Consider the following 50444-nt stretch of genomic DNA (forward strand, 5'->3'; position numbering starts at 1 on the left):
GAACAGATGTCACCGACAGAATATGAAAACCAGTATTATCAACGGCTCGGAAGTGTCTAGATTATCCGTGGCGATTCAGTGCCTTATTGCCTGTTCACCTCTACGCAAGGTGGGTTAGCTGTCCCAATTCCCGCCTTTCTTCAGTACAACAGTCAGTCGGGTGGCGTGGTACAGAAACGAAATAGCTGTAGTGAAGCGGCGATCAGCATGAGAGATGCGCAATGGCAACAGACGCCCTGGGACGCAAATAATACAGATGATGGAAGCTACTTTGCGACTGATTTAAAATTGCTTTTCCCAATGAATGATTCGCGTTCGATGTTGACCGTTTCTGGTGCGGATTGGGAAGGTGTTGTCAGTGCCAGCGGAGAGATAAAAGTGACGGCGAATTGGGTGGGAGTGACGCCATGAGCCACTGTCGTTTGGCGCTAAGATGGATATTGGTCTTGCTTTCCGGGCTGACGGTGTTCTCTGCTCAGGCCGTCTACCTGGAGTCGACTATTTATGAGATGCCATCGGATAAATCATTTATCAGTAAAAGAATCTATAACGATAGCCAGAAACAGAACGTGTACAGTATTAGCGCAATTAAAATAGATAAACCGGGACCGGGAGGTGAAAACAGAAGTGCTATTGCCGAAGGCGAACTTTTGTTTACTCCGCTCAGTTTTTCACTGGCACCGCAGGCAAGTGAGTTTTTTAAGATTTTCTATCGTGGCCCGCAGGATGATAAAGAACGCTATTACCGAATACTGTTTCGTGAAATGCCGATAACGCTGTTTACCGAACGTAATCTAGGGAAAGGCGGACAGGCTCTCCCGGTGATCGCTATGGATACCATATTGGTCGTTCGTCCGAGGAAAATGAACCTGGCCTACACCATTGATGAGATAAACGGGACGTTGAAAAACACAGGGAATACTTTTTTCAAAATTATCGTACACCAGGGGTGTCACTCAACTGATGATGAAGCCACCATGCGTTATGTGTTACCGGGGGAAACCTGGCATAGTAGTGAGTTGAAAACAAAAAACCGGAAATTTATCGTAGCGTTACAGAAATATTTACCCGTGGGTCATGGTTGCTCAAAAATTAATCATTAGAGGTGTTGGGTCTGAGCCAATATGCCCAGATTATATATTGGACCTATACTGTCACTAGCTTTATAAAACGTAGCATTAAGTTTAGAGTCGATGAAACAATATGTCGTGCATATTGCCGGAATGTTTATGAATACAAGATCTACGACATCCTCTCTTAGTTTGTCGGTCAGCATAAACTACGTTAATATGTCATTCTGTTAGTCATTGTAGTTATATGTTTTGTAAATTTTGTATTTATAGTTTTTTGTTTTGTAATGAAGTGAAAGTGAGTAAAGGGATTTGTACTGATTAAGAAATGGAGTTTTTTCTTTTTCAATTATTAAATGGAACTTACGATGTGATGGGAATACTCATATGGATAACTGTGATTATAAATTCTAAATTTACGTGATATGGCTTATGGATAAATTTATATCACGAACCGCCTTGTGATTATTGGAGGTCGAAGGTGTTGTATATTCTCTCGTGAATAGAGCGAGGGACCTGCTATGCCATAAATTTAAGTTGGTGATAACTATGAATACGAAAAAAATTTTTCTTCTCAGTTATGATACTTTCCTTTTTTCAGGATTAAAAGCATGGTTACCAAATCTGGTATTGATCGATGCACGGACATTTATTTCTGGCACGCAGTCAGTTATGTCACGATATCCGTCCTGCTTGCTGGTGATCGATAACCGGTTGCCATTATTATTGGTCAAAAAATGGCTTCAGAGAAACAGTACACAGTTCATCAACATACACTGTATTGTTCTGCGGATGTGCGAAACCCTGCCAGTTAATCGGGGATATGAAGAATATTCCTTTATCAATGGGGGGGAATTGTCGGAGCAGTTGATCGCTCAATTAAAAGAGAGTTTATTGGCACCTAACAAAGTTGTGGAAGTCAATAAAGATTCACCGATGTTTACTTTTAACTTGACTGAATTTGAAGAAGAAATGCTGTATTCATCATTCACAAAAGAAAAACTGCATGATTTCTGTATTGCTAATTCGCTAACAATTAAGTCAGTGTATCGATATCGGGATAAAATTACTGCTCGCCTCGGCTTTTCCAATTTTAATGAAACTGTTATCTTTTTAACCCGAAATAATTTATTAAATGAAGGTTCTATAATCAATAATAATGTGAATGGGGATGCGGTTTACACTGACGCATATGATGTTTCGGATACTAGTAGACTGAGTATGGCAATAAGGAATGAGGAAATCATTCCTTATTTTCAGCCCATCGTGAATATCAGGAGCGACGTTTGTGGAGTTGAGGTATTGGCTCGTTGGCCACAGGGACATAACTATGCTATTTCTCAGCGAGAGTTTATTCCATTGGCTGAAAAAAGTGGTTTAATCAATGAGTTAACTAGCTATTTAATGACCGCTGTTGCGCGCAATCTGGTCTCTGGAGGCGCGAGTATTAATAAAACTCTGTTCGTTTCTTTTAATGTCAGTCCGTCAGGTTTAAATAATCCTGTATTCTATTGGGAATGCCTTAATTTTATGGAGATAACGCAAGGTCTTCCGATAAAATTGATGATAGAGATAACAGAGAACCAGACGTTCACGATTACTCCTGCAATCAAAGAACTTATTCGCTCGTTGCGAAATAAAGGTGTTTTGTTCGCTTTGGATGATTTTGGTACTGGATACGCTAATCTCTGCTATCTCAATGAGTTAGACCTGGATGTAATCAAAATTGATAAAAGCTTCATTAAGGAAATTAAAGAGGTTGATCAATATATCCCTATGCTCGAGTCAATTACTCACCTTTCAGGACTTCTGGGGTTACGTACGGTGGCAGAGGGTGTTGAAAATGACTATCAGCAACAATGGCTGGGAAAAAATAATGTTGACTATCTGCAGGGGTATCAGTTTCTACCCCCAGTGACATTTAATGATTTTATCCGGTATTACCAGCAGTCAGTAGATTTGTTTGAATCAGCGTCGGATTCACCTTTATCTACGTAATTCCTTTTTGACACGGTTATTACATATGAAGGGTAAAACCTTTAAACGAGTATGTGCTCTGAGCTGACATAGCCTGCAGCATGATTTTTTCCTGAACACCAGGGGCAGACGCCTATGGTATGGGCGTCTTTGCATCGCTGCCTGTCTGTCTGATTAAGTAAAAAGTCCTATAGTGAGGTGTGCACCGTTTGTTTATGTATCTTAAACGGGGTATTTATAGTGATATCAGCGTTAATCAAACAGGTACTGAGGTTTGCCCGTAGCCATGCGTCCTTTTCTGACAAAATTAAGAGTCTGGCTTCCACCACCTCTCATCCTGTTATTATTCCTCATCGCGGATGCGTTGACGGCGATACCGCGTTTCACATTTGGCGCGGTGACTATCGTGATAAGTGCATTGTTGGCTAGCGTCAGTCTGGCGATGATACTGCATACCGCGTGGCAGATGCGGAAGAAACGTACGACGCTAAACCCACTGCATGCAGAGAAATCGACCACGCTTGTTACTGACGGATGTTACGCCTGGAGCCGCAATCCAATCTATCTTGGAATGAGTGGACTTCAGTTAGCTTTTGCTCTTTACGTCGGTAGCTTGATTGGAATATTGGCTGCACCGCTGTTTATGCTGGTGGTTGCCAGATTACATATTGATTTTGAAGAGGAACAACTACGAAAACATTTCGGGCCGGAATGGATACGCTATGAGCAGCGTGTTCGCCGCTGGTTATAGAATTCCCTTGCCGCGTACCAGGAAGCCTGTGACGACACGATTTGTGCGTAATTGAATGCGGATGATGCAAAAATAGGCGTTTGATTCGCAAGGCCATTGACGCATCGCCCGGTTAGTTTTAACCTTCTACCCCGTGTTCACATTCGTGGGCATGTCCTTATCAGGGCCGATATAGCTCAGTTGGTAGAGCAGCGCATTCGTAATGCGAAGGTCGTAGGTTCGACTCCTATTATCGGCACCATTTCAAACTCTTCCCAGGTCTACCGAAATCGATGCAAACCCCGTTTACTGCGGTTTTCAGCTCGCATATTATTTTCCGGGTAACCTGCACCACGTTCTCCGCATCGCCATTCTTGGTTGGTAGTTCAGAGCCCGTTAATCAGGCCTCGTCGAAATGGCTGATAATATCGAGCGGCCCTGTGCCAGGGCCGATTCGTTTACTGAGCAGATTCAGCAGGATGTAAATGCAATACGCTTTAAGCCCTCTACCGCTTTTTCGAGGTAGGCGCGTGGACATCCCATGTTCAGGCGGATAAAACCATTTCCAGCAGGACCAAAGCCATTTCCCATTGAAGGCGCAATACCGGCAACATCAAGCATTACCCATTTGAGCTGCTCATCATCCAGTCCAAGCGCTTTGCAATCTATCCACAGTAGATACGTTGCCTGGGAAGGAACAACCCGAGCCCATGGGAGATATTCATCAATTTGTTGAATAAACCAGCGTCGATTTTCAGCCAGATAGCCAAGTAACTCGTCTAACCATGGCGCACCATGTTGCCATGCAGCCATACTCGCCTCGACGGATAGTGCATTGAATACATCCAGTCCATGCGCATCCAGACGGCGTAAAAAGTGTTCACGCAATGCCGGTGCCGGTATCAGAAAATTAGCAATACGCAATGTCGACAAACCAAACGTTTTACTGGCTGAAGTAGCTGAAATTACACGCGAATGCCAGCGTTCTCCCAGATGCAGAACTGAAGTAAATTGTTCTCCAGGAAGCAATAAATCTGCCCATATCTCATCAGACAGCAACGTCACATCATAGGTCTCGCATAGCGTAAGTAGCTGTTCCAGTTCTGGTGCAGTCCAACAACGACCGGTTGGATTATGCGGATTACATAAAATCATCAACGGCGGACGTTCAGTCCGGAATAACATTTCCAGGTGAGCAAAATCCATTTGATAACCGGTAGCCGGGTCCTCATTCAACGGATTTTCCAGCAGCTGTCTGCCGTTCAGAGAGATAATTTTAGCGAATGAACCATAATAAGGCCCCTGAACGACCACGCCTTCACCTGGTTGACTCAGCATTTGTACGAGTAGCGATAATCCCGGAACAACACCTTCAATACTGCAGATCCACTCTTGCTTGATTTCCAGCTGATGCCGGGTTGAGAGCCATGAGATTAATGAATCAAAGTAGCTTTGTGGCCGTTCGCTGTAACCAAAAATACCGTGCCCGACGCGGTGAGTTAACGCCTCCTGAACAGCGGGTGGGCAAGTAAAGTCAAAATCAGACACCCACATTGGCAACAGTTGATGTGTATCCTCGCCGAAATATCGCGCCATAAAGTCCCATTTCAGTGAGGCGGTATCGTGGCGATCGATAATCTTATTAAAATCCATAGCATGCTCTCCCTATTCTGTTGCCGTAATATTTTTTTCTGTTTCTGTCACTGATGGCGCCTTCGCAATACCGATTCCCGTGAAACCGTAAATCAAGGCGAAGAAGATTGCGGCATAGCACTGAATCGCCCATGGCAATAAATCCAGCGTGCTCACTCCTAATGTCGTGGCCATATAAACTCCGGCGGCGGTCCACGGCAACAACGGCTCGATGACGGTGCCAGCGTCTTCAATGGTGCGGGACAGATTTTTGGTATCCAGTCCCATACGACGGTATGCGTCTTTAAACAATTCAGCTGGAACCAGAAGAGCCAGCTTGCCGTCGCTTGTCGCTCCGGTCACCAGAAGGGTGGTACCAATGGTTGCCGCAATTAACTGACCGACACTGTGAATGACCGTCAGTAAGCGGTTAATGATAATGTTGAGTGCGCCCGTTAACGTTAAGGCACCGGCAAAAGAGAATGCGCAAAATACCAGAAGGATAGTGCTCATCATTGAGAACATTCCGCCACGGTTTAGCAGGCGCGGAACATCAGCAATAATGCCCTCACTCCCTTGCGGGAACATAGTAATGTTGAACCCGTCTATAAAGGCATCCAGTCCCTGCTTGATGCTGAGTCCTTGCATGACAACGCCCAGAATCAGGGCTAATACGCATGCACTCAGCATTAAAGGAATGACCGGCTTTTTACGAATCGCGCCCCACAACACAATAACCGGCGGCAAAATCAGAATGATATTGAAGTGGTATAGCGACTCCAGAGCGTTGACAATATCGGTAACCCGTTGTGGCGTGGCGACCTCGCCGAGCATATTGCTGTGGCCGGCAATAAGATAAACCACGGCGGCAAGCAGAAAGCTGGGAATAGTGGTCCACAATAAGTGCTGGATATGCTCGAAAAGGGTGGTATCTGCAACAATGGCCGCAAAGTTGGTGGAGTCTGACAGCGGCGATATCTTGTCACCGAAGTAAGCGCCAGAAACAACGGCACCTGCCGCTGCTGCCATCGAAACATCCAGTCCGGCGGCAACGCCCATCAATGCTACGCCAACCGTTCCGGCGGAACCCCAGGAGGTTCCGGTACACACCGATACGACGCTGGTCAAAAAGAAGGCGGCGATAAGAATGTATTCGGGGCTGATGAGTTTAAGTCCCCAGTACACCATGTAAGGGATGGTGCCGCTGAACATCCATGTACCAATCAGGCCGCCGACACAGATAAGAATCATGATCACCGGCATTGCTTTGGCGAGTTTATCAACTACCGAATTAATGATGTCTTCCCAGCAATACCCTTGCCACCAGGCCATGCCCGCGGCGACTGCAGCAGAACATAGCAACAAGGGCTCAATACGTAGCCCCATGATGCCGTAGCCAATAATTAGCAGCAGTAGCATGGCTAAAATAGGGATCACTGCCAGTCCAAATGAGAGTGTTTTTTTCTGATTTTGAGAGGCATTCATTCATGAATCTCCAGTCTGTAAGGTCGCTCAAGAGTAGAGAACACCCTTTTGCCTGACTGTGATCGCTCATTGGCCCTCATGTAAGCGATTACATGAAGACGTTAAACTTGAAGTCGGTCACAATTCAGGGGCTTGACGATTTACGCATTGATTTCAGAGAGAGGGGGGAAGAACAGAATCGCGGATCACTAAATCCGCAGTGAAACTATTCACGCTGGGACGCTGGGTTGCGCCCTTAAAAAGCTGTATCGCCAGCTGCGAAGCGCAGCGAGCCATGCGCTCAACGGGATAATGCATTGTTGTGAGTGCAGGGTAGAGATAGCGGGCCATCACCACATCATCGAACCCAACGATTGAAAGCTGTTGCGGAAGTGTAATTCCCTGCTGATGGAGGATGCGCATAATCCCTGCGGCCATCACATCATTGAACGTCACCGCTGCGGTGAAAGGAATACCGCAATTAAGCAGCTGATGTGCAGCGCGTTCGCCACCCTCTTCATTGAAGGGCACGCTAATCACCCAGTTTTTATCTGGCGTAATGCCATATTCAGCCAGCGCCTGGCGATAGCCTTCCAGCCGTTCACGGCGATCGATAATCGGTAAGTCACTTGTCACGCAGGCAATACAACGGTGCCCTTGTTCCAGGAGGTGTAACGTGGCTGTTTTAGCTGCTTGACTATTTTCCAGCCACACGCAGCGATTGGCCATCCCGGCAATATAGCGGTTCACGACCACCATGGCAGGAAAATGAGCGGCATATCTCAACAGTTCCTTTTCAGACAGTCTACTGGCATGGACCACAATAGCTTCACAGCCCTGGTTTATCAGAAAATCGAGTCCTGATTTTTCCATTCCTTCATCGTGGCCACCGCTGCATACCATCAGCCGAAATTGCTGCTGGCGTGATACTTCTTCCACGCCTCGGGCAAGCCTGGCAAAAAAGGGATCGGCAAGGTTGCCGGTCAATAACCCGAGCATGTCACCGCTGCGTTTCGCTAATGCAATTGCGGCGGCATTGCGATGATAGTTCAGTTCGCGCATGGCTTTTTCAACACGCTCACGCGTCACGGGTTCAACCCATGCGGTTTGATTAATAACACGTGAAACTGTTGCGGTGGACACTCCCGCTAACTCTGCAACATCCTTTATCGTTGCCATGCTGGCTCTTTACCTTTTTGATTCTTAAGAATTTGCTTATCGCTGGTTTTTTTCCTTATCTTATTCAGGTTGGGGGGATTTGTCACCGAGACATCCTCTGAGTATATCTACTCAGAGGTTTATTTTTAGTACTGAATAATTAAATACTCTCCTGAGTATTATTATCCTTACATTTGATATTCGATCATCCCGCTCTTTTTGGCCACCCAGTCATACAGACGTTGTCCACGGAGATTGGTTTCATGCGTATGCCAGTATAATCTTGACGCGTGGTGTTTTTTGGCTTGTTGTTGGACATACTCGATAAGTTGTTTACCGATGTGTTGACCGCGTACATCTTCGCTAACAAATAAATCTTCGAGATAGCAATAATTTGATTCTGCCCAGGTTGAGCGGTGAAAGAGATAATGAACCAGCCCCACTATTTTCCCATTATATTTGGCCACAGCACAATAAACAGGTTCGCTCGGGGTAAGGAAACGCTCCCACGTTAATTTTGTTACTTTATCTGGAATTATAGTGCGGTAAAATGTTTGATAGTTTATCCATAAAGGAAGCCAGCTGGCGTAGTCTTTTTGTTCTGCACTTTCAATAGTAACGGCATTCATGTTAATCATATATATCCTGATATTTTGTGCGAGTAATGTGTTAGTATGATGATACTAAGAGCTTTATAAATTCTCGTAAAGAGACACTTTCGATATATTGATAGGATCCACTTTTAGTATAAAGGTTAATACAATGAAGAAAAACAATGCGCCTTTATTTCAAGGATTTGTTTTAGGAAAAGGCGCGGTTAAGGAGCAGGTTTACCACATCCTCCGCGATCACATCCTCGAAGGGCGATTGCCGCCAGGAACAAAAATGCCGTCAACCAGGGCATTGTCCGAGATGATGTCAATTTCACGAAACTCAGCGCTCGCCGGTTATGACAGGCTATTAGATGAAGGGTATATCCTGACCCGTAAAGGGTCTGGAACATATGTCTCACATAATATTCCGGATCGGAGTATCAGCAATATCTATCCAAAGATGGCGTCGGGGGACGTCGTCTCGCCTGGTGAACAGGTTCATAGCCGAAATAATCCTGTTCGCGATTTATGGTCAAATGAGTATGAAGGGCGCGGCATGAACCGCCTATTTGCGGTTGGTGTCGGGTGTACGGATCTCTTTCCGCATGCGTTATGGGGAAAGCTACTGCAACGTGTCTGGAGACAATCCCGGCATCAACTGGGGGCTCACACTCATCCTTGCGGGTACCTTCCTTTGAGAAAAGCGGTTTGCCGCTACATTAAAACAACGCGTGGAGTGAACTGTAACGAAGATCAAATAATCATCGTAAATGGCATTCAACAGGCATTGAACATTACTGCACGAGCATTGCTGTCGGCAGGAAGTGACGTTTGGCTGGACGACCCGGGTTACAAAGGCGCCCGCGGAGCCTTCATGTCTGTTGGCGCGATGGTGAGGCCGGTACCGGTAGATAGCGAAGGAATGAACGTCCGCTATGGTATTGATCATTTTCCTGACGCTAAGCTGGCCTATGTCGTCCCGTCGGATCAATATCCATTAAGTGGAACGTTGAGTTTATCCCGACGTTTTGAGTTGCTGGAATGGGCGAAGTCGAATCAGGCCTGGATATTTGAAGATGACTATAATAGCGAGTTCCGTTATGCCGACCGTTCTTTACAAGCCCTGCAAGGATTAGATCAGAATCAACGCGTAATCTACGCCGGAACATTTTCTAAAATGATGTACCCGGAATTTCGTTTAGGTTTTTTAGTTGTCCCGCCGGGTTTACAAGAACAGATTATGGTGACGAAATATTTCTCCGATCTTGGCACCAGTTATCTTGAGCAGGCTGTGATGGCGAGTTTTATAGAGGATGGTCACTATGCCAGTCATGTGCGCCGAATTCGTAAGGCATGCTATGAAAGAAGAACTGCGCTGGTGAATGCTATTCAAGAATACCTGGCTGATAAAATGATTGTGCAGCCTTCTGACTCTGGCGTCCATATTGTGTGCTGGCTACAAAACGGATTAACCGGAAATGAAGTTGAGGAGCAAGCCAGATTACTAGGGATGGGAATACTATCACTAAGTCGTTATTACCAGAGCGATGTCTCACGACAGGGGATTTTGATTGGTTTTGCAAATCATCCGGTAGAGGCAATTGTTGATGGGATTCGCCGTTTGGCTCAGGTTATTTAAATTATAATTTATTCCGCTATTAGCATTAATGCAGTAAATACGTTTCTTTCGCTACGTGTAAAAATGCAGAGCCTGCTTTTTGTACAATTAAATAGTGTGGATCCGTTAAAAACACGCATTGTGGTTCTTTTGGGCCGCTCAGTTTGATCATACCCTGCGCTGGTTTAGTTCTGTTTTGTAAGGGGTACAGATATGCCGGGCGTCTTTAATCAATTCCAACAACCCGTAGGTATGACTTTGTCTGACTGGAAAGGCGCACCCTTTCCACAGGCTCAGCAAATTACAGGTCGCTATTGTAAGCTTGAACGCATTAACGCCAAACGCCATGCAAAAGAGTTGTATGAAGCGTACTGCGAAGCAAGCGATTGTCGTGACTGGACATATCTGGCGGTCGGACCTTTTGAAACTTTTGATGCCTTCCAGGTTTATTTAAAAAAGGCGGAAGAACAGACAGATCCGATGCATTTTGCCGTGATCGATTTAACCAGTATGAAACCTGTTGGTACGTTTGCTCTTATGCGGATTGATCCCGCAAATGGCGTGATCGAGGTTGGCCATGTTTCCTACTCCGTACGCATGAAACGTTCGCGAATCTCAACGGAAGTCATCTCATTGCTTTTAAAGTACGTTTTTGAGGATCTGGGCTATCGCCGTTTTGAATGGAAATGTGATGCCTTCAATGCGCCTTCCCGTGGGGCGGCGGAGCGCTTTGGCTTCAGTTTTGAAGGCATATTTCGTCAGGCTGTCGTCACGCGGGGTCGTAATCGAGATACCGCATGGTACTCAATCATTGACGGTGAGTACCCGACACTTCGACCAGCCTACGATCTGTGGCTCGATGAACGTAATTTCGATCACCAGGGGCGGCAGATTAGGCGCCTTGGCGAGCTGATGGAAAGGGGATAAAAAAGCTCCCCGAATAAACCGGGGAGCCAGAAAGCGTAGCGTACGCGCAGAATTATTTCTGCCGCGACTCCAGCCAGACCAGCGCCAGCGTGGAGAGTGCGCACATCAGCAGAATGCCGACAAACCAAAACAGATACCACATCTTACGGTCCTCCCTAGTAAAGTTCGTGATTGTGGCGGCGGATCGTTTCTACATTGATTCGTCCCAGCATTTTGTAATAACTCCACACGGTATAAAGCAGAACGATCGGTAGAAAAATCAGCACAATAGCCAGCATGATACTGAGCGTCATCTGGCTGGAGGTACTGTCCCACACCGTCAGGCTGGAGAGCGGATACGCGCTTGAAGGCATCACAAACGGAAACAGGGTGATTCCGGCGGTGAAGATCACGCAGGCCTGGGTCAGTGAAGCGCACAAAAATCCCCATACGGCCCGACGTTGCCCGCAGGCATAGATCGCGAGCATCGGGAAAATCATGCCAAGCAGCGGAATAATTAACAGCAGTGGTGACTGATAAAAGTGCGCCATCCACGCGCCCGGTGAGGTAGTTACCATTTTTAATAGCGGGTTGGAGGGACCATTAGGATCCTGGCTAAGCAACACATAGCCATCGATCCCCGTCCATAGCCAGTAACCGGCTAACAGAAAGCAGAGCACGACCAGCATCGCGCTGCGACGGGTAGCAGAGAGCGCGCGTTGATGAAGAATGCCGTCGGTCTTCAACTGGAGCCACACGCCCCCTTGCAGAATAACCAGCATCAGGCTTAATGCGCCGCACAGCAGGGCAAAGGGTGAGAGTAACTGCCAGAAGGTGCCCAGGTATTGCACATGAAGCTGTGGTGTGAAGATAAAAGGCACGCCCAAGAACAGGTTGCCGATCGCGACGCCGAAGATAACAGGAGGGACCAGGCTCCCGATAACCAACCCGGTGTCCCACATAGCACGCCAGCGTGCATTGGCTATTTTGCCGCGATAATCAAAGGCCAACGGGCGAAAGAAAAGGGCGCACAGCACCAGGATCATCGCCACATAAAACCCCGAAAATGCGGCGGCATAGACCCGCGGCCAGGCCGCGAATAATGCACCGCCCGCCAGAATGAGCCACACCTGGTTACCTTCCCAGTGCGCCCCGACGCTATTGATTAACACCCGACGCTCATCATCGTTACGCGCGATCAGCGGCAACAGGCAGCCGACCCCCATATCAAACCCGTCAGTGACCATAAAGGCCACCAGAATGATGCCAATCAGCAGCCACCAAATGAGCCGCAACGTTTCATAATCCAACATAATTGTCTCCTTTATCCCTGTTGTTGCGCTGGTTGCTGGTTATGCATTGCATCTGGGCCAAGGCGCGCGTATTTCTGCATCAGGTAGACTTCAGCAATTAAAAACAGGGTGTAAAGCGTGAGAATTAGCCCCATCGAGAAGGCCAGCTGACCTGCGCTTAACGCGGAGTGGGCGTACCAGGTCGGCAAAATATCCTGAATTGCCCATGGCTGGCGGCCAAACTCCGTCATAAACCAGCCAGCTTCGATGGCAATCCACGGGAGCGGCAGGCTCCACAGCGTCATGCGCAGTACCCAGCGATGCTGGTCGATACGCCAGCGTAAGGTTTGTATCAGCGCAATCGCCATCACCAGCAGCAGCAGTGAACCGCATGCAATCATGATGCGAAAGCTCCAGAACACGGGGGCCACCTGCGGGATAGCGCCGCGTTGCGCGGCCTGATATTGCGCTGGTGTAACGTGGTTCATGTCAGGCGCGTAGTTCGCCAGCAGGATGCCGTAACCCAGATCTTTCTCCACAGCGTGAAAAGCGTTCAGTACCTGAGGCGTGCGGTTACCTTTGGCAATTTCCTGCATCAGCAACCACGCTTCCCGGCCTCGCTGCAGACGGGGGAGCGCGTCCGCCATCAGGTTTTTCAGCCCCGGAACCGGCGTATCTAAAGAGTGGGTCGCAAGGATACCCAGCAGGGCCGGTATTTTTACGGCAAAGGCGTTACGCTCTTGCTCCTGCTGCGGCCAGGCAATGACATGAAAGGGCGCGGGGGCCGGTTCGGTTTGCCATTCGCCTTCCATTGCCGCCAGTTTTACCGGCTGGAGCTGGGCGACCTCATAGGCTGAGCTATCACCCAGTTGTAGAGTGCCGAGGATAGCCAGCGTGCCAAAGACGGAACCCACCGCGAAGGAGCGCCGGGCGAACTCGCGATTGCGACCGCGCAGCAGATACCAGGCGCTAATGGACATCACAAACATGGCGCCGGTGACATAACCGGACATCACGGTATGCACAAATTTCACCTGGCTGACGGGGTTAAAGACCAGCTCGCTAAAGCTGCTCATCTCCATGCGCAGGGTATCAATATTAAAGTGAGCGCCTGTTGGATATTGCATCCAGCCGTTGGCGTTGAGGATCCACAGGGCCGAGATGTTAGAGCCAAACGCGACCAGCCAGGTCACCAGTAAATGCTGATACTTGTTTAAGCGCTGCCAGCCGAAGAAGAACAGTCCCACGAAGGTGGATTCAAGAAAGAAGGCCATCAAGGCTTCCATCGCCAGCGGGGCACCGAAAATATCACCCACATAGTTGGAATAGAGCGACCAGTTCGTACCGAACTGAAACTCCATGGTCAGGCCGGTTGCCACGCCGAGCGCAAAGTTAATACCGAATAGCTTTCCCCAGAAACGCGTCATGTCGCGGTAGACTGTTTTGCCGGTCACCACGAACAGGGTTTCCATGATGGCCAGCAAAAAAATCAGCCCCAGCGTCAGGGGAACAAACAGAAAATGGTACAGCGCGGTCAGCGCAAACTGCCAGCGCGATAGGTCAATGACGTCCCACATGCTAACTCCATCAGGCATTAGAGAGTGAATAGGTAAGGAAGAAAACGCCAGACCCGCAGTAGAAAAGTACGCGGGTCTAAAGAGGGGGATCAGGCAGGCGGGCCGGATGCCAGCCAGCCGCAGACTTCATCCAGGCGCTCGAGCGAGTCGAGCAGATCTTCCGGTGCGGCCAACACCAGTTCCGGCAACGGACAGATCTCATAACTTTCAAGCAGAAGCCCTTTCAGGGTATCCAGACAGCGAACATGCCAGACATGGCGCAGCGCCGTGGCGTCGATTTGGCTCTCGCCGTAGCCGATGGTGCGGATCTGAATGTGCCCTTTGCCGCACAGGCGGGCGAGGAACAGGCGATCCGCGTCGCTAATCGGCAGTTGGGTGAGGTTAATGCTATGGGGAAGTGTGGCCGGATCGCGCACGTGCGCCAGCAGTTCCTGGGCCAGCGTCAGGCCATTCATCAACCCATCTATAGGCGGAGGCAGCAGGCTATCGTCCGGCAGCGTATTGATTGTTGCCGCCTGCCACAGCGCCCGTGGCGCACTGCCTGCTTCCAGATGTTCCTGCCATTGCCCCTTGTTATTCTGACTACGCACCCGCCAGATGCCGCAGAAAATCGACTCCTGAATCTCGCTCGCCCTGCCGTCAGCATGCTGGATGCGCACGGAAACTTCGCCTTCGCCGAGCAGCGTATTCAGAAAGGTAAGATCGTCTGCATTGAGCGCGGATAAATCCCATCCCAGTACGTCCTGTTTAGCGGGAATTCTCCGGGCGAGCTGGTGGCGCACATCGGCTAACAATGACATTACCGCCGGGCTGTGCGGACAGTTTTCCAGTGTTGCCATGCTGGGGTCGCTGTTGACCTGGCAGGTGAGGGGCAAGGGATTCATGCTGAAGCTGTCATCGCCCGGCTGCGTTCCCGGTCCCAGCAGATGAAAAAAGGAATCGCTCATCATGCAGACTCCGGCGGTATACGTTGTTCAACGAGGGGACGCATCAGGTTGAGCAGGTCGGCCCACGGGTGGATACCGCTGAGAATGCCGCGCAGCTCGCCTTGGGTAAATACCAGGGTAGCCGGAAAACGGAACACGCCAAAGCGATCGCCGATCGCCTCGCTGTGTTCAAGATCCGCCATGGCGATGTGCCACTCAAACTGGGGAAACTCGCGGAGCAACTCGGCAATCATGACCGGGTTATCGCTGACTTCCGGTGTACGGCGGGGATCGCTACTGAGCAGGACCACGCCATCGCGCACACGGGTTACCCAGTCATCCAGTTCAGATGCGCTCAGAGGTTGCCAGCCCCTGGCCAGCATTCGCTGCCATAGCGCAGAAAACGGTTGGTCATTCAACATGTTAATTATCTCTCCAGCGTTACGCGATACTGGCGAATACGCACGCCTTCATAGTTTTCCATCGACAGACAGTCATAGTTCAGGCAACGTGTTTCATCGCTTGTTTGTGGCGCAATGCCCCACGCGGCCAGTTGCGTAAGCGCGGCCTGTTCTGCCGCCGGGAGCTGAGCGCGCGCGATGTCGGTCAGGCTGCCGCCATAGTCGTCCAGCTGTACCGGTTGTAGTCCCACCAGAGCGATGTGCGCGGGGAGATGGCCGCGAATATCCGCCAGAGCCAGCACTTCAGAGAAGCTGTTCTGATGCAGACTCATTTTTTTGGCGCTGAGGTAACTCGGGACTTTGTCTCCGGCGTAAGTTTGCAGGGTGCCTGGTGCGAGCCCGTAGTCGATGGCGTCAAGCAGCAGCAAATGGCTGGCCTGCTCAACGTAGCCCAGCAGATTCAGTCCCTGCGTGCCGCCGTCAACAATCTCTACCGATTCTGGCCAGTGATAATGGGCGTACAGGCGCTCAGCGAGGCGAATACCAAACCCTTCATCTGCCCACAGCAGGTTGCCTAAGCCCATCACGATGACGTTAGGTTCGCTCATGACGCCTCCTTATCGTGCTGGCCTTTGGGAAATTTATGGCTACGAAAGCCGTTAATCATGGTTGAGATGACGGTCTCGTCAGACATGATGTCCTCACGAATCGCCATATACACATGGCCTACGATGAAGGCGGCGATGAACCACATCCCTAACCGATGCCAGCTGTGGATATCGAGAGAGTTCCCGCCGGTCCAGTAGAAAAACTCCGTCACATAGCGGAAAGGGGTAAAAATGGCGTACTGGCTATGTTCGCTGTATAAGGCAAAACCGGTGAGGATCATAAAAACGGAAAGCAGGAAATAACCGCACATCGCCGCCTGCGCGATGGGGTTATGACCGATATCATCTCCCGGTTTTTTTTCCAGAAACAGATACCAACGCACCACAGAATACGCACCCTGCCACCAGCTGCGTCGCCAGACCGGCACGATAAACAGTTCGCGTGAATAGCGGTTACCGACGAAGGCCCAGTAAATGCGCATCAGCAGTATCACCGTGAATACCATGGCGGCGGCGAAATGCACCAGCCGGATGTCGCCCATGTAGAACAGATAAGTGGCCTCACCGCTGACCGACGGCAGCGGTCGGCCAATGAAGTATCCGGTCACCATCAACACCAACATGCAGCCCACCGTCAGCCAGTGCCACAAGCGTACTGGCGCTTCAAACACATAGTGGCTGGTGGCGGTATCACGCGCCTCCCCGACGCGTGGGGATGTTTTTCCAGTCATCGTTCCGTTCCTTAACGCTTAGCGAACCTGGACGGCGATAAGTTCGCTACCGTCGTCGCCGAGTACGTGGGTTGAACATGCCAGGCAGGGGTCGAAGCTGTGCAAGGTGCGCAGGATCTCCAGCGGTTGATCCGGTATCGCCATTTGGGTGCCCATCAGCGCCGCCTCGTAAGCGCCAATTTGTCCCTTTGGATCGCGCGGGCTGGCATTCCAGGTGGTCGGCACCACGCATTGATACAGGTCGATCTTCTGGTCGCGAATCGATGCCCAGTGGCCTAATGCTCCGCGCGGCGCTTCGGTAAAACCGATCCCGCGACAGTGCTGCGGCCAGCTTTCAGGCTCCCACTTTTCGGTATTTGCGGTAGCCAGATTGCCGTTTTTCAGGTTGGTCATCAGCTTGTCGAAGAAATATTGCAGCTTGCTCACGGCCCACTGCGCTTCGTGCGCGCGACACAGAATACGTCCCAGCGTTGATTGCATACCCGACAGCGGCAGCTTGAGGGCAGACATCATGCGATCCACGGATTCAATCGTGGCGGCATCCCCTTTGTGATAGGCAATCAGCGTACGTGCCAGCGGCCCAACTTCCATAGCGTGTCCCCGCCAGCGCGGGGCTTTAATCCACGAATAGCGTTCCTGTTCGTTGAGCTGCTTGATATCGGTATCGCTGCCTTTGACATCGCCCGGGTTATACCAGGGTTCAGTAATCCCTTCGAACGGATGACGACCTAATTGATCGTCCGGATAACGATACCAGGCATGATCGACAAACTCCTGAATTTGCTGCTGATCGTCCAGGTCCACCGGCATGACGTTGTTAAAATCACCGTTAATCACCGCACCGCCAGGCATCAACAGGCTCTTCGCGCTGAAGTCATTGGCGATATCCGGGAACGCGCCGTAGCTTAAGACGCACTTATCAGAAAGCCCGGTGCCAATCTGGCTCCAGGGTTTATTGAACTGGCCGATAGCCAGCGCGTCAGGCACCATGACGTTGTTGATGAAGTCGGCGGTGCGGGTGATGATCGACTGCACCAGGTTCAGGCGTTCCATATCGACTGCGCCTACCGCGCCGCTCTGATCGATATTGATAGCGCACGGCATCCCGCCGACAATCCAGTTCGGATGCGGATTCTTACCGCCAAACACCGTATGGATTTTGATGATCTCGCGCTGAAAATCGAGCGCTTCCAGATAGTGGGCAAAGCCCATCAGGTTGGCCTCTGGCGACAGCTTGTACTGCGGATGTCCCCAATAACCGTTGCGGAAAATCCCCAACTGACCGCCTTCGACAAATTTCTTCAGGCGATTTTGAACGTCAAAGAAGTAGCCTGGAGAAGACATCGGCCAGGCTGAAAGGCTTTGTGCCAACTGCGATGTGGCGCGCGGGTCTGCTTTCAGGGCATTCAGCACGTCAATCCAGTCCATTCCGGCTAACTGGTAAAAGTGCACCAGATGGTCGTGGCACCACAGCGTCGCCAGCATAATATTGCGAATGATGTTGGCGTTGTCGGGCACCTTGATGCCAATAGCATCTTCAATGGCATAGACCGAGGCGAGCGCATGTACGCCGGTGCACACTCCGCAAATTCGTTCGACAAATGCCCAGGCATCGCGCGGGTCGCGCCCCTGTAGAATGATCTCCAGCCCGCGGAACATGGTGCCGCAGGAAACCGCGTTGGTGATGATGTTCTGCTCATTAATGTTCACTTCACAACGCATATGGCCTTCAATGCGCGTGATGGGGTCGACAACCAGGCGGCGACCGGCATTATTGACCGTATATCCCTGGGTTTGATACGAATTGCTCATGCCTGTTTATCCTTATGGTCTGGCGACTGTTGTCCGGCGTCTTTTAATTGCTGTTTGTGGCGGTTGTGTTGATTGACGGCGCTGGCGACCGCGTGGACGCCGACACCGGCCGCCACGACGCCAAGCGCGGTGAGGCCCACGGTATCGGCGGTTGAATGCGTTCCCATCTGTGGAATATCGACCACGCGGCTGTAGAACGAACCGCGATCCCAGAAGCCGTTCTCCGAACATCCCAGACAACCGTGCCCGGACTGGATGGGGAAGGAAACGCCGCCATTCCAGCGGGTGGTGGAGCAGGCGTTATAGGTGGTTGGCCCTTTGCAGCCCATTTTGTACAGGCAATAGCCTTTGCGAGCGGCGTCATCGTCCCAACTCTCAACGAATTCCCCGGCATCAAAGTGGGCGCGGCGGTAGCATTTGTCGTGGATACGCTGACCATAGAACATCAGCGGACGCCCAAGACGGTCGAGTTCAGGCAGCCTGTCAAACGTCACCAGGTAGGTAATGATGGCGCTCATGACATCCGGAATCGGCGGGCAGCCGGGCACTTTCACGATCGGCTTATCGGTGATCACCTTATCGATTGGTGTCGCCTGGGTGGGGTTAGGCCGGGCAGCCTGTACGCAGCCCCAGGAGGCGCAGGTTCCCCAGGCGATAATCGCGCTGGCACCTGCCGCGGCTCGTTTTAGTTTTTCAATAAAAGGGCGCCCGCTACTGATGCAAAACATCCCTTGCTCGCCCAGTGGAGGATTACCTTCGACTGCCAGAATATATCGGCCGTGGTAGCGGCTCAGAATGTCTTCAAATACCTCTTCGGCCTGCGTTCCGGCGGCGGCCATCAAGGTGTCGTCGTAATCGAGGGAAATCAGGGAGAGGATGACGTCTTTGGCAAGTGGGTGAGAGGAGCGGATAAATGATTCGGTGCAGCAGGTGCATTCCAGCCCGTGGATCCAGACTACCGGGATCCGGGGTTTGTTCTCCAGCGCCCAGGCAATTCTGGGCGTCATTCCGGCTCCCAACCCCAGCGATGTAGCCGCGAGGCTACAATATTTGAGAAAACTGCGTCTGCTCACGCCTTTGCGGCGCATCGCCTGATAAAAGGTCTCCTCGTTATTCGTATTCATAACACGCGTTTCTTCCCCCGTTGAGTTCTGGCGCATGCCGCCAGCGATATCTAAAAAAGCGTATCCGATCGGAAGGGAGAAACAATGCAAAGAGTGTGGTTATGTCCTATTGCGGTATTTTCGTACCTGTTATCTGTTTTTCGCTTTCCAGGAATAAAAAAACGCACAGGGGGGACCGCCCTGTGCGTCGGGTTTATCGCGGAAGAACTTAAACCCCAAGGCGATCGCGTAAGCTGTAATATGCCGCCCCCATGGCGGTAAACGGAATGCGCAGGCTGCGGCCTCCCGGGAACGGGTAGTGCGGCAGTTTGGCGAACGCGTCAAAGCGCTCGGCATCCCCACGCAGCAGTTCGGAAATCAGGCGTCCTGCAAGGTGAGTACAGGTCACGCCGTGGCCGCTGTAGCCCTGCATATAGTAGATGTTGGTATCAAGACGGCCGAACTGCGGCATGCGAGACAGCGTTAACAGGAAATTACCGGTCCAGCGGTAATCAATTTTTACCCCCTGTAATTGCGGGAAGGTCTTCAGCAGTTTCGGCATCACCAGACGCTCAATATCATCCGGATCGCGAGCGCCATAGACTACACCGCCGCCGTACAGCAGGCGGTTATCGCCGGTCAGACGGTAGTAATCGAGCAGGTAGTTACAATCTTCCACGCAGTAGTTTTTCGGGATTAGCGAGCGCGCCATCTCCGCCGACAGCGGTTCGGTGGTTAATACCTGCGTGCCGCACGGCATACTGCTTTTTGCCAGCGCAGGCTCCAGTTTGTCTCCGAGGTAGGCGTTGCCCGCGACGATCACAAAGCGGGCTGTCACCTGACCTTTTTCAGTGCTGATCACTGCAGGGCTGGTGTGCTGAATACGGGTGACTGGCGACTGTTCGTAGACGCGTCCGCCGTTCAGACGAATGGCGTTAGCTTCGCCAATCGCCAGGTTCAGCGGGTGAATATGACCACCGCTGTGGTCGAGCAGCGCGCCGACATAACGATCGCTGCTGACTTCGCGACGAATTTCACTGCTGTCTAACAGTTCAAGCTGCGTGTTGCCGTAGCGTTCCCAGTTCGACTTCTGCTCTTCCAGCGTTTCCATCTGTTTGTGGTTCAGCGCTACAAACAGCCCGCCGGGACGATAATCGCATTCGATCTGATAACGCTTGATGCGTTCGCGGATGATATTGCCGCCTTCAAACATCATTCCACCGAGCATTTTAGCGGCGTCCGGGCCATAGGTACGTTCGATAACGTCGATATCGCGACTGTAGGAGTTCACCAACTGACCGCCGTTACGTCCGCTGGCCCCGAAACCAATACGCGCGGATTCCAGTAGCACCACGTCGTAACCCATTTCCGCTAAATGCAGGGCGGAGGAGAGTCCGGTATAACCACCGCCCACCACGCAAACATCACAGCTAACCGATTCGCTAAGGGTTGGAAACGGTTCGTACTGATTGGCGCTTGCGGCGTAATAACTGCTGGTATGTTCAGTCATGATTAAGACTCCAGGGAGATCCAGATGGTTTTCAGTTCGCTAAATTTTTCCAGCGCATGCAGGGATTTATCGCGTCCGTTACCGCTTTGCTTATAACCGCCGAACGGCACGGTCATATCACCGTCGTTGTAGTTATTCACGAAGACTGAGCCGGCTTTCAGGCGACGGCTCATACGGTGGGCGCGCGACAAATCGCGGGTCCAGACCGCGGCGCCGAGGCCGTAGTCACTGTCGTTAGCCAGCGCCAGAGCTTCGGCTTCGCTGCTAAAACGGGTGACGACCAGTACCGGGCCGAAGATTTCATCACGGCTAACGTGGGCCTGCGGTGCGGTATCGACAAAAATCGTCGGGCCGATAGCGGCGGGATGTACGTGGCTGCGGCCATCCAGCGCCAGCGTGCCTTGCGCTTCGCCGTCGCGAATAAATCCGTGCACGGTGTCGGCATGCGCATTGTCGATAAGCGTGCCCATCGTGGTTTCCGGATCCAACGGGTTGCCAGGCTGCCAGTTTTTCGCCTGCTCTTTCAGCAGGGCGATGAACTCGTCGGCAATGCTCTCTTCCAGCAGCAGACGCGTACCGGCGATACAAACCTGGCCCTGGTTATAGAAGATACCTGCCGCTGCATTAGCGGCGGCTTTCGGCAGATCCGGACAGTCGGCAAACACGATATTGGCGCTTTTACCTCCGGCCTCCAGCCAGACGCGTTTCATGTTGCTGTCGCCAGCGTCTTTGAGCAGTTGCTTGCCGGTACGGGTCGAGCCGGTAAAGGTGATCACATCAACATCCGGATGCTGTGACAACGCCTGGCCCGCTTCGTGACCATACCCGCTAACAACGCTGAGAACGCCATCGGGCAAACCTGCTTTTTTAGCCAGCGCAGCCAGGCGAATGGCGGTCAGCGGTGATTTTTCGGAAGGCTTGAGGATCACGCTGTTGCCCGCCGCCAGTGCCGGGCCGAGTTTCCAGCAGGCCAGCAGCAGAGGAAAGTTCCACGGTACAATGGCCGCAATCACGCCTACCGGTTCGCGCACAATCAGTGCCAGATCGTTCACCGAGGTGGTGGCAACTTCGCCATAGACTTTATCTATAGCTTCGGCATACCAGCGGATGGCGCGTGCCGCGCCGGGAATATCATCACGCAGGCTATGGCGAATCGGTTTACCGGTATCGAGCGTTTCCAGTAGCGCCAGCTCCTCGTGATGCTGCTCCATTAAATCCGCTAGCTTGTGCAGTACCGCCTTGCGTTCTGCGGGTGAGGCTTGCGACCAGTCTCCGCGTTCAAAGACGGTACGGGCTGCGGTGACCGCGCGGTCCACATCCGCTTTTTTACCGCGGGCGACTTTAGCCAGAGGACGTTGTCCTGCCGGATCCAGCGTAATAAAGGTTTCGTTATCAGCGGCGGCACAATATTCGCCGTTAATAAATAAACGGGTCTCTGGTGAATAATGGCTGGCTTTCTCACGCCAATATTTAAGATTCTGAAAGTTCATAGCTACTCCTTTTATATCAATAAGATAAAGTTCGTTGCTGATCTTTTTCAGGCAAAATCAGGCTGCACGATGCCCCAGGGATGTACCCTGTTAATGCGCGTTATTTAAGAAGGCCTGAGAAACTCAGGCCGCTACTTATTAGAAAGTGGTGGGAGTGTGGGCACTGATGATGCGGCAGATCCCTGCCGAGGTGTTGCTGAAACTGTGTGGTATGCCAGTGTTAATGGCATAGCTTTGTCCTGCAACAAGAGGATACGTTTGACCGTTGATGGTCAGTATCACTTCACCTTCCAGTATTGTGCCAATCTCTTCACCCTGGTGTTTAATTCTCTCCCCGGTTGTCGTACCTGGCTGATAGGTTTCAAACATCATTGCCAGCGTACGATTCGGATTTCCGTTGTGTACCAGCTTCATGGATACTCCCTGACTCCCGATCTCAATCAAATCATCCTGATTGATAACCACCTGCGGTTCGTCAGGCTTTTCCGGTTCCGCGAAGAACTCGGAGAGCGACAGCCCATATACTTTCAATAGCTTTTGCAGCGTACTGATGGCAGGACTGACTTTATCCTGCTCTATGGTGCTGATGGCGCTATGCGTTAACCCAGACAGTTCGGCGGCACGACGCTGCGAAAGACCCAATTGCTGGCGGATCTCTGACAAACGTTTACCCGGCGCCAGGCCGTCATCGCTCATAATTGCATTTCCTTAACTGTAGTGGTCAGAGTCGCTGTTTTTCAGCGAGGTGGTTCTGACAAGCGGTGATAAAACCTTCAAGTAACAAACGCGACAGGGCGTATTCGCTACTGTTCCATTCCGGGTGCCACTGCACGCCGAGCGCGAAAGGATGGTCATGGACGCTGGCAGCTTCCACTAATCCATCCTGCGAGCGTGCTTCCACGCGCAGCTGCGGGCCAAGGGTTTTTGCGCCCTGACCATGCAAGGAGTTAACCCAAAACGTGCTGCAACCTGGTATTAACTGAGATAGCAATCCTCCCTGTTGAACCTGGACTTCATGAGATGGCGCATATTGCTGCTCCACCGGGAGTTCCGCATCTTCACGATGTTCCAGGAACTGTGAGTGATCGCACAGGCGACGATACAGAGTCCCGCCAGTGGCGACAACTAATTCCTGCAAGCCCCGGCAGATGGCGAAAATGGGAATGCGCCTTTCGAGCCCGGCGGTAATTAGCGCCATGCTCAGAAGATCACGCCCGGGATCGGCGTCAGACTCATCGCCATTTTCACCATAGAGGTGCGGCTGCACATTGCTTGGGCTTCCTGGCAGGAAGATACCGTCCAGTTTCGGTAACAGCGCGTTCAACAATTCGGGTTCCGCGAGCGCATGGGGAAGCGCTATCGGTAATCCACCGGCATTTAATACCGCATTCAGGTACTTTTCTTGCAGAGTCTGGGTCTGGTGACCCTTAAGCCTGTTCCTACACATCACTACACCAATAACTGGCTTGTCAAATATATTGCCCATGATCGACCTCACGTTTTGGAATAAATTATTGCCAAACGGATCCTTGTTGTGCCATTCCGTTCATTATTTTCTCAATCTAGCAGCGGAATAACCTTCTAGCAAACTTAATTTAACATTTGACAAACAATTTGTTTGCATCCAGAGTCGAAGGGTGGACATTATATTTAACAGTCAAATCACAGAACAGCTTACCAGGCCAACGGCGGTGAATCATGGAAACCAATATCGTAGAAGTTGAGAATTTTGTTCAGCATTCTGAAGAGAGACGAAGTAGCGCGTTTGCGCGCGAAGTTAAGCAGTATCTGGAACGCTATCCTAATACGCAGTATGTGGATGTGTTGTTAACCGACCTTAATGGCTGTTTTCGCGGTAAGCGCCTTCCCGTTGCGGGATTGCATAAGTTAGAGAAAGGCTGCTATTTCCCGGCATCCGTTTTCGCGATGGATATTCTGGGCAATGTGGTCGAAGAGGCGGGATTAGGCCAGGAGCTTGGCGAACCGGATCGGACCTGTGTACCCGTGGCAGGTACGTTAACCCCTTCGGCTGCCGATCCGGAATTTATTGCGCAGATGATGCTGACGATGCTGGATGAAGATGGCGCTCCCTTTGACGTTGAGCCGCGGAACGTTCTTAATCGACTCTGGCAGAAACTTCGCCAGCGCGGTTTGTTCCCCGTCGTAGCGGTAGAGCTGGAGTTCTATTTACTCGATCGTAAGCGCGATCCCGAAGGTTATTTGCAGCCGCCGTGCGCGCCGGGAACGGACGACAGAAATACCCAAAGTCAGGTTTACTCGGTTGATAACCTGAACCATTTTGCTGATGTGCTGAACGATATCGATGAACTGGCCCGTTTGCAGCTGATCCCGGCTGACGGCGCGGTGGCTGAAGCCTCCCCTGGGCAGTTTGAAATCAACCTCTACCATACCGACAACGTGCTCGACGCCTGCGACGACGCACTGGCGCTGAAACGTCTGGTACGGCTGGTGGCCGAGAAACATAAGATGCATGCCACGTTTATGGCAAAGCCTTATGAGGAGCATGCCGGTAGCGGGATGCATATCCACATCAGCGTCATGAACAATAAAGGCGAGAACGTGCTGGCCGATGCGAATGGCGATGATTCCACGTTACTTAAGCGTGCGCTTGCCGGGATGATTGATCTGATGCCCGCGTCAATGGCGCTGCTGGCGCCGAATGTAAACTCCTACCGCCGCTTCCAGCCGGGGATGTATGTTCCGACTCAGGCTTCCTGGGGGCATAACAACCGTACGGTGGCGCTGCGTATTCCCTGCGGCGACCGTGATAACCATCGGGTTGAATATCGCGTAGCGGGGGCTGATGCCAACCCGTATCTGGTGATGTCGACCATCCTGGCGGGGATCCTTCACGGTCTGGATAACGAGTTGCCATTGCAGGAAGAAGTAGAAGGCAACGGACTGGAGCAGGAAGGGTTACCGTTCCCGATTCGCCAGAGCGATGCGCTGTGGGAGTTCATGCAAAACGATCATCTGCGTGAGTTGCTCGGGGAGCGGTTTAGCCATGTGTATCACGCCTGTAAAAACGATGAACTTATCCAGTTTGAACGTCTGATAACCGACACTGAAATTGAGTGGATGCTGAAAAACGCCTGACCATTCGTTTTACAGGTCATTGAAAAAGAAGTCGCATCATGCGGGCTGAGCGGAGCCAGCCCGTAAAAATTGCAGGAATACCTGCCATTTCCCGGATGTCGCGTAATGGAGCGCGGGCGACAACGGGTCTTCAGATAACCGACAGAGTTTGTGACGAGGAAATGTGATGATGCCAATGTTTAAAAACCCGCCCCGCGTGAGCATCCATGGCTCCCGCAGTAATTACGGACCGCATCTGTGCCGTACAACATTGACGCCTTTCTTATGGCTTTCCTCCCCGACACGACCCAGGTCTGCTGTACCCACGTTTCGAACGCAGATCTGGACTCGTCGCGGGGAGGAAAGCTATGTCGACTAATTCTTCTGCGGATCTCTCTGCTCAGCCGGGCAAAGCACAGCTGCGTAAATCCCTCAAGCTGTGGCAGGTGGTGGTGATGGGGCTGGCCTATCTTACACCGATGACGGTGTTTGACACCTTTGGCATTGTTTCGGGTATCAGCAATGGCCATGTTCCGGCTTCCTACCTGCTGGCCCTGGCGGGCGTTTTGTTTACCGCCATCAGTTATGGAAAGCTGGTGCGCCAGTTTCCACAGGCCGGCTCGGCCTATACCTATGCACAAAAAGCGATCAACCCACATGTCGGGTTTATGGTTGGCTGGTCGTCACTGCTTGACTACCTTTTCCTGCCGATGATTAACGTACTATTGGCGAAAATTTACCTTTCCGCGCTGTTCCCGGGGGTTGCGCCTTGGATTTGGGTGGTAATGTTCGTCGCGATCCTCACCGCGGCCAATCTGAAAAGCGTTAATCTGGTAGCGAACTTCAATGCGCTGTTTGTACTGGTGCAGGTGGCGATCATCGTGGTGTTCATTTTCCTCGTGGTGCAGGGGCTGCACAAAGGGGAAGGGGTTGGGACCGTCTGGTCGCTGCAACCGTTTATCAGCCAGAATGCGCATTTGATCCCGATTATCACCGGGGCGACCATTGTCTGCTTCTCGTTTCTCGGCTTTGACGCGGTGACGACGCTCTCTGAAGAGACGCCGGATGCTGCGCGCACCATCCCGAAAGCTATTTTTCTTACCGCGCTGTACGGTGGGCTGATCTTCATTGCCGCCTCGTTCTTTATGCAACTGTTTTTCCCGGACATTAGCCGATTCAAAGACCCGGATGCGGCGCTGCCGGAGATTGCGCTGTACGTCGGCGGCAAGCTGTTCCAGTCTATTTTCCTGTGTACCACCTTTGTGAATACGCTGGCTTCAGGTCTGGCGTCGCATGCCAGCGTTTCGCGTCTGCTGTACGTGATGGGCCGCGATAACGTCTTCCCGGAGAAGTACTTTGGTTATGTCCATCCCAAATGGCGTACTCCCGCGTTGAACGTCATCATGGTTGGGATTGTGGCGCTGTCGGCCCTGTTTTTTGACCTGGTGACTGCCACGGCGTTGATTAACTTTGGTGCGCTGGTGGCCTTTACGTTTGTTAATCTCTCGGTGTTTAACCACTTCTGGCGTCGTGAAGGACGCAAGCATACCTGGCAGGAGAAGCTGCACTATCTGGTATTGCCAATGGTCGGTGCCGCCACGGTTGCCGTACTGTGGGTGAATCTTGAGGTGACATCGTTGACGCTGGGGCTGGTATGGGCCGGCGTCGGGCTGGTGTATCTTGCCTGGCTGACCGGACGTTTTCGCAAACCGCCGCCGCAGTTTGACGCCGCGAAAACTGAACGGGTATGGGAGTGATGGATATGGAATCTGCAGAGATCTGGTAATGACGATTAATATTTAGCAGGGGGCCAGATTTACACCATCGGATGTGAAAGTCGGCCGTAGCTTTCGGCTAGTCAAATGAAAAACGGTATGCCACGGTGGAGAGTCGTGGCATACCTGCTTAGCGGTGTTGTTTACTGAACCGCAAGTCGATTTTTTTCCCTGATGAGATTGATCATTTCCATTTGCTCGTGGTTTGCCCTTACTAACAAACCGTCCAGAACGGCATCGTTATATTGTTCACTCGAATAGGTTAATTCAAATAACCCCATCTTAATAATAATATCGCGAACTGCTTCATTTGGATCGTTAGCAAGTCTCAGTCGGATTTTCTGGTTGCTTCGTGGAGCAAGGAACCCACTAAACAGGCACCGAGCCAAATCGCTTCGAATCGTGACATCAGGATCATTTGCCAGTTGCTCTTGCACCAGAAGAGAGAGCGGATTCATACGATCTGATTCTTCAATCAACTTTCTTTTAACGCTGTTATCTATATCCTTTGCCAACAATATCTGGACCTCTGGCGTTAACCTTTTATTTTTCGCCAATGCGAGCCTTATTCTGAAATCGTTATCTTTTATCAACCGATGCTGCACTTCTTCACTCAGTGGCGAATTGAAAAGTCCTTCCGAACCTTTAGCCAGTGCTTCCCTAACACAAATGGTATCATCTTCTACCAGTATGAGTTGTGCCGACGGATGCAGTTTAGGATAAGAGGCCATTTTCTGGCGAATTGACAGATCGCTATCTCTGGCAAGAAGGGTTTGTGTTAGAGGATTCAGTGTAAAGAGATAGTTTTCCTCCTCTGGTATCAGGTGGGCACGTACTCTTTGGTCTCTATCGTTTGCCAATTTCACCTGAACTGCTTTTCCTGGGCTTTGTGAGGCCGCAACTGCGCAGCGTACTTCGACAGATTTATCGTTCGCCAGTTGCCATTCGATCTCGCGATCTGTCCACCAATCACGTAACAGGGCGATGCGAACCTTGTCTTCATCATCAAGGAGCAGTTCGTGGAGAATCTTAGTATTCGTATTTTGGTTGGCCGCCAGTTTCTGACGCACATTGGCCTCTTTGTGCGTAACCAACTCTTCTTGCCCATCCCGACTCAATGCCGGGTTACTGGCCAACGCTTCGAGTATCTCTACGCTGCAGTTCTCCAGATTCAGGATTTTATTCTGTAGGGTTTCCGATAGAGCGGAATTACCAGCCAGCGCTAGCGCGATTTTTGACACACTCTTCGTTGATGGTAAACCTGAGTTTGCCCTCATGCTGGCTAAAATCGACTGTACGTTTTCCATCGCCGTGGCCAGACTGTTTACCGCCAATTCTGTTTGATAGATGCGTTCCATTAACGGTTCGCCGATTTGTGGGTTGCCCGCTAGATTCTCATGTATCGAAGCTGAGCCCGTGTCGTAAAGCTGTGTATAGTACTCTTCATTGAGATGCTGATTTAGTGCAAGCGCCAGTTGTACTTCCTCTTCATCCTTTATTAATTTACCAATGATGGGGGCGGTAAGGGCATTGTTCCTGGCCAGTTGAGCACGGATTTCGCTATCATGCATTTCAGCGAGCTGCGCCATGATTGGCCCCGTCAGGTTGCGATTACCTGCTAACGCGTAATGCACTTCCTGGTTACCGTTATCCAGCAATTGCTGTTGAGTTAATGCACTTATAGTGGAGTTACTTGCCAGCTCTTTTTGAACATCGTAGATATCATTGGCTAGTCGCTGTTGTACTTCACTCGGTAGATTTTCAGTGTAAGCTAACGATTTTCGAACCTGATGGTTTTGGTCCATCGCGAGATGATGTATAGCTTTCTCTGGCAGCGAATTGCGCCAGTGTACCAGGCGTGCGCGAACATCATCATCGCTATCATCCATTAAGGTACAGATCGTGTCGTCCGCAATGTTAGTATTGCCAGCTAATGCCTCACGTACTTCTGTGCAACTGTCTTTGGTCAGTTGTTCCTGAACCTCAGGGTGAAGAGCGTAATTGCTGGCAAGGGCAATACGAATTTTTTCTGACGGATGCTGGCTCAAATTGTTTTGCAACAGGGCGGTATCAAAGTGTTTGCTACCGGCGAGTTCTCTAAGAACTTCATCTGTGTCCTGGAGCAAAGAGTTTAATGCGGGATTGGACAGATTGGGGTGTTCGGCAAGCTTGCGACGAACCGAGACATGCGTATCCTGAGTCAGCCGTATCTGTGCGGTTGCAGTCAGGTTGGGGTTAGACGCTAATGACTCCCTAACTTCCGTACATTCATCTTTTGCTAACGCGAGTTGTACAGCTTCCGCGAGTAATCCTTCACGGCGGCGTTTAGCCAGTGTTTCACGCACGTCCTGATCGCTGTCCAGCGTCAGGATCTGTTGTACCGTTTCGCTAAGCCCATCAAGATCTGCTAGATCTTCACGCACGGTAAAATCGCGGTCCCTTGCCAGTATTTCCTGCACCTCAGGGTGAAGATTGCTATTGCGCGCCAGACGTCGGCGAATAGAGACTCTGGAGTCTTTCGCAAGTTGTAATTGCATTAATTTACTGAGATTTTTATTGGTAATAATCATCTCGCAAACGTCTAATTCTGGATCACGCATTAAATGTTGAAGCAATGTACTATCTGTGCTGTTGCTGGCGAGCTGGAGTCGATGTTGAATAGTGAGCTGAAGCCGTTCGAATTGTGTTGCCATCAGATCATGCGGTGCATTTGCATGCATACAGGCCAGATGTAAAAGATCGATTTCAAACTCAGGCTGGTCATTAACAATGTTAATACGTTGGGTGAGTACCTGCTCAGGACAGTTCGGGTTACGATATACTGCTTTGCGTACGTTCAGGTCTGCATCTGCCGCCAGTTTTTCCAGTAAATCATCCGGACAATCTTCGCTATTAGCGACCTCTGCGCGGCGCAACGAGTTTGCACTATCCGCCATCTGAATCATCTGCGCTACGCTAAGACCATCGCTGGTGGAAGCTGGTTTGAGCTTGAGTTTCTCAAACAGCTCTTCGTATTGGGCAACCTGTTCACGCAGGGTCTCACGTAACGGAACTGTAAGCTGGATAGCTGCTTCCAGATCTTTCAGCTCCAACTGGCGGTTTTCAAGGAATGCTATTTCTCGAGCTTCGTTGATAGCATTCTGAATATCTGCACCTGCATAATCACGGCACTGTGTTACCAGCTTATTGCGTTCATTCTGGGTCAGTTCAAGCGACTCACCTTTCAGATGGATGTCCAGAATAGCTGCTCGCTCTACGCCGTTGGGGAATCCGACGTAAAACACCTCATCGAATCGCCCTTTACGCAGCAACTCTGGAGGGAGCACGGTAATATTGTTAGCAGTGGCAATGACAAATACCGCACCGGTTTTTTCTTGCATCCAGGTAAGAAAATAGCCGAAAAGTCGTGAGGAAACCTCCGAACCACTGCCACTGTTCATGCCGACAAAGGCTTTTTCCAGTTCGTCGATCCACAAAATACAGGGGCTAATTGATTCTGCCATTGTTAGCGCCCGACGCATATTATGTTCACTTTCTCCGACGTACTTACCCAATAATGAGCCGATATCAAGACGTAGAAGTGGCAACTGGAATAAACCGGAGGCTGCTTTGGCCGCAAGAGACTTCCCACAACCGGGCATACCGGCGATAAGTACACCTTTAGGCGCCTGTACGCGTGAATCGCGAGCTTCACTCAGGCGGCGGAAAATCTGGGCGCGGCGAGTGAGCCAGGTTTTAAGGTTCTCAAGACCGCCGATGTCAGTTGCATTTTCGATTACGTGCAGCATCTCAAGCACGCCGCTTTTTGCGATAATCTGCTCTTTCCCATGCTGGATAAGAGCCAGCGCCTCGTCATTAATTTGTTCATGCTGTTGACGAACTAGTGCTAATACTGATCGGATCTCTTCCTGGTTCAATCCGCAACACGCAGTATGCAGGCGCTGATGCATATTTTCCGGGACAAACAGATCAAGCATCTGGCAAAAACTGCTGAGCTGCTGGTTAATTTCCTCACCTTGGGGCAGTGACAGGGGGAGCAGGGTGATTTGCGACTCGATTTGTACTGGGATGTGCAAAGTTTCTGAAACAAGTACGACAACAGTTTTGCTCCGGTGGTGGCGCTGAATGCGGTTGAGCAATTGCTTTAACCGTGCAACGGCGAGTGGCTGGTTTTCCAGTGCACTGCGGGCATCTTTAATGATGAAGAGTTTTCCGTCCAAATCGTCATCGAGCAGCGAAGGTAAACTTTCTGCAAGTTCGGTGGTCTGACTCTGCGTGTTCCGAGGCTGTTTGTTACGGAAATCAACCCAGCCATATCCAAGATTCCACTCTTTTGGATACAGTGTCAGTTCTGTACTTATTTCTTGTAATAGAGTATCAACTCGGCTTTCTTCGCCGGAGTGGATGTAAAGCCCTGGATATCCAGCGAGGATATGGGATTTAATCTTGGTCTTAAGTTCGAGCAGATTCATCAGTATTTACCAGAATGAGAAAAGGTTTGAGGCAAAGTTACTGATACCCCGGCTAAAGGACTTAATGGCACGACCCGCGTTTTCAGTAACACTGGCAATGACCTTGGCAGCTGTTTTGGCAACAACCTTGCCCGCGCTATAGACGATTTCACCAATTTGCCCACCCGCAATACCACCTGCGACACCGCCAACAAACCCTCCAACGGCGGTACCAACTGGACCTAATACGGTACCAATCGCTGCGCCCAACGTGGCCCCCTCCGTTGCACCAGCAATTGCCATTGTCGTGGTTATAGTGGTGTTACCGATGGCATCGAGCGCTTCCTCTCCAGTCAGTTCACCTTTGCCCAATTTATAAAGTACCTTTGCATTCTGTATGCCCACGCAGACGATATTGGTAATTAGGCCCGCAGGAGTACTGCGTAATGCTGCGCCAAGAAAGCCGTTCTTGACAGCGACTACGACCGCTCCGGAAATAGCAACCTGTATAGCTGTTTGCGTACCGGTACGCAGCGAGCTTTCGAAAAACTCGTTGAGGTCTTCATTGGTGGATGGATTTTCACGACCGTTCAGGCGATTCCAGGCACGCCTTGCAAGGATTCTGGCTCCCTGCATACCCACCGCAATACAGGCACCGAGCATAGCCTGTTTACCAATTTGCTTGGCAATATCAATACGATTAGTGTCATTCCAGTCGTACTGACGTGCTTCGGCATCTTGTTGAGCTTTTTTCTGTAATTCTTTTGCTTCCTCTTTAGAAAGTGGCTTAGAAGACACTCCGTCAGCTTCAATAACCTCTGTGCTGTTGGCCACATCTGCGCCTTGCCCCTCGGGAACTAGCGCTTGTTGATCGTTATAGTCGCCCCGATTGAGCTGTGTATTTGTAGCGTTTGAGTCAGCACCATATTTCGACTGATATTTGCAGACCACATTGCCGTTGCCGTCAACAATCTCAATATCAACGGAGTTTAGCTCCTGTGAACCAACAACCCGTGCACGATACGGACTGCCTTTGGTGGTTGCATCAATATTAAATGTATCGACGTGATGCTGTTCCGCAACAAGACCATCTAGATTGGGGTTTTGGTTGATATTCCCGGCCTGCGTGGTGATTGTTTTGCGCGCATTTTCGTTAGCGTCTACCAAGGCGCTATCGATAAGGCTGGCGTATTGGCCTACGTGTACCGAACCGGAAACTGCTGCATTTTTTTCTATCTCGCCAGCCAACCAGGAGGCACAGCTACGACCTTTATCCATATGCTGCTGTAATGAGTCGCGAGACTGGTTAAAGGCTTCCGTAGACCGTATTATCTGCCGACGAGTGTTTAGTAACTCTTCTTCGTTTTTCCAGATCTGTGGATATTTACGAAATTCATCATCCAACCATTGCCCTAATGGCTGATCGCCGCGAGCCTGGCAGGAGGTTACAAAAGAGCTAATAATGGATGCGGTCTGCTCTGGAGCATTAATCTCCTCTACAACTTGTAATTCTACCTGTGTGATGGGGGAAAATTCATCATCGTTAATGTTCTGTGCGAGATTATTATTTTGTTGTGCCATCATTTTTACCGTTAAATCTGCTGTGTGATATATCATCAAATGACTATGATAATTGACGCAAATGATATTAGCCGTAATGCTAAATGCAGACTAGCGCAGGGATCACTAATATTGATTATGAACTCTATGACTAAGGTAGCCAAAATCTTCAGGTTGCCACCCGATTTGAAGCTTCTTGGTTAGTTTCTCATCAGGAGTTAATTTCGGGGAAATACCGCGTTTTTAAGGCTAAACCAGCCTATCATGCAGGAAAGTCCTTCTCGCCGTTTTTTTTGCACAATACAATATCTCCATATGGGGGAGTGTTAATCTCCATATGAATTTCAAAAAATCTCTGAAAAAAACCCTTATTTTTAGGAGGGGGGAGGCTCTACAACTCATGGCTGTATGGCAATATCTGTAGACTGATTGGTAGCAACTACATAATGTTATGACGTTAAATTGCATGGTGTTTTGCTTAATTAATATGCAGTTTTCGTTAAGGGAATAAAAAAACCGGCACGGGAGCCGGTAAGTGAATCAATGTAGGAATATAATTATTATTATAATTACTGAATTATAATTCAGCCAACTCAATAGGAACGGGTTTCCCTATATGGTATCCCTGTAACCAACCAATACCCATCGTAATTAGCATCTTTTCAATTTCCTCATTTTCAACAAACTCAGCGACTACTTCCATGTTTTTGAGTTTTGCTACTTCGCAGAAGGATCTGACAGCGCATCGACTAAATTCATCGGTCAGTATATTACGGATGAAGGAGCCATCAATTTTCAGAATATCTGCGTCTAACGTTCGTAGTCGTGAATAGCTTGACGCTCCTGTGCCAAAATCATCAATAGCAATTTTAGAACCGGCTTTACGTAGTGCTCTCAGAACATCAGTGACATTTGCGTTGTCAATGATATCTGACTCAATGACTTCAAAAATTATACGTTCAGGTGCTATTGAGTATTTTCTAAACAATGTGAAAACATTATCAAGAAAATCGATTTTATTAAGTGAATCTGGCGTCAGATTAATGGAGAAATGACTGTTCGGGTCAGATTTCTGCCGTGACTGTATAAAACGAAATGTTTGCTCTATGACAGTGATATCCAGCGCAGGAAGTAATCCTGCCTCGCGAGCAACCGGTAGGATGGTATCTGGAAAGATTAACTTACCATCAACCATTTTTATCCGAATAAGTATCTCGTGATAACGTGTCAGTCCCGTGGTTGAAACGATCGGCTGAACAACCAGCATCGTTGAGACTATGGGTTGAGCCATAAGTTCAAACGACTTTCTATCAATTGCTTTTTGCAACATATGGCGAATGACCGCCTGACTGACAATTTTATCACCTGGCACTTGCGGGCTGAGTAACAACGGTTGCCCCTGCATTAACGAGATGTAGCTTTGGGTATTAAGATGCTTAATTGCTTGAGATAAATTTTTAATCAGGTTTTTCTCGGTGGTATATGCCACACCACAAGATAGTCCTAATTGGTAGTCCTTCCAGATAAAGCGAAAAGAGTTTAGGTCCTTGTAGAGATCAGGAATGTCAGGGACAGCATTAAGGCGAAGAATTATTCCATGACCTGGTGCGTAATAAATATCACCTGTACCCTTAATCAATTTACGTACATATGCGCTTAGCGCTTTTACAAATTCAAAACGGAATTCTATTCCATGAGTTTGTTCCAGCGTATTCAACTCTGTACAACGGATGTAACACAAGCACTCTGTTGCGTGTTTACGGATGTCCATTTGCAGGGCCTGAAAGTTAGGCAGTCCAGTGTTAGGCTCTGATCTAAAAAGTTGTTTGAGGCGGCGAAGATATTTTCGGTTATGAACCACAAGTACACCGGTAACAACAATCGTAAGAGAAAAGACAAACACTATCGTGGAGGAAATCACGAGACTATGTAAATAATTATCATAGTTAGCAGGCGGAATATAGCTGTTTATATAATATCCCAACAGGATGAGCATTGTTACCCATACAGGGGATATCAAAGCATGGCCAATGCAGATCACTCCCCATAGCATTACTGGAAGTAACCACAGTAATGAATAGTCTGTAAATATAAGAATATCTTCTCTGATGACGATCAAAGCGGACATAATGCAGAGTAACAGCACCAGCCATAATACTTGATACAGAATAGGAGGGCCGGATTTTATCAGCGCCTTTACTTGTCTAATGTATAGAATGCACCATGCAGGATTTTGAACGCTTCTAAGCAACAGATAACAAAAAGGGATGCCAGTCAGGCAAGAGTTCATCAGCCACTGTAAGTTAATTAATGTTTGTAGTGTAAAAAGGTTTGCGATCGGTGCAGAGGCTGTGTTCGATTGGAACCAGTGATCAATCGAGATGAATAGTAAGGCGTTGCAACACACGAGCCAGACAATACGCTGGGTTGTAAGCTGGCTACGACCAAAGCTAACCGCGCCTCGTTTGCCTGTCGAGAAAAAGTAGAGTGTCTGGCTAATGAGAGCAGCCAGTAGCTGAGCCGTTAGTGTGAATACCGAAGATAAAGAGTAAGAGTAAAGCGCATACAAGAAAAAGGTAGCCAAAATTGGCAGTGCCTTTTGCCGGTATAAAACCAGCAGTGCAGAAATGAGAGGTAAAGTGAGATCGTAAAAATGCAGTGTTATACCCGCAACATCCTCTTGCTTACTGAGATGACCTGCGACCAGCTGTAATGCAAAAAACGCGATGCCGACACAAAAATAGTCTCTAAATGTATTAATGAAATTTATACTTTCCGTTTTTCTTAGCAATATCATCATTCGCAATTCTCAGTGAGTTATCACCGTTCTCGATTTAAGTCATCTACTTAAAACAGGTTAGACTAGAGGTTTGAAATGTGTATTTTTGGATGTTTTCGCTAATTGAAAACTATTCTAAAATATGTTATATGGATTTTTTAAATGTAACCATCGATAATTTCACTGTGTTTCACAACGCAGGGGAGAACAATCTTTGTGGCTGTACTGATAATAAAAGTTGCGTCAGAAGTCATTATTTAAGACAGAATATACGATCGATAATAACGATCAATATAAATTTTTTGATAGATTTTATCGATAGGCTTAGCAGATCATAAATACCATGAAAGATCGATGAAAGCTATTAAAGTGTTATCTTTTAATGGTATTTATTTCATAAATGTTAATTAGGTGCTTTGTTTATTAAAATTTAACCTACGGAGGCATCTTTCTAAGGGAATCATTTTTTTATTGCCAGGAAAGTGAGTTTCCCCACCTTCCCACAACACACTCAATTGTTAATCATTAACGAGGCTGCTGCTGTGTCGCGCAGTGAATACCGCCGCCACCGGCAGCGATACCGTCGATATTCAACTGAATAATTTCACGATCGGCAAACAGATCCTGCAAAATAGTATGGGTATTACGATCGGTGCGCTTATCGCCAAATTGCGGTGCAATGACGGCATCATTACACAGATAAAAATTGATATACCCCGCGGCGAAATCATCGCTCGCATAAGTCTGGCGGATGGTAGAAGGTCCTTCCAGCGTGACTACCTCCAACCGTCGGCCTTTGGCATCCGTGGCGGCCCGTAATATGTCCAGATGACGTCGGGTGATCGCGTAATCAAAGGATGACGGATCCTGCTCAAGACCCGCCACCACCATACCCGGATGCGTGAATCGGGCGTAAAAATCTGTATGGCCGTCGGTAATATCCTTGCCGGCAATACCCGGCAACCAGATGATTTTCTCCAGACCTAGCAGTCGCTTAAGTTCTTCTTCGCATTCGGCTTTGCTGACGCCAGGATTACGGTTGGAGTTAAGCACGCAGCTCTCGGTAATAATCGCCGTGCCTTCACCATCTACCTCAATACCGCCACCTTCCAGTGTTAGCGCCGAGCGAATAAACTCGGCATGAATGTAATCAGTAACAAATTCAGCCACATCGGCATCTCGTTCGTGCTCTTGCTTATTGCCCCAGCCGTTGAAATTAAATCCCACTCCGCCGAGCGCGCCGCTGGCGCTTTTCACAAACACCGGCCCGGTGTCGCGGATCCACAGATCGTCTATTGGGTGAACCAGAAGATTGACTGACGGCCCGCACAGACGCGCGGCGAGCTCGCTGTCTTCTTCGCGTACTAACATATTCACGGGTTCAAATGCGGCGATGGTTTTGGCAACTAACGCCAGGTTTTTCTGCACCACCGGTAGCAGATGAGGCTCCCAGATCTCCGCACTGGCACCAAACGCCATCCAGGTTGCCGCATGCGGTGCGCCTTCATCTGGCATTTGCCAGCGGCGGTTCTCTGTTGCGCGGGCAAGTTGGCTAAAGCTGAAGCCCGTCATACCGGCGAGTAGCATACTCGTTGAAGTCACCAGGCCTTGTCTGACGAATGAACGTCTTGTCATCATAGGATTAACCTTTGCGTATTTTTACCTGATATCAGGTGAATGAAATAATAATAGATAATAAATATTCTGCGTATTTTAAATATTGAATAATAAATAAAGTGATCGCGGGTAAATTTTATGCGAAATATAGCACAAGAGATATGCGTTGCAATCTCTTAGTTTTATATAATGAGTGAAGCTGGCTTCTATTAAAATTTCTCAACTATATATTTATATATAATTTATATTCATCAGCATGAACATATGTCACGCCGTTGGCTCTGAGCCCTCGTCTGGCGGGCCTTGCCGTGGATTGTGATCTGGCCGATTGTTCTGTTGTATTTATTAATGCCATGAACCGTGTGGACTATAGTAAAGATGGCCGTTATTTTTCATCATTAATAACCGTGAGTGGGGGATGTGAATGAAGAAGATACTGATGCTGGTCGGAGATTATGTCGAAGATTATGAAACGATGGTGCCTTTTCAGGCTTTGCAAATGCTTGGGCATCGTGTGGATGCCGTCTGTCCGGATAAAAGTCAGGGTGACTACGTTCAAACCGCCATTCACGATTTTGATGGGGCGCAGACATACAGTGAAAAGCCGGGGCATCGTTTTACGTTAAATGCGAATTTTGCCGAGGCGCGGGCCGCCGATTACGACGCACTGTTGATCCCCGGCGGGCGTGCTCCGGAATATCTTCGACTGAATCCGGATGTCATTAAGCTGGTGCAAGATTTCAACACTGCCGGTAAACCTATCGCCGCAGTTTGTCATGGGCCCCAACTGTTAGCGGCGGCGGGGGTGTTAGAAAACCGGACCTGTAGCGCTTATCCGGCCTGTGCGCCCGAGGTTCGTCTGAGCGGTGGACATTATGCCGATATTGGCATTGATCAGGCCCATGTTGATGGCAATCTGGTGACGGCACCAGCATGGCCCGCGCATCCGCAATGGTTAGCTAAATTTGTTGAAGTATTAATGAAGTAAGCGATGATGCGATGAAAAAGTCGGTATAACCTGCCAGGCTATACCGACTGCATTTATTACCTCTGCATGAGTGCGAACACGCCCCACCCGATATATTCCCGGGTGAATGCAACGTGGCGGACTGGTGAACTTCTCAGTTGCTCTCTGACTTCGGCGGCAAACTCATCGTCCGGATTTGCCTCCAGCCACCGGCGCATTGTCAACCATTTTGCCGCCTCGTATCTGTCCCAACCTTCCTGGTCAGCCAGTACCATTTCCACCACGTCATAACCGAGCAGGTCGAAAGACGAAACGCGTTCTGGCAGAGAAAGAAAATCGGCTACTGAAGTCGCGCCGCAAGCCATAGCGATCTCCTCCGTTGCGGGCATCTGACGCCAGTACGGTTCGCCGATGAGCAGGATCCCGCCTGGTTTGAGACTTTGTTCCAGCTGTTTGATCGTTCCGGCAACGCCGCCGGCAATCCAGGTTGCACCAACGCAGGCGGCAATATCGAATTTTTCTTCGGCGATATAACCTGTTGCATCGGCATGAATAAAACGCACGTGCTCAGTGACGCCCAATTCACTTGCCCGCAGGGTGGCTTGCTCACTGAATAACTGGCTCATATCGATACCAACGCCGGAAATTCCATGATCCCGTGCCCAGGTGCACAACATCTCGCCCGAGCCGCTGCCGAGATCCAGGATGCGGGTTCCTGGGGGCATCCGTAAAACTTGACCTAACGTCGCATATTTTTGCGCGGTGAACGGATTATGAATGCGATGTGCGCTTTCGCTGATCGTAAAAATCTTCGGGATATCCATCTCTCTCTCCTTAGCGATTATCCAGTTGGGCGCGAACGTTGTTCAGCCCGGTGGTATTGATGCGGTAGGGCTGACCATTAACGGATTTGATCAGTTTTTTCGTTCTGAGTTTTTTGAATACGTCGAGCGTGCAGTCGCAGAGCAGTAACCCTTCGCGGCTATAGCATTCGACGGAAGTGACACGACCAGATGCATCGCGGACGTGAGCAATACGGCCACCTTTGGCGAGAACGTGTAAGGTACGTTGTTCCTGACGGGATAAATTCATACTGGAAAACCTGTTTAATCATCATGTGCAAAACGTGCAAACACACAGCGGTGTCCGCATTCGATTTCGGCGCATTGATAACCAGTCCGGCCTGAAAAGGTCGGTAAGCTGATTATCTGATGATTACATTCTCCAGCATCAAAGCCTCGGGTTGAGTTGATAGGTATTTATCTGCTGAATCATACCAGTATGGGCAAGTAGGGGAATCGTCCTGTCGGGAAAATGTGATCTATGACGAAAAATTGCGTTTAGCTTATTTTATAATTTTTTAACTCTCGTTAGCTGAGCGGTGTATGAATATATTAAATTTATTGAACATTCAGACATCGTCAGTAGTGGTATTGGCCGTAATGATGTGTTGTTAGTCCCAGTTGCGTAATACTATAGATTAGTGATGTTTAATTTTCCCCTATCCTAATTTTGTTTTATTTGATAAACATGTCTTTATTATAAAAAGGATTTTTAATGGTGTTTTCTTTTAATTCTTTTTAAGAATTTTCTTAACGTCATGAAGTGTGTATACTCAATCCAGCAAGAAGCTCTTCTGTTATCATCAAAACTATAAAAATGTCCTTAACACCCGTATTACCTCTGCCCTGAATCTCTTCTCAGGGGAGAGGTTTTTTTTGCCTGTGTATAATTTTGATAATCGTCATAAATAGATAATTTAATATTATTGTTCTTGTTGTTTTGCATTAGTGATGACGAAAGATTTTGTTCTGTGAACCATACGGTAATGTTGAAATAGTATCGCTATGAATCTATTTCATGATGAATAGTGTGATTTCATCTTTATTTGTAGGGGTATTATATAGTTTTTCTTATAACTGTCTGTTTTTAAGCGTTATGTTAATTCTCGCTTTTGAAGTAATTGTGATTTTGTTCACGGATTTTATTGCGTTAAGTGGCTATTTGTAGAGAGGTGCAAACGGTTGCATGTTGCTGTTACAGCATTCGTTCATTAAAAAAATATAGCGATGGTATGTCTTGTGTCGGTGTCGGGGGCAAGAATCTAAATGATTTTTATTATCCCTTAGGCATACGAATGCCGTTTATGACTTCTGTTAGCTTAACACCATGGAAAATGTAGTAAAAACAGACAGGGAATATGATTTTATCAATCAAATGGAGTTTTTAATTACTGGTATAATTACTGGCCTTTTTTATCTTCCTTTATATAAATCGTTGTCGTAACACCCATAAAATCAGCGTTCTGGGATGAGCGCTGATTTTATTTTGTTCTCAGATTATTCAACCCACGCTGTATGCAGGTCTTCTCTTGCAGTACCTCGTAAATGATACATTAAAGGATCTCCTGGAATGGATATTGTTGAACGCTTTATTAACTACACGAAAATCAATACCACGACCTCAAGGGAAAATGGTGCTAATGGGATAATGCCTTCTTCACCTGGTCAAATGGAACTGGCAAAACTACTTGCAGTAGAACTTGAAGCATTAGGAATGGAAAACATTGAGGTCAGGGATACCGCTATTGTGACCGCGACCTTACCTGGAAATACCGATGACACGATCCCTGTCGTTTCCTTTTTTGGTCATCTGGATACCAGCGCGGAACAGACCGCGGACACAAATGCGCAACGTCTTCACTACAGCGGTGGGGATTTGTGTCTGAATCAAGAGCTGAATATTTATCTGCGTGAAAGTGAATTTCCGGAACTGAAAAATTATGTCGGCGATGACCTGCTGGTGACGGATGGTACCAGTCTGCTAGGGGCTGATGATAAAGCCGCCATCGCCGCGATTATGAATGCTCTGGAGTACCTTGTCGCGCATCCGGAGATTAAGCATGGGCCGGTGAAGGTCGGTTTTGTTCCTGATGAAGAGCAGGGATTACGGGGAGCAAAAGCGTTTGATGTTGCTGCGTTTGGCGCTGATTTTGGCTATACCCTGGACTGCTGCGGCATTGGAGAGTTTGTCTATGAGAACTGGAACGCGGGTGATGCGGAAATCATCTTTACCGGCCAGTCCGCGCACCCTATGTCGGCCAAAGGTAAGCTGAAGAACTCTCTGCTGATGGCGCATAAGTTTATTGCGATGCTGCCCGGAGGAGAGGCGCCTGAGTATACGGAAGGACGCGAAGGGTATTACTGGGTAAAACAGCTTCAGGGTAACAGCGCCCGTACGGTACTTAAGCTGGATATCCGGGATTTTACCGAAGAAGGGTATAAGGCGCGTATGGCATATATCCGCCAGCTTGCCGTCAGCACCTGCGCGCTGTGGGGAGAAAACAGCGTGGTCTGTCATTTAACCGATCGCTATGCCAATGTGTTCAATAGCTTGCAGGGCGATGCACACTACCCGATTGATATTGCGTTACGCGCGTATCAGAAGTGTGGCATTACCCCGCAACCTGTCGCCATGCGTGGTGGGTATGATGGCGCAGTGCTATCGCAGAAAGGACTGCCTTGCCCGAATATTTTTACCGGTGCTCATAACTTTCATTCAATTTATGAATATCTACCGGTGCGTTCACTGCGAGCCGCCAGCGATGTGGTGGTAGCGGTCATTGAGGAAACCTTTGCTGAGTTCGCGCAGAGGAGAGCTCAGTCATGATTCAGGTGTTAATTGCCCTACTGGTTATCGTGGTGGTCGCGCGTCTGATACTGAAAGGTTATCGCGCTGAACCCGTGCTGTTCATTGCGGGCCTGGTGTTGATGATTTGTACGGCGTTAACCGGATGGGGTTCTGTATTACCGAAGGGCGTCGCCAGTACGGGGATTTCATTTCTCGATCCTTTCGAGGTGATGCGCGATCTCTTTAGTACGCGTGCTGCCGATCTCGGCCTGATGATTATGGCGCTTATGGGATTTGCGCATTACATGGATCATATCGGGGCAAATGAAGCGGTTGTGCGGGTCGTGACGAAACCTTTGCGCGCGCTGCGTTCGCCCTATGTGCTTCTATTTTTCTCCTATCTGCTCGCCAGCCTCCTGCAGTTGGCTATCCCATCCGCTACCGGGCTTGCCGTATTGCTGATGGGGACGATGTTCCCCATTATGCTGGGGTTAGGGCTTTCTGCGGCCTCGGCTGCTGGGGTTATTGCCACCTCGCTTGGTGTGGCGTATACCCCGACGGCCATCGATGCTATCAGGGGATCTAAAGCGGTCAATATGGATGTGGTGGAATACGTTGTTTACCACCAGGGACCCGCAGCGCTGGCAACCGTGCTGGTCGTCGGCGTCTGCCATTTCTTCTGGCAGCGGCATTGCGACCGTAAAGCGGGGACGCTTCCACGGGAAATCGGTAGCGCTGAGGTGACTGATTCAGGAAAAGCCCCGGCTTTTTATGCGCTTCTCCCGATGCTTCCGATACTGATGGCGGTGGGATCATCGGGAATGTTCGTCAGTGGTATTAACTTGAATATTATCACCATTGTGCTCATTTCGATGGCTGTCTGCATGTTGATTGAGTGGCTGCGGGTGCGTGATTTAAAGTCAGTATGCGAAGGATTCAGCCATTTCCTTAAAGGCATGGGCACCGCCTTTACCGGGGTGGTTGGGCTACTGGTTGCGGCAGGTGTTTTTGCTCACGGGATTAAAGTTATTGGTGCCATTGATCAATTAATCCTGATGGCGGAGCACGTGGGATTACCTCCATTTGCTATGGCGGTGGTATTTGCGCTGGTGACACTGGCGGCAGCAATTATTATGGGATCGGGTAATGCGCCATTCCTTGCTTTCGTTGAGCTGATCCCGCAAATCGCGGCAAGTATGGGCGCTAACGCTGTTGCCATGATCCTGCCGATGCAGCAGGCATCACATATGGGGCGGGCAATTTCACCGGTTTCCGGCGTGGTGATTGCCGTTTCCAGTGGGGCGAAAATAACGCCATTTGATGTGGTTAAACGTACCGCCGTACCGTTGATTGTGGGCTTTGTAACGCATACCCTGATCATCGGTATTTTCTATTAACTTCGTCTGTAATAAGCAAACTTCCGGCTTGCTGAATGCCCGGTAGTTTGCTTTTTCTGTTTACAGGTCTCATCACAGAAGGTGATATTGATTACTGGTGATTATTATTAACCTTTATCTTTATCGCATTATTCTTATTAGTCATTGTTGAGCTACCCCGGATTAATGATTAATAAGTATGATGTATTATATTTGCACGTTTATTACATAGGGATAAGTTAATCTGGATCATATTTTGGCGATTTTAGTTGTAGTAATTTTTTAATAGAGTAATACAAGAATGACGTGGAATAACAATGATGATTTATTTGGGCAGGTTTAAGTGGTAAGGGATACTGGAAGAGTTAGTACGTTACGACATCATTATCAGGATGATCTTGAAGCCTTTACCTGGAGTGCGTTAGTCGCAATTGGTATTGCAATAAAGGATCATAAAATCTACTCTAAAATGTCAGAGCATCTATTCATTATGCATTGGCTGGCTATTGCAAAAAAAAGAAAAATCTTTTCGAAGAGCATTGTCAGTGAGCTTCAGTGGTTAATTGATGAGGGGAAGAAAAAAAGCCTCAATGCACAACTTAAATTTAAAATAGAATATTTGTACGCCACATCGAGCGGTGATGTGACAATGCAAAACGACTATTTTAAATTTACTCACACGATTGAAGTGTTGAGAAATAATGGATGGGAGAGCTTTTTGCTCACTCCGGAGAAGTGGCAAGGCCTTCATGAAAGTATTAAGGTCAGAAAAGGTGACTTTATTTTTATGGATGACACCCGGCTTCAGGAGTGCTTTGGCGTGCAGGGCGAGATAGTCAAACCTTTCTGTATTCGAGTGTACGGCGATACTGAGTTTGCAAAGTTAACGTTCATCAAACATAACCTGCCGGTTGAATTTGTGAAACATATTTCGAATGAGTTTTATTACTTCAATTTTCTTTCTGTTAAGTAATGCTTAACTGATATGGGGGACAAATTTCTGTTTGTTCAAAGAGTGTATTGATCTACCTGTGAAATTATCGGATATATACCACACGCAAAGGACAGCGAATGTTTACTCGAAAGTTAGTGATTACAACCGAATGGATAAGGTTGTCGGATACGCCAGACAATGTGTCCATTTCTTTTCGGGGCGTTCTTGAGATCGGTGAAAGCACGGTTGTGCCGGATGGCAACACACCTCTACTTCGCTTAGAAAATGAAATGGCACCTGTCGCCGTTGATGCATTGTCATGGGTGAGGGTGCCAGTTGAACGCCGGGAAAATGTTATCGTCTATATTTTCTGAATCCTGGTTTATAAATCCATTAATAATGTTAATGTCGATTTGTTCTTATTTTATTCCTCCCGGTGCAAGATGAGATGTCTGGCTGAACAATTCGTTGGGGATCACATCGCGGGTGAGAGCATTTGTAGCGCGTGTACATTATAAATAATGCCAAACACCGCCACCGCGAGTAGAAACAGGGAGGAGATAAAAACGCTGCGTCTGGCAAACCGCTCTGGCATCCAGCGTTTGAAAACTATGATGTAAAAAGACAGCACCGTAACATCAAAAATAACCCACACCAGCGTTAGCGTCAGAATGCTGGTGGTGAAATCTTGCGTAATGGCAATGAACTGGGGAAAAAACGCTACGAAAAACAAAATGTCCTTTGGGTTAGCGACCCCTGTCAGAAATCCATGGATAAGCCCGCTGTTATCGCGTTTTGGCGCACACAGTCCGGGGTTTGAGTCCCTGGCCCGCAGGCCGTTAATCGCCATCACACCGATATACAACGATCCCACAAGACCCAGTACGCCAAGCCATATCGCAGAGATTGAAACCACACCAGCTAACATCAGTGCAGCCAGAGCAATCAATACTAAAGAAGCGCCGTTAGTGCCAATCAGCGTGAGAAAGGCCCGGCGATAGCCGTGCTGCGACGCGGTGGTGGTAATCAGCGCCACGACAGGACCCGGAGTTAACAGCAGGGTTACTACGCTGAGGCTATAGGCAGCCAGTAAAGTGAAATTCATACCTGATTATCCTGATGATATTTTCCATCAGTATTCCGCCTGCGTGGCGCATTGAAAAACGAATAAAACTGCGCTCTACTGTGAGTAAAACTCAACATAGAAGCTGAGAATGACGCTACCTCCGTTGTATGCCCTGAGGGCTTTTGAAGCCGCAGCCCGTCTGGGATCGTTCAGTAAAGCCGCTATTCAACTTAACGTGACGCCGGGCGCGGTAAGCCGTCATATTCGCACGCTGGAGGCATGGTTTGGTTGTGAGCTATTTGTCCGCAGCGGCCCGCGTATCGAGATAACGCCTTCTGGCCAAGGGCTGGCGCAGCAGTTGACGGCTGGGTTTCAGAGTCTGGAACACGCGTGTCATGCCTTTCGCAGCAGCAGTCATGAGCTACGGCTGAAAGCGCCGTCTACGTTGACGATGCGTTGGCTTCTGGACGTGCTGCGTCATTTCCGTGAAGCGCATCCGACCCCGGTTGTCGAAATTTCCAGCGTCTGGATGGATACCGATTCGGTATCCTTCGGTCGTGAACCGTATGACTGTGCGATCCTGTTAGGGAATGGCCATTTTGGTGACGATACCGACAGCCGGTTGCTGTTTCAGGAGTGGCTTATCCCGGTGTGCTCAACCGCACTGCTGGTGCAGGCGCAGTGCGATCTTTCTGCCTGTGAACTGATTCATCCCTCAGCGGATCGCCGTGACTGGCGTCGGTGGCTGCAACGCACCGGGAAGTTTCCGGCGTTGAATCTTGCGCGAGGCAAAGTGTTCGACACCCTGGAGCAGGGCAGTCTTGCTGCGATGAGCGGTCATGGCGTGTCCGTTGCCGACCTGCTGTTAAGCCAGGCGGCCATTCAGGCAGGGATGTTGGCGTTACCGTTTAAAGATGCGGTAGCGACTGGCGAGGGCTACTACCTTGTCTGGCCAAAGACTTCAACACGGCTTAGAAATATTGAGCTGCTGTATCGCTGGTTAAAAGAGGCTGCGCCGTGTATCTCATCGACAGATCTAAACTGGCTGGATTAATCTGTTTATTCTGCTAATTATCCATATTGATAATAGTTCTCATTATTATTGTCGTGATGCGCAGGTAATGGTAATGTTGCTTCAGTTATAAACCGTTAATCCCATTTCCTGTGCAGAAGACAGCATGAACAATACCACCGCCCTGAATGCCTCCGGACGCGTCGCTCGCACTTTCTCCGTCAGCGAGTTTATGGATTTTGGTGAGCGCTACGGGATCGATTACCGCTTTCCCCAGTTGGCACAAAGGCCGGATTTACCGTCTGGCAGCCCTGTTCTGCAAGGTGAAATTGAGGAGATGACTCTCCCATGTGGGATGTGCGTGACGCACTCCGACGTACAGGTATTGCAACCCTACGAAACCACCTCTCGTCACGACAGCCCTCTGTATATGCTGGTGGTACTGGAAGGCTGCGTGATCCTGACGCTTAACGGACAGGAGCACGTGGTGCGCTCCGGCATGGCGTTTAGCTCACGCTTGAGTGAGCACCAGACGATGCGTGCCCGTCATCATGCTGATTGTAAACTGCGGACATTATCGCTTGGTTTGTATCCCGACGGCGCGTGTCGCACGGGGTTGCTCGAATCGTTGATGCGTGAGTGGGAAAGATGCCAGACGCCAACGCTTATCTGGCAGGTGCCGGGGTTTTTACTCAGCGGACTGCAGTACGCGCAGCAGAGCACGATTAGCCATGTTTCTCGTCAGCTGATGCTGGAAGGGCTGATATTACAACTGTTCGGTCATGGCCTCAGCGTGTGTCAGGTCGAGAGCGGTAAACGTCTTGCGGCGAGCGGGGAGCAGCAGCGGCTGGAGGTCGTTCGCCGACTGCTGGAGCAGAGTCCCGAAAATGACTACACCCTTAATGACCTGGCACAACGCGCAGCGATGAGTCCCAGTAGCCTGCGCAGTAAGTTTCGCGCAGCCTATGGCTGTTCGGTATTCGACTACCTGCGCGATTGCCGTCTGGAACGTGCGCGCGGCTATCTACTGGAAGGATATAGCGTACAACAGGCGGCCTGGATGTCGGGTTATCAGCACGCCACCAACTTTTCTACCGCTTTTCGTCGCCGTTACGGCTTTTCGCCCGGCGATTTGCTCAAACTTTGCTAATCCATATTTGCGTTTTACGCACGTGATTTCCTGACAATTTGGCACTGCGCATAGGCAACCTGGCATTCGGCATAGCTATCTCCGTCAGCAAAAAGGTAATAATTCTCACTTACAATTAGACATGCCTTTGGAGATATTCATGTTCGCGAAGACTCGCTTGGCGCTGCTGGTGGGATGGGTGACCGGCAGCGTGGCTTTTCCTCTGCTGGCGCAGGAAACAACAAAAAACGATACGGTGGTTGTCACCTCGCAGATGCAGAGCGGGGCCACGAAGCTTGCCACGCCGGATATTGAAACGCCGCAGTCGGTATCGATCGTTACCCGTGAGCAGTTTGAAGAGCAGGGCGCAACCAGCGTGCGCCAGGCCGTCAGCTATACGCCGGGGGTGTACAGCAATCAGATTGGCGCCTCCAACCGCTTTGACTACATCGTGCTACGTGGCTTTTCTGACGGTAGCCTGGATAACGTCTATCTCGATGGTCTGAAGATGATGGGCGACACCAACTCACACAGCTCGCTGGTGGTCGATCCGTGGTTCCTCGAAGATATCGAAGTCGTACGTGGCCCGGCTTCCGTACTGTATGGTCGTTCCTCTCCGGGCGGTATTGTGGCGTTGACCTCACGTAAGCCGTCGTTTGATGCGGGCGGCGAAGTGAAGCTGTTTGCTGGCAACAATAACCAGCGCGGCGCGGCGTTTGACGTTACCGGGGCACTGGATGATAACGATCGCGTGGCGGCGCGACTGAGCGGGATGACGCGTTACGCGGACTCGCAGTTTGGTCCATTGAAGGAAGAGCGTTACGCGCTGATGCCCAGCCTGACCTGGCGTATCACCGACCAGACGCGTCTGGATCTGATGGCCTATCTGCACCGTGACCCGGAAGGCGGTAGCCACTCCGGTCTGCCGTATGACGGCACCGTGGTTCCGCATTACGGGCAAAAGATCTCCAACACCTTTTACGAAGGCGAGGATGATTACGACAAATACGATCGCCGTGAAAACATGGTGGGCTACAACATTGAGCATATGTTTGATAGCGGTTGGTCGGTGCGGCAAAAGCTGCGCTATCTGCATACCGACGTTGAGCTGAATCAGGTGTATGCGGCGGGCTGGCTGAATGAAACCGAGCTTAATCGCGGTTACTCCGGCTCCGATGAAAAAATGTCGGCGATTACGCTGGATAACCAGCTCGACGGCAGCTTTGATACCTGGCAGGTAAACCACCGTCTGCTGGTGGGGATCGACTATCAGGATCGCAGCAACAATACTACCGGTTACTACGGCGCTTTCCCGCCGATTGACGCTTTTAATCCAGTGTACGGCGCGAAGCCTGATTACATCGACATGTATGCGCGTGAGAAACACAAGCTGCGCCAGACGGGTTACTATTTGCAGGATCAGATGTCATGGGATCGCTGGCGTATTACGCTCGGTGGTCGTTACGATCAGGTCAGCGTTTCTAACATTGATAAGATCAAGAATACTCGCAGCGATCTGGATAAAAACAACTTCAGCACCCGCGCCGCGTTGCTCTATTTATTCGATAACGGCTTTGCGCCGTACGTGAGTTATTCCACTGCCTTTACGCCAACCAGCTTTGCCGATGAGAACGGCAATCTGCTGGATCCGATGAAAGGCAAGCAGTGGGAAGCCGGGCTGAAATATGAGCCGGAAGGACTCAACAGCCAGTTCAGCGCATCGGTATTCCGTATCAATCAGACGAATATCGCCACCAAAGAAGAGCCGACCGATCCGTACCGCTCGATTGGGGAAATTGAATCTGAAGGGGTGGAGCTGGAGGCAATTAGCCAACTGACGGATAGCTTCCGTTTGCAGGCGGCGTATACCTATACCGACATTCGCTATAAGAAAAGCAGCCCGGAAGAGCAGGGCAAGCGCGCAGTGTACGCCCCGCGTAATCAGGCCAGTACCTGGCTGAGCTACGATGTGAAAAGCGGTCCGCTGGACGGTCTGACGTTGGGTTCAGGCGTGCGCTACGTTAACGGTATTACCAGCGATCGCCTGAATACTCACACCCTGCCGTCCTACACGCTGGTGGATATGGTGATTGGTTACGACTTAACGAATATCGGCATTAAAGGGTTGAGCGCGCAGTTGAACGTTAACAACCTGACCGACAAGCGCTACGTTGCGGCCTGTAACTCGCTCTCATACTGCTACTTCGGCGCCGAGCGCAGTATTGTCGGCAGCGTTTCGTGGAAATTCTGATGTTTTAGCCGGATGCGGCGCTGGCGCCTTATCCGGCCTACGGCAGCGTGCAAATCGTAGGCCTGATAAGCGTAGCGCCATCAGGCATAGTGATTGCGGTTATTGTGTAAAACCGTTTTGCATACAAATCTGCGCGCTGGCGCCTTATCCGGCCTACGGCAGCGTGTAAATCGTAGGCCTGATAAGCGCAGCGCCATCAGGCA

39 protein-coding genes, 1 tRNA gene and 1 pseudogene are annotated in these 50444 nt (G+C 49.7%); 17 read left to right on the plus strand and 24 right to left on the minus strand.

What is annotated here, in order from left to right:
- Positions 1-72 precede the first annotated feature (72 nt).
- The 5 genes and pseudogenes from OGY37_RS15675 to OGY37_RS15695 form a co-directional block, all read left to right on the plus strand.
- Positions 73-411: pseudogene (locus tag OGY37_RS15675) on the plus strand (fimbrial adhesin EcpD family protein); the annotation flags it as partial.
- Positions 408-1103 (plus strand): fimbrial biogenesis chaperone, encoded by a 696-nt coding sequence (locus OGY37_RS15680; protein WP_286621190.1) that lies wholly within the window; start codon positions 408-410, stop codon positions 1101-1103. The pseudogene OGY37_RS15675 and the gene OGY37_RS15680, both read left to right, overlap by 4 nt.
- A gap of 516 nt (positions 1104-1619) precedes the next feature.
- On the plus strand, positions 1620-3068 hold the full coding sequence (locus OGY37_RS15685; protein ID WP_286621192.1) for an EAL domain-containing protein: 1449 nt from the start codon (positions 1620-1622) through the stop codon (positions 3066-3068).
- Between the two features lie 265 nt (positions 3069-3333).
- Positions 3334-3798 carry a methyltransferase family protein gene (locus OGY37_RS15690; protein WP_126319142.1) on the plus strand — a complete coding sequence of 155 codons (465 nt, stop codon included), beginning with the start codon at positions 3334-3336 and terminating at the stop codon, positions 3796-3798.
- 165 nt (positions 3799-3963) lie between these two features.
- Positions 3964-4039: transfer RNA gene (locus OGY37_RS15695), tRNA-Thr, on the plus strand.
- 209 nt (positions 4040-4248) lie between these two features.
- Here the strand turns inward: OGY37_RS15695 and OGY37_RS15700 are convergent.
- The 4 genes from OGY37_RS15700 to OGY37_RS15715 all read right to left on the minus strand — a co-directional run bounded on the left by OGY37_RS15700 (position 4249) and on the right by OGY37_RS15715 (position 8669).
- Entirely contained in the window at positions 4249-5430 is a 1182-nt protein-coding gene (locus tag OGY37_RS15700) for a MalY/PatB family protein (protein WP_286621194.1), read from the minus strand.
- A 12-nt stretch (positions 5431-5442) separates the two neighbouring features.
- Positions 5443-6894: a Na+/H+ antiporter NhaC gene (gene nhaC / locus OGY37_RS15705; protein WP_181509423.1), complete on the minus strand. Its 1452-nt coding sequence runs from the start codon at positions 6892-6894 to the stop codon at positions 5443-5445.
- A 153-nt stretch (positions 6895-7047) separates the two neighbouring features.
- Complete coding sequence (locus tag OGY37_RS15710; protein WP_008783828.1) at positions 7048-8052, minus strand: LacI family DNA-binding transcriptional regulator; 1005 nt, start codon at positions 8050-8052, stop codon at positions 7048-7050.
- Positions 8053-8219: 167 nt separating this feature from the next.
- Positions 8220-8669, minus strand: a complete 450-nt coding sequence (locus tag OGY37_RS15715) for a GNAT family N-acetyltransferase (RefSeq protein ID WP_174785083.1) — start codon at positions 8667-8669, stop codon at positions 8220-8222.
- Positions 8670-8793: 124 nt separating this feature from the next.
- Here OGY37_RS15715 and pdxR point away from each other — a divergent pair, with 124 nt between their 5' ends.
- Together pdxR and OGY37_RS15725 are read left to right on the plus strand one after the other, a co-directional pair.
- Complete coding sequence (gene pdxR, locus OGY37_RS15720) at positions 8794-10263, plus strand: MocR-like pyridoxine biosynthesis transcription factor PdxR (RefSeq protein WP_286621195.1); 1470 nt, start codon at positions 8794-8796, stop codon at positions 10261-10263.
- 192 nt (positions 10264-10455) lie between these two features.
- The gene (locus tag OGY37_RS15725) at positions 10456-11169 is read left to right on the plus strand and encodes a GNAT family N-acetyltransferase (RefSeq protein ID WP_286546169.1); all 714 of its coding nucleotides are present in this window, start codon (positions 10456-10458) and stop codon (positions 11167-11169) included.
- Between the two features lie 52 nt (positions 11170-11221).
- Here the strand turns inward: OGY37_RS15725 and cbdX are convergent, their stop codons facing one another.
- From cbdX to puuD, 13 genes are all read right to left on the minus strand, one after another.
- A complete protein-coding gene (gene cbdX / locus OGY37_RS15730; RefSeq protein ID WP_003830863.1) occupies positions 11222-11311 on the minus strand; it encodes a cytochrome bd-II oxidase subunit CbdX in 90 nt (29 codons plus the stop codon).
- A gap of 13 nt (positions 11312-11324) precedes the next feature.
- Entirely contained in the window at positions 11325-12461 is a 1137-nt protein-coding gene (gene appB, locus OGY37_RS15735) for a cytochrome d ubiquinol oxidase subunit II (RefSeq protein WP_286621197.1), read from the minus strand.
- An 11-nt stretch (positions 12462-12472) separates the two neighbouring features.
- Positions 12473-14017, minus strand: coding sequence for a cytochrome bd-II oxidase subunit 1 (appC, locus tag OGY37_RS15740; protein WP_148362394.1), 1545 nt, complete (start codon positions 14015-14017; stop codon positions 12473-12475).
- An 89-nt stretch (positions 14018-14106) separates the two neighbouring features.
- On the minus strand, positions 14107-14964 hold the full coding sequence (locus tag OGY37_RS15745) for a hydrogenase expression/formation protein (RefSeq protein WP_286621286.1): 858 nt from the start codon (positions 14962-14964) through the stop codon (positions 14107-14109).
- Positions 14964-15365 (minus strand): hydrogenase-1 operon protein HyaE, encoded by a 402-nt coding sequence (gene hyaE / locus OGY37_RS15750; RefSeq protein ID WP_286621199.1) that lies wholly within the window; start codon positions 15363-15365, stop codon positions 14964-14966. The genes OGY37_RS15745 and hyaE overlap by 1 nt, the downstream gene beginning before the upstream one ends.
- Positions 15366-15370: 5 nt before the next feature.
- On the minus strand, positions 15371-15952 hold the full coding sequence (hyaD, locus tag OGY37_RS15755; protein WP_063941954.1) for a hydrogenase 1 maturation protease: 582 nt from the start codon (positions 15950-15952) through the stop codon (positions 15371-15373).
- The gene (gene hyaC / locus OGY37_RS15760) at positions 15949-16683 is read right to left on the minus strand and encodes a Ni/Fe-hydrogenase b-type cytochrome subunit (RefSeq protein ID WP_032942451.1); all 735 of its coding nucleotides are present in this window, start codon (positions 16681-16683) and stop codon (positions 15949-15951) included. The genes hyaD and hyaC overlap by 4 nt, the downstream gene beginning before the upstream one ends.
- Before the next feature lie 18 nt (positions 16684-16701).
- Positions 16702-18495, minus strand: coding sequence for a Ni/Fe-hydrogenase large subunit (gene hyaB, locus OGY37_RS15765; RefSeq protein ID WP_032942453.1), 1794 nt, complete (start codon positions 18493-18495; stop codon positions 16702-16704).
- Positions 18492-19619, minus strand: coding sequence for a hydrogenase 1 small subunit (hyaA, locus tag OGY37_RS15770; protein WP_286621201.1), 1128 nt, complete (start codon positions 19617-19619; stop codon positions 18492-18494). Before hyaA ends, hyaB begins: the two co-directional genes overlap by 4 nt.
- 208 nt (positions 19620-19827) lie before the next feature.
- A complete protein-coding gene (locus OGY37_RS15775; protein WP_063941957.1) occupies positions 19828-21108 on the minus strand; it encodes an NAD(P)/FAD-dependent oxidoreductase in 1281 nt (426 codons plus the stop codon).
- A gap of 2 nt (positions 21109-21110) precedes the next feature.
- Positions 21111-22598 (minus strand): aldehyde dehydrogenase PuuC, encoded by a 1488-nt coding sequence (gene puuC, locus OGY37_RS15780; RefSeq protein WP_048226397.1) that lies wholly within the window; start codon positions 22596-22598, stop codon positions 21111-21113.
- Between the two features lie 138 nt (positions 22599-22736).
- The gene (gene puuR / locus OGY37_RS15785; protein WP_003830877.1) at positions 22737-23294 is read right to left on the minus strand and encodes an HTH-type transcriptional regulator PuuR; all 558 of its coding nucleotides are present in this window, start codon (positions 23292-23294) and stop codon (positions 22737-22739) included.
- 25 nt (positions 23295-23319) lie between these two features.
- On the minus strand, positions 23320-24084 hold the full coding sequence (puuD, locus tag OGY37_RS15790) for a gamma-glutamyl-gamma-aminobutyrate hydrolase (RefSeq protein WP_043015313.1): 765 nt from the start codon (positions 24082-24084) through the stop codon (positions 23320-23322).
- 212 nt (positions 24085-24296) lie between these two features.
- Here puuD and OGY37_RS15795 point away from each other — a divergent pair, with 212 nt between their 5' ends.
- Both OGY37_RS15795 and OGY37_RS15800 read left to right on the plus strand, forming a co-directional pair.
- Entirely contained in the window at positions 24297-25715 is a 1419-nt protein-coding gene (locus tag OGY37_RS15795) for a glutamine synthetase family protein (RefSeq protein ID WP_286546149.1), read from the plus strand.
- A 347-nt stretch (positions 25716-26062) separates the two neighbouring features.
- Positions 26063-27451, plus strand: coding sequence for an APC family permease (locus tag OGY37_RS15800; protein ID WP_286546147.1), 1389 nt, complete (start codon positions 26063-26065; stop codon positions 27449-27451).
- Between the two features lie 161 nt (positions 27452-27612).
- Here OGY37_RS15800 and OGY37_RS15805 read toward each other — a convergent pair whose 3' ends face one another.
- From OGY37_RS15805 to OGY37_RS15820, 4 genes are all read right to left on the minus strand, one after another.
- Positions 27613-31941, minus strand: coding sequence for an AAA family ATPase (locus OGY37_RS15805; protein WP_286621203.1), 4329 nt, complete (start codon positions 31939-31941; stop codon positions 27613-27615).
- A gap of 6 nt (positions 31942-31947) precedes the next feature.
- Positions 31948-33504, minus strand: a complete 1557-nt coding sequence (locus tag OGY37_RS15810; RefSeq protein WP_286621205.1) for a hypothetical protein — start codon at positions 33502-33504, stop codon at positions 31948-31950.
- A gap of 553 nt (positions 33505-34057) precedes the next feature.
- Positions 34058-36280, minus strand: a complete 2223-nt coding sequence (locus tag OGY37_RS15815; protein WP_286621208.1) for an EAL domain-containing protein — start codon at positions 36278-36280, stop codon at positions 34058-34060.
- A 504-nt stretch (positions 36281-36784) separates the two neighbouring features.
- A complete protein-coding gene (locus OGY37_RS15820) occupies positions 36785-37897 on the minus strand; it encodes an agmatine deiminase family protein (protein WP_286621209.1) in 1113 nt (370 codons plus the stop codon).
- Between the two features lie 403 nt (positions 37898-38300).
- Between OGY37_RS15820 and OGY37_RS15825 the strand changes: the two genes are divergently transcribed.
- Entirely contained in the window at positions 38301-38864 is a 564-nt protein-coding gene (locus OGY37_RS15825) for a DJ-1/PfpI family protein (RefSeq protein WP_003830885.1), read from the plus strand.
- 56 nt (positions 38865-38920) lie between these two features.
- Here the strand turns inward: OGY37_RS15825 and OGY37_RS15830 are convergent, their stop codons facing one another.
- Together OGY37_RS15830 and OGY37_RS15835 are read right to left on the minus strand one after the other, a co-directional pair.
- On the minus strand, positions 38921-39667 hold the full coding sequence (locus OGY37_RS15830; RefSeq protein WP_286621211.1) for an SAM-dependent methyltransferase: 747 nt from the start codon (positions 39665-39667) through the stop codon (positions 38921-38923).
- 10 nt (positions 39668-39677) lie between these two features.
- Complete coding sequence (locus OGY37_RS15835; protein WP_003021255.1) at positions 39678-39935, minus strand: YjhX family toxin; 258 nt, start codon at positions 39933-39935, stop codon at positions 39678-39680.
- 1320 nt (positions 39936-41255) lie between these two features.
- On the opposite strand from OGY37_RS15835, the gene pepT reads away from it, so the two are divergent.
- The 4 genes from pepT to OGY37_RS15855 all read left to right on the plus strand — a co-directional run bounded on the left by pepT (position 41256) and on the right by OGY37_RS15855 (position 45157).
- A complete protein-coding gene (pepT, locus tag OGY37_RS15840; protein WP_008783847.1) occupies positions 41256-42512 on the plus strand; it encodes a peptidase T in 1257 nt (418 codons plus the stop codon).
- The gene (dcuC, locus tag OGY37_RS15845) at positions 42509-43870 is read left to right on the plus strand and encodes a C4-dicarboxylate transporter DcuC (protein ID WP_286621213.1); all 1362 of its coding nucleotides are present in this window, start codon (positions 42509-42511) and stop codon (positions 43868-43870) included. Before pepT ends, dcuC begins: the two co-directional genes overlap by 4 nt.
- A gap of 322 nt (positions 43871-44192) precedes the next feature.
- The gene (locus OGY37_RS15850; RefSeq protein WP_286621215.1) at positions 44193-44822 is read left to right on the plus strand and encodes a DUF2913 family protein; all 630 of its coding nucleotides are present in this window, start codon (positions 44193-44195) and stop codon (positions 44820-44822) included.
- A 98-nt stretch (positions 44823-44920) separates the two neighbouring features.
- Positions 44921-45157: a hypothetical protein gene (locus OGY37_RS15855; RefSeq protein WP_003830891.1), complete on the plus strand. Its 237-nt coding sequence runs from the start codon at positions 44921-44923 to the stop codon at positions 45155-45157.
- Positions 45158-45258: 101 nt separating this feature from the next.
- Here the strand turns inward: OGY37_RS15855 and OGY37_RS15860 are convergent, their stop codons facing one another.
- Positions 45259-45888: a LysE family translocator gene (locus OGY37_RS15860; RefSeq protein ID WP_063941265.1), complete on the minus strand. Its 630-nt coding sequence runs from the start codon at positions 45886-45888 to the stop codon at positions 45259-45261.
- Positions 45889-45997: 109 nt separating this feature from the next.
- Here OGY37_RS15860 and OGY37_RS15865 point away from each other — a divergent pair, with 109 nt between their 5' ends.
- The 3 genes from OGY37_RS15865 to foxA all read left to right on the plus strand — a co-directional run bounded on the left by OGY37_RS15865 (position 45998) and on the right by foxA (position 50241).
- The gene (locus OGY37_RS15865; RefSeq protein WP_149384031.1) at positions 45998-46903 is read left to right on the plus strand and encodes a LysR substrate-binding domain-containing protein; all 906 of its coding nucleotides are present in this window, start codon (positions 45998-46000) and stop codon (positions 46901-46903) included.
- Between the two features lie 124 nt (positions 46904-47027).
- Positions 47028-48011, plus strand: a complete 984-nt coding sequence (locus OGY37_RS15870; protein ID WP_063941267.1) for a helix-turn-helix transcriptional regulator — start codon at positions 47028-47030, stop codon at positions 48009-48011.
- A 121-nt stretch (positions 48012-48132) separates the two neighbouring features.
- On the plus strand, positions 48133-50241 hold the full coding sequence (gene foxA / locus OGY37_RS15875) for a ferrioxamine B receptor FoxA (RefSeq protein ID WP_122973923.1): 2109 nt from the start codon (positions 48133-48135) through the stop codon (positions 50239-50241).
- Positions 50242-50444 lie beyond the last annotated feature (203 nt).

Source organism: Citrobacter sp. Cpo030 (assembly GCF_030333005.1).
Lineage (GTDB): Bacteria > Pseudomonadota > Gammaproteobacteria > Enterobacterales > Enterobacteriaceae > Citrobacter > Citrobacter portucalensis.

Excerpts from the sequence above, each read along its gene's own strand:
- dcuC (WP_286621213.1), top strand. The coding sequence starts at position 42,509 with ATGATTCAGGTGTTAATTGCCCTACTGGTTATCGTGGTGGTCGCGCGT.
- OGY37_RS15870 (WP_063941267.1), top strand. The coding sequence starts at position 47,028 with ATGAACAATACCACCGCCCTGAATGCCTCCGGACGCGTCGCTCGCACT.
- pdxR (WP_286621195.1), top strand. The coding sequence starts at position 8,794 with ATGAAGAAAAACAATGCGCCTTTATTTCAAGGATTTGTTTTAGGAAAA.
- hyaC (WP_032942451.1), bottom strand. The coding sequence starts at position 16,683 with ATGACTGGAAAAACATCCCCACGCGTCGGGGAGGCGCGTGATACCGCC.
- OGY37_RS15860 (WP_063941265.1), bottom strand. The coding sequence starts at position 45,888 with ATGAATTTCACTTTACTGGCTGCCTATAGCCTCAGCGTAGTAACCCTG.
- OGY37_RS15865 (WP_149384031.1), top strand. The coding sequence starts at position 45,998 with ATGACGCTACCTCCGTTGTATGCCCTGAGGGCTTTTGAAGCCGCAGCC.
- OGY37_RS15715 (WP_174785083.1), bottom strand. The coding sequence starts at position 8,669 with ATGATTAACATGAATGCCGTTACTATTGAAAGTGCAGAACAAAAAGAC.
- OGY37_RS15825 (WP_003830885.1), top strand. The coding sequence starts at position 38,301 with ATGAAGAAGATACTGATGCTGGTCGGAGATTATGTCGAAGATTATGAA.
- OGY37_RS15690 (WP_126319142.1), top strand. The coding sequence starts at position 3,334 with ATGCGTCCTTTTCTGACAAAATTAAGAGTCTGGCTTCCACCACCTCTC.
- puuC (WP_048226397.1), bottom strand. The coding sequence starts at position 22,598 with ATGAACTTTCAGAATCTTAAATATTGGCGTGAGAAAGCCAGCCATTAT.
- OGY37_RS15805 (WP_286621203.1), bottom strand. The coding sequence starts at position 31,941 with ATGAATCTGCTCGAACTTAAGACCAAGATTAAATCCCATATCCTCGCT.
- appB (WP_286621197.1), bottom strand. The coding sequence starts at position 12,461 with ATGTTGGATTATGAAACGTTGCGGCTCATTTGGTGGCTGCTGATTGGC.
- hyaE (WP_286621199.1), bottom strand. The coding sequence starts at position 15,365 with ATGTTGAATGACCAACCGTTTTCTGCGCTATGGCAGCGAATGCTGGCC.
- pepT (WP_008783847.1), top strand. The coding sequence starts at position 41,256 with ATGGATATTGTTGAACGCTTTATTAACTACACGAAAATCAATACCACG.
- appC (WP_148362394.1), bottom strand. The coding sequence starts at position 14,017 with ATGTGGGACGTCATTGACCTATCGCGCTGGCAGTTTGCGCTGACCGCG.
- OGY37_RS15820 (WP_286621209.1), bottom strand. The coding sequence starts at position 37,897 with ATGATGACAAGACGTTCATTCGTCAGACAAGGCCTGGTGACTTCAACG.
- puuR (WP_003830877.1), bottom strand. The coding sequence starts at position 23,294 with ATGAGCGATGACGGCCTGGCGCCGGGTAAACGTTTGTCAGAGATCCGC.
- cbdX (WP_003830863.1), bottom strand. The coding sequence starts at position 11,311 with ATGTGGTATCTGTTTTGGTTTGTCGGCATTCTGCTGATGTGCGCACTC.
- OGY37_RS15745 (WP_286621286.1), bottom strand. The coding sequence starts at position 14,964 with ATGAGCGATTCCTTTTTTCATCTGCTGGGACCGGGAACGCAGCCGGGC.
- OGY37_RS15685 (WP_286621192.1), top strand. The coding sequence starts at position 1,620 with ATGAATACGAAAAAAATTTTTCTTCTCAGTTATGATACTTTCCTTTTT.
- OGY37_RS15835 (WP_003021255.1), bottom strand. The coding sequence starts at position 39,935 with ATGAATTTATCCCGTCAGGAACAACGTACCTTACACGTTCTCGCCAAA.
- OGY37_RS15815 (WP_286621208.1), bottom strand. The coding sequence starts at position 36,280 with ATGATGATATTGCTAAGAAAAACGGAAAGTATAAATTTCATTAATACA.
- OGY37_RS15855 (WP_003830891.1), top strand. The coding sequence starts at position 44,921 with ATGTTTACTCGAAAGTTAGTGATTACAACCGAATGGATAAGGTTGTCG.
- hyaD (WP_063941954.1), bottom strand. The coding sequence starts at position 15,952 with ATGAGCGAACCTAACGTCATCGTGATGGGCTTAGGCAACCTGCTGTGG.
- OGY37_RS15710 (WP_008783828.1), bottom strand. The coding sequence starts at position 8,052 with ATGGCAACGATAAAGGATGTTGCAGAGTTAGCGGGAGTGTCCACCGCA.
- puuD (WP_043015313.1), bottom strand. The coding sequence starts at position 24,084 with ATGGGCAATATATTTGACAAGCCAGTTATTGGTGTAGTGATGTGTAGG.
- OGY37_RS15795 (WP_286546149.1), top strand. The coding sequence starts at position 24,297 with ATGGAAACCAATATCGTAGAAGTTGAGAATTTTGTTCAGCATTCTGAA.
- OGY37_RS15810 (WP_286621205.1), bottom strand. The coding sequence starts at position 33,504 with ATGATGGCACAACAAAATAATAATCTCGCACAGAACATTAACGATGAT.
- OGY37_RS15830 (WP_286621211.1), bottom strand. The coding sequence starts at position 39,667 with ATGGATATCCCGAAGATTTTTACGATCAGCGAAAGCGCACATCGCATT.
- foxA (WP_122973923.1), top strand. The coding sequence starts at position 48,133 with ATGCCTTTGGAGATATTCATGTTCGCGAAGACTCGCTTGGCGCTGCTG.
- nhaC (WP_181509423.1), bottom strand. The coding sequence starts at position 6,894 with ATGAATGCCTCTCAAAATCAGAAAAAAACACTCTCATTTGGACTGGCA.
- hyaA (WP_286621201.1), bottom strand. The coding sequence starts at position 19,619 with ATGAATACGAATAACGAGGAGACCTTTTATCAGGCGATGCGCCGCAAA.
- OGY37_RS15680 (WP_286621190.1), top strand. The coding sequence starts at position 408 with ATGAGCCACTGTCGTTTGGCGCTAAGATGGATATTGGTCTTGCTTTCC.
- hyaB (WP_032942453.1), bottom strand. The coding sequence starts at position 18,495 with ATGAGCAATTCGTATCAAACCCAGGGATATACGGTCAATAATGCCGGT.
- OGY37_RS15775 (WP_063941957.1), bottom strand. The coding sequence starts at position 21,108 with ATGACTGAACATACCAGCAGTTATTACGCCGCAAGCGCCAATCAGTAC.
- OGY37_RS15725 (WP_286546169.1), top strand. The coding sequence starts at position 10,456 with ATGCCGGGCGTCTTTAATCAATTCCAACAACCCGTAGGTATGACTTTG.
- OGY37_RS15800 (WP_286546147.1), top strand. The coding sequence starts at position 26,063 with ATGTCGACTAATTCTTCTGCGGATCTCTCTGCTCAGCCGGGCAAAGCA.
- OGY37_RS15700 (WP_286621194.1), bottom strand. The coding sequence starts at position 5,430 with ATGGATTTTAATAAGATTATCGATCGCCACGATACCGCCTCACTGAAA.